At 44.9% G+C, this 57,671-nt stretch carries 49 protein-coding genes and 2 riboswitches (1 of these 51 running past the window's edge); of the genes, 27 read left to right on the plus strand and 22 right to left on the minus strand.

What is annotated here, in order from left to right:
* Positions 1 to 350 precede the first annotated feature (350 nt).
* Both APB76_RS08305 and bfr read left to right on the plus strand, forming a co-directional pair.
* Positions 351 to 539: a (2Fe-2S)-binding protein gene (locus APB76_RS08305; RefSeq protein WP_049844446.1), complete on the plus strand. Its 189-nt coding sequence runs from the start codon at positions 351 to 353 to the stop codon at positions 537 to 539.
* Between the two features lie 74 nt (positions 540 to 613).
* On the plus strand, positions 614 to 1,096 hold the full coding sequence (bfr, locus tag APB76_RS08310) for a bacterioferritin (protein ID WP_049844445.1): 483 nt from the start codon (positions 614 to 616) through the stop codon (positions 1,094 to 1,096).
* A 56-nt stretch (positions 1,097 to 1,152) separates the two neighbouring features.
* Here the strand turns inward: bfr and APB76_RS08315 are convergent, their stop codons facing one another.
* Positions 1,153 to 1,512 carry a diacylglycerol kinase gene (locus APB76_RS08315; RefSeq protein ID WP_049844444.1) on the minus strand — a complete coding sequence of 120 codons (360 nt, stop codon included), beginning with the start codon at positions 1,510 to 1,512 and terminating at the stop codon, positions 1,153 to 1,155.
* A 437-nt stretch (positions 1,513 to 1,949) separates the two neighbouring features.
* On the opposite strand from APB76_RS08315, the gene rpsF reads away from it, so the two are divergent.
* Genes rpsF through rplI form a run of 4 tightly spaced genes read left to right on the plus strand, consistent with a single transcriptional unit; the run spans position 1,950 to position 3,368 of the window.
* Positions 1,950 to 2,330, plus strand: coding sequence for a 30S ribosomal protein S6 (gene rpsF, locus APB76_RS08320; RefSeq protein ID WP_004747103.1), 381 nt, complete (start codon positions 1,950 to 1,952; stop codon positions 2,328 to 2,330).
* Positions 2,331 to 2,338: 8 nt separating this feature from the next.
* A complete protein-coding gene (priB, locus tag APB76_RS08325) occupies positions 2,339 to 2,641 on the plus strand; it encodes a primosomal replication protein N (RefSeq protein WP_049844443.1) in 303 nt (100 codons plus the stop codon).
* 16 nt (positions 2,642 to 2,657) lie between these two features.
* Entirely contained in the window at positions 2,658 to 2,885 is a 228-nt protein-coding gene (gene rpsR, locus APB76_RS08330) for a 30S ribosomal protein S18 (RefSeq protein WP_000090472.1), read from the plus strand.
* 30 nt (positions 2,886 to 2,915) lie between these two features.
* A complete protein-coding gene (gene rplI / locus APB76_RS08335; protein ID WP_049844442.1) occupies positions 2,916 to 3,368 on the plus strand; it encodes a 50S ribosomal protein L9 in 453 nt (150 codons plus the stop codon).
* Between the two features lie 112 nt (positions 3,369 to 3,480).
* On the opposite strand, the gene APB76_RS08340 is transcribed toward rplI, so the two are convergent.
* On the minus strand, positions 3,481 to 4,245 hold the full coding sequence (locus APB76_RS08340; protein ID WP_193395080.1) for a DUF481 domain-containing protein: 765 nt from the start codon (positions 4,243 to 4,245) through the stop codon (positions 3,481 to 3,483).
* A 173-nt stretch (positions 4,246 to 4,418) separates the two neighbouring features.
* On the opposite strand from APB76_RS08340, the gene APB76_RS08345 reads away from it, so the two are divergent.
* From APB76_RS08345 to APB76_RS08355, 3 genes are read left to right on the plus strand one after another with little or no spacing between them, the layout of a single operon-like run.
* Positions 4,419 to 5,831: a replicative DNA helicase gene (locus APB76_RS08345; RefSeq protein WP_054962819.1), complete on the plus strand. Its 1,413-nt coding sequence runs from the start codon at positions 4,419 to 4,421 to the stop codon at positions 5,829 to 5,831.
* A 3-nt stretch (positions 5,832 to 5,834) separates the two neighbouring features.
* Positions 5,835 to 6,920, plus strand: coding sequence for an alanine racemase (gene alr / locus APB76_RS08350; RefSeq protein ID WP_202816236.1), 1,086 nt, complete (start codon positions 5,835 to 5,837; stop codon positions 6,918 to 6,920).
* A 2-nt stretch (positions 6,921 to 6,922) separates the two neighbouring features.
* Positions 6,923 to 8,098 carry a BamA/TamA family outer membrane protein gene (locus APB76_RS08355; protein ID WP_054962818.1) on the plus strand — a complete coding sequence of 392 codons (1,176 nt, stop codon included), beginning with the start codon at positions 6,923 to 6,925 and terminating at the stop codon, positions 8,096 to 8,098.
* A gap of 42 nt (positions 8,099 to 8,140) precedes the next feature.
* Here APB76_RS08355 and APB76_RS08360 read toward each other — a convergent pair whose 3' ends face one another.
* Positions 8,141 to 8,566 carry a secondary thiamine-phosphate synthase enzyme YjbQ gene (locus APB76_RS08360; protein WP_054962817.1) on the minus strand — a complete coding sequence of 142 codons (426 nt, stop codon included), beginning with the start codon at positions 8,564 to 8,566 and terminating at the stop codon, positions 8,141 to 8,143.
* A gap of 297 nt (positions 8,567 to 8,863) precedes the next feature.
* Between APB76_RS08360 and pgi the strand changes: the two genes are divergently transcribed.
* Positions 8,864 to 10,516: a glucose-6-phosphate isomerase gene (gene pgi / locus APB76_RS08365; protein WP_054962816.1), complete on the plus strand. Its 1,653-nt coding sequence runs from the start codon at positions 8,864 to 8,866 to the stop codon at positions 10,514 to 10,516.
* Positions 10,517 to 10,857: 341 nt separating this feature from the next.
* Here the strand turns inward: pgi and APB76_RS08370 are convergent, their stop codons facing one another.
* The 7 genes from APB76_RS08370 to APB76_RS08400 form a co-directional block, all read right to left on the minus strand.
* Positions 10,858 to 11,754, minus strand: a complete 897-nt coding sequence (locus APB76_RS08370; protein WP_049844436.1) for a TIGR03899 family protein — start codon at positions 11,752 to 11,754, stop codon at positions 10,858 to 10,860.
* Positions 11,755 to 12,054: 300 nt separating this feature from the next.
* Positions 12,055 to 12,522 carry a DUF3299 domain-containing protein gene (locus APB76_RS08375; protein WP_408058673.1) on the minus strand — a complete coding sequence of 156 codons (468 nt, stop codon included), beginning with the start codon at positions 12,520 to 12,522 and terminating at the stop codon, positions 12,055 to 12,057.
* A gap of 33 nt (positions 12,523 to 12,555) precedes the next feature.
* Positions 12,556 to 13,815 carry an ABC transporter permease gene (locus APB76_RS08380; RefSeq protein ID WP_054962814.1) on the minus strand — a complete coding sequence of 420 codons (1,260 nt, stop codon included), beginning with the start codon at positions 13,813 to 13,815 and terminating at the stop codon, positions 12,556 to 12,558.
* Positions 13,812 to 14,519, minus strand: coding sequence for an ABC transporter ATP-binding protein (locus tag APB76_RS08385; protein WP_049844433.1), 708 nt, complete (start codon positions 14,517 to 14,519; stop codon positions 13,812 to 13,814). The genes APB76_RS08380 and APB76_RS08385 overlap by 4 nt, the downstream gene beginning before the upstream one ends.
* A 57-nt stretch (positions 14,520 to 14,576) precedes the next feature.
* On the minus strand, positions 14,577 to 15,206 hold the full coding sequence (zrgA, locus tag APB76_RS08390; RefSeq protein ID WP_054962822.1) for a zinc uptake protein ZrgA: 630 nt from the start codon (positions 15,204 to 15,206) through the stop codon (positions 14,577 to 14,579).
* An 80-nt stretch (positions 15,207 to 15,286) separates the two neighbouring features.
* Positions 15,287 to 15,577, minus strand: a complete 291-nt coding sequence (locus APB76_RS08395; protein WP_049844432.1) for a DUF2607 family protein — start codon at positions 15,575 to 15,577, stop codon at positions 15,287 to 15,289.
* A 78-nt stretch (positions 15,578 to 15,655) separates the two neighbouring features.
* Positions 15,656 to 16,207 carry a YtfJ family protein gene (locus APB76_RS08400; protein ID WP_049844431.1) on the minus strand — a complete coding sequence of 184 codons (552 nt, stop codon included), beginning with the start codon at positions 16,205 to 16,207 and terminating at the stop codon, positions 15,656 to 15,658.
* A gap of 207 nt (positions 16,208 to 16,414) precedes the next feature.
* Between APB76_RS08400 and APB76_RS08405 the strand changes: the two genes are divergently transcribed.
* From APB76_RS08405 to APB76_RS08415, 3 genes are all read left to right on the plus strand, one after another.
* Positions 16,415 to 16,615 (plus strand): DUF1107 family protein, encoded by a 201-nt coding sequence (locus APB76_RS08405; RefSeq protein ID WP_049844430.1) that lies wholly within the window; start codon positions 16,415 to 16,417, stop codon positions 16,613 to 16,615.
* A gap of 222 nt (positions 16,616 to 16,837) precedes the next feature.
* Positions 16,838 to 19,027, plus strand: a complete 2,190-nt coding sequence (gene amt, locus APB76_RS08410; protein ID WP_049844429.1) for an ammonium transporter — start codon at positions 16,838 to 16,840, stop codon at positions 19,025 to 19,027.
* Between the two features lie 15 nt (positions 19,028 to 19,042).
* A complete protein-coding gene (locus APB76_RS08415) occupies positions 19,043 to 20,323 on the plus strand; it encodes an HD domain-containing phosphohydrolase (RefSeq protein ID WP_054962813.1) in 1,281 nt (426 codons plus the stop codon).
* A 145-nt stretch (positions 20,324 to 20,468) separates the two neighbouring features.
* Here the strand turns inward: APB76_RS08415 and surE are convergent, their stop codons facing one another.
* The 4 genes from surE to APB76_RS08435 all read right to left on the minus strand — a co-directional run bounded on the left by surE (position 20,469) and on the right by APB76_RS08435 (position 25,155).
* Positions 20,469 to 21,350 (minus strand): 5'/3'-nucleotidase SurE, encoded by an 882-nt coding sequence (gene surE / locus APB76_RS08420; RefSeq protein WP_054962812.1) that lies wholly within the window; start codon positions 21,348 to 21,350, stop codon positions 20,469 to 20,471.
* A 16-nt stretch (positions 21,351 to 21,366) separates the two neighbouring features.
* Positions 21,367 to 22,665: an OprD family outer membrane porin gene (locus APB76_RS08425; protein WP_054962811.1), complete on the minus strand. Its 1,299-nt coding sequence runs from the start codon at positions 22,663 to 22,665 to the stop codon at positions 21,367 to 21,369.
* Positions 22,666 to 22,740: 75 nt separating this feature from the next.
* Positions 22,741 to 23,415, minus strand: coding sequence for a beta-phosphoglucomutase (gene pgmB / locus APB76_RS08430; RefSeq protein WP_054962810.1), 675 nt, complete (start codon positions 23,413 to 23,415; stop codon positions 22,741 to 22,743).
* A 54-nt stretch (positions 23,416 to 23,469) separates the two neighbouring features.
* Positions 23,470 to 25,155, minus strand: coding sequence for a glycoside hydrolase family 3 protein (locus APB76_RS08435; protein WP_054962809.1), 1,686 nt, complete (start codon positions 25,153 to 25,155; stop codon positions 23,470 to 23,472).
* Between the two features lie 354 nt (positions 25,156 to 25,509).
* On the opposite strand from APB76_RS08435, the gene APB76_RS08440 reads away from it, so the two are divergent.
* Both APB76_RS08440 and APB76_RS08445 read left to right on the plus strand, forming a co-directional pair.
* Complete coding sequence (locus APB76_RS08440) at positions 25,510 to 26,847, plus strand: MFS transporter (RefSeq protein ID WP_082880287.1); 1,338 nt, start codon at positions 25,510 to 25,512, stop codon at positions 26,845 to 26,847.
* 40 nt (positions 26,848 to 26,887) lie between these two features.
* Positions 26,888 to 29,341 (plus strand): GH39 family glycosyl hydrolase, encoded by a 2,454-nt coding sequence (locus APB76_RS08445; RefSeq protein ID WP_054962807.1) that lies wholly within the window; start codon positions 26,888 to 26,890, stop codon positions 29,339 to 29,341.
* A gap of 16 nt (positions 29,342 to 29,357) precedes the next feature.
* Here APB76_RS08445 and msrA read toward each other — a convergent pair whose 3' ends face one another.
* Entirely contained in the window at positions 29,358 to 29,984 is a 627-nt protein-coding gene (gene msrA / locus APB76_RS08450; protein WP_054962806.1) for a peptide-methionine (S)-S-oxide reductase MsrA, read from the minus strand.
* 117 nt (positions 29,985 to 30,101) lie between these two features.
* Here msrA and tamA point away from each other — a divergent pair, with 117 nt between their 5' ends.
* Genes tamA through APB76_RS08465 form a run of 3 tightly spaced genes read left to right on the plus strand, consistent with a single transcriptional unit; the run spans position 30,102 to position 35,957 of the window.
* Positions 30,102 to 31,817: an autotransporter assembly complex protein TamA gene (tamA, locus tag APB76_RS08455; protein ID WP_054962805.1), complete on the plus strand. Its 1,716-nt coding sequence runs from the start codon at positions 30,102 to 30,104 to the stop codon at positions 31,815 to 31,817.
* Positions 31,814 to 35,581, plus strand: coding sequence for an autotransporter assembly complex protein TamB (gene tamB / locus APB76_RS08460; protein ID WP_054962804.1), 3,768 nt, complete (start codon positions 31,814 to 31,816; stop codon positions 35,579 to 35,581). Before tamA ends, tamB begins: the two co-directional genes overlap by 4 nt.
* 28 nt (positions 35,582 to 35,609) lie before the next feature.
* Complete coding sequence (locus APB76_RS08465) at positions 35,610 to 35,957, plus strand: gamma-glutamylcyclotransferase family protein (protein ID WP_054962803.1); 348 nt, start codon at positions 35,610 to 35,612, stop codon at positions 35,955 to 35,957.
* A 243-nt stretch (positions 35,958 to 36,200) separates the two neighbouring features.
* On the opposite strand, the gene fbp is transcribed toward APB76_RS08465, so the two are convergent.
* Complete coding sequence (gene fbp / locus APB76_RS08470; RefSeq protein WP_054962802.1) at positions 36,201 to 37,217, minus strand: class 1 fructose-bisphosphatase; 1,017 nt, start codon at positions 37,215 to 37,217, stop codon at positions 36,201 to 36,203.
* A gap of 305 nt (positions 37,218 to 37,522) precedes the next feature.
* Between fbp and mpl the strand changes: the two genes are divergently transcribed.
* From mpl to thiQ, 5 genes are all read left to right on the plus strand, one after another.
* Positions 37,523 to 38,875 (plus strand): UDP-N-acetylmuramate:L-alanyl-gamma-D-glutamyl-meso-diaminopimelate ligase, encoded by a 1,353-nt coding sequence (mpl, locus tag APB76_RS08475; RefSeq protein ID WP_054962801.1) that lies wholly within the window; start codon positions 37,523 to 37,525, stop codon positions 38,873 to 38,875.
* 14 nt (positions 38,876 to 38,889) lie between these two features.
* Positions 38,890 to 39,513, plus strand: coding sequence for a flavin prenyltransferase UbiX (locus APB76_RS08480; protein WP_054962800.1), 624 nt, complete (start codon positions 38,890 to 38,892; stop codon positions 39,511 to 39,513).
* 52 nt (positions 39,514 to 39,565) lie between these two features.
* A riboswitch (TPP riboswitch) is annotated at positions 39,566 to 39,687 on the plus strand.
* Between the two features lie 67 nt (positions 39,688 to 39,754).
* Entirely contained in the window at positions 39,755 to 40,741 is a 987-nt protein-coding gene (gene thiB, locus APB76_RS08485; RefSeq protein WP_157633194.1) for a thiamine ABC transporter substrate binding subunit, read from the plus strand.
* A gap of 9 nt (positions 40,742 to 40,750) precedes the next feature.
* Entirely contained in the window at positions 40,751 to 42,355 is a 1,605-nt protein-coding gene (gene thiP / locus APB76_RS08490; protein ID WP_054962798.1) for a thiamine/thiamine pyrophosphate ABC transporter permease ThiP, read from the plus strand.
* Positions 42,339 to 43,043, plus strand: a complete 705-nt coding sequence (gene thiQ, locus APB76_RS08495) for a thiamine ABC transporter ATP-binding protein (RefSeq protein WP_054962797.1) — start codon at positions 42,339 to 42,341, stop codon at positions 43,041 to 43,043. Before thiP ends, thiQ begins: the two co-directional genes overlap by 17 nt.
* Positions 43,044 to 43,278: 235 nt before the next feature.
* Here the strand turns inward: thiQ and yjgA are convergent, their stop codons facing one another.
* Positions 43,279 to 43,806: a ribosome biogenesis factor YjgA gene (yjgA, locus tag APB76_RS08500; RefSeq protein ID WP_054962796.1), complete on the minus strand. Its 528-nt coding sequence runs from the start codon at positions 43,804 to 43,806 to the stop codon at positions 43,279 to 43,281.
* Positions 43,807 to 43,915: 109 nt separating this feature from the next.
* Between yjgA and pmbA the strand changes: the two genes are divergently transcribed.
* Positions 43,916 to 45,259: a metalloprotease PmbA gene (gene pmbA / locus APB76_RS08505; RefSeq protein ID WP_054962795.1), complete on the plus strand. Its 1,344-nt coding sequence runs from the start codon at positions 43,916 to 43,918 to the stop codon at positions 45,257 to 45,259.
* Between the two features lie 303 nt (positions 45,260 to 45,562).
* Here pmbA and lysC read toward each other — a convergent pair whose 3' ends face one another.
* Positions 45,563 to 46,915, minus strand: a complete 1,353-nt coding sequence (gene lysC, locus APB76_RS08510; protein WP_054962794.1) for a lysine-sensitive aspartokinase 3 — start codon at positions 46,913 to 46,915, stop codon at positions 45,563 to 45,565.
* Positions 46,916 to 47,031: 116 nt separating this feature from the next.
* Positions 47,032 to 47,209, minus strand: a riboswitch (Lysine riboswitch).
* Between the two features lie 231 nt (positions 47,210 to 47,440).
* Between lysC and APB76_RS08515 the strand changes: the two genes are divergently transcribed.
* Positions 47,441 to 48,562 (plus strand): pyridoxal-phosphate-dependent aminotransferase family protein, encoded by a 1,122-nt coding sequence (locus tag APB76_RS08515; RefSeq protein ID WP_054962793.1) that lies wholly within the window; start codon positions 47,441 to 47,443, stop codon positions 48,560 to 48,562.
* A gap of 64 nt (positions 48,563 to 48,626) precedes the next feature.
* On the opposite strand, the gene APB76_RS08520 is transcribed toward APB76_RS08515, so the two are convergent.
* The 4 genes from APB76_RS08520 to APB76_RS08535 form a co-directional block, all read right to left on the minus strand.
* Positions 48,627 to 50,402 carry a PglL family O-oligosaccharyltransferase gene (locus APB76_RS08520; RefSeq protein WP_054962792.1) on the minus strand — a complete coding sequence of 592 codons (1,776 nt, stop codon included), beginning with the start codon at positions 50,400 to 50,402 and terminating at the stop codon, positions 48,627 to 48,629.
* Positions 50,403 to 50,471: 69 nt separating this feature from the next.
* A complete protein-coding gene (gene uvrA, locus APB76_RS08525) occupies positions 50,472 to 53,294 on the minus strand; it encodes an excinuclease ABC subunit UvrA (RefSeq protein WP_054962791.1) in 2,823 nt (940 codons plus the stop codon).
* 135 nt (positions 53,295 to 53,429) lie between these two features.
* The gene (galU, locus tag APB76_RS08530) at positions 53,430 to 54,305 is read right to left on the minus strand and encodes a UTP--glucose-1-phosphate uridylyltransferase GalU (RefSeq protein WP_049844405.1); all 876 of its coding nucleotides are present in this window, start codon (positions 54,303 to 54,305) and stop codon (positions 53,430 to 53,432) included.
* Positions 54,306 to 54,422: 117 nt separating this feature from the next.
* Positions 54,423 to 55,073 (minus strand): LuxR C-terminal-related transcriptional regulator, encoded by a 651-nt coding sequence (locus tag APB76_RS08535; protein ID WP_049844404.1) that lies wholly within the window; start codon positions 55,071 to 55,073, stop codon positions 54,423 to 54,425.
* A 284-nt stretch (positions 55,074 to 55,357) separates the two neighbouring features.
* Here APB76_RS08535 and APB76_RS08540 point away from each other — a divergent pair, with 284 nt between their 5' ends.
* Both APB76_RS08540 and csrD read left to right on the plus strand, forming a co-directional pair.
* Positions 55,358 to 55,894 carry a single-stranded DNA-binding protein gene (locus APB76_RS08540; RefSeq protein WP_049844403.1) on the plus strand — a complete coding sequence of 179 codons (537 nt, stop codon included), beginning with the start codon at positions 55,358 to 55,360 and terminating at the stop codon, positions 55,892 to 55,894.
* Positions 55,895 to 56,032: 138 nt separating this feature from the next.
* Positions 56,033 to 57,671: the 5' portion of an RNase E specificity factor CsrD gene (gene csrD, locus APB76_RS08545; RefSeq protein WP_054962790.1), read on the plus strand. The gene runs 371 nt beyond the window's last position; the window shows 1,639 of its 2,010 coding nt (coding positions 1–1,639); it begins with the start codon at positions 56,033 to 56,035; its stop codon lies off the right edge, out of view.

Below are 57,671 nucleotides of genomic sequence, written 5' to 3' on the forward strand. Positions count from 1 at the left end.
CGTACAGTTGGTGCTGGTGTTGTTGCTAAGATCTTCGACTAATTCTTCGGAATTAATTGAAATCTAGCACACTTCTTCTTTTATGAAGAACGCGCATTAGAGAAAGGGAAGCTTCGGCTTCCCTTTTTCGTTTTTGGTTATAAGGATTAGTTCGTTTTCATCTCTGTAACTCACTAAAAATCCTTCTTTATTTTTTCACGCTTATTTCTCTGCAGTTTAAGTCCTTGAAACTCTCCACCTCGCGCTAGATAGATATAACAAAATGTTCTGATTATCCCCTCAATACAACTAGTAATGATAACAATTCTTGTTTATATTCTATCGCAGTTGTAGTTAGTGGAAGTGTTTTTATGTTTGTCTGTCTTTGTCATGGAGTTTCAGATAAGAAAATTAGGAAGTTAGCCATTGATGAAGGCGTTACTGATATTAAAGGAATAAAAAAATGCACTGCGCTTGGTAGTCAATGCGGTAAGTGCATCAAGATGACCAAAGAAATTTTAGCTGAAACAGAGTACTTACAAGTGAAACAAGCCAGCTAACACCAAGCTGAGCCTTTTTGACACCTTCTCATTTGGAACTAGATTTAAAAGAGCCAAAGAGGAGGGCTTATGTCATGAAAGGCGATCCAATTATAATCCAACATCTCAATAAAGTACTCGGCAACGAGCTTATCGCTATCAATCAATATTTCCTACATGCTCGTATGTATAAAGACTGGGGGCTTAAGCATTTAGCTGAGAAGGAATACCACGAATCTATTGATGAAATGAAGCATGCCGATCACTTGGTCGAGCGTATCTTATTTCTTGAAGGGCTTCCTAACTTGCAAGACCTCGGTAAGTTAATGATCGGAGAAGACGCCAAAGAGATGCTTGAGTGCGACTTAAAGCTAGAGATGGCCGCTATCCCAGATCTTAAAAATGCCATCGCTTACGCAGAAGATATTCATGATTATGTTTCTCGCGACTTGTTTCAAGATATCCTGGAAGATGAAGAAGAGCATGTCGATTGGCTTGAAACTCAACTTGGCCTGATTGAGATGACAGGTATTCAAAATTATCTACAAGCGCAGTATGTAGATGAGGATGACGACTGATTAGATTACTGAAAGTATAAAAAATCCCTGAGCCAGTCAGGGATTTTTTATTGCGGTTAGGTGAATAATATCAAGCCCCAAGTAATCGCAACTAAGCATAAGGCGACAAACACTGCGGCGGAACCAATATCTTTTGCGCGTCCACTCAACTCGTGATACTCAGAGCCGATGCGGTCTACAACTGCTTCTATCGCAGAATTAAGCAATTCCACCAAAATGACGATAAACAGAGTCGCGATCATCAGCACTTGTTCAAGTTTGGTCACGGGAAGGAAAAAGGTAATGAAGGTCAATACAACGAGCAAGACAGATTCCTGTCGAAAAGCGGCCTCATTGCGCCACGCAGAGGCTAGTCCCTTCATTGAGTAACCTGTGGCATCAATAATACGCTTGATTCCAGTGGTTCCGGGTTTCATTGTTCTTCCTCACTCGCTTTAATGGTACAAGCTGCAAATATGTCTAGCGCAGGTTGGTGCTCGATGGTGTCGATATCCATCAGACCCAGTATAGTTGGAAGAAGTTATCATGAGAGTGCATTTCATTCGACACTTTTTACATGCATTGTTTGTCTCGCAGGTGTTTCGCTGTTCATGCGTATCTTCATTTCTCTCATCAGCAATCAAGATGTCGTACCAAATGTAATTTGTCGCCATTATCCACATTGCCATAGAAGAGTGGGCTAGGACCTTTAGATTGGAAAGATAAATCAGCTTGCGTCTTTTTCTCTTGCTTAAACTGCTTTCTTTCTGTACTATTCGTGCTCCTTAAAACTCGGTCAATTATCTTTAGTTCCTTGCTTCCTCTGGACGACCGGGCCATTTGTGGAAGCTGAATAATCCGTAAGGAGCAACCAATGCGTCATTACGAAATCGTATTCATGGTGCACCCAGATCAAAGCGAGCAAGTTGCTGGCATGATCGAGCGTTACACTGGTTCAATCACTGAAGCTGGCGGTACTATCCACCGTCTAGAAGACTGGGGCCGCCGTCAACTGGCATACCCAATCAACAAGCTTCACAAAGCTCACTACGTTCTAATGAACGTTGAAGCTGACCAAGCTGTAATCGATGAGCTAGAAACTGCTTTCCGTTTCAACGATGCAGTTCTACGTAACATGATCATGCGTACTAAAGCGGCTATCACTGAGCAATCTATCATGCTTAAGCAGAAAGAAGAGCGTGCTCCTCGTCGCGAAGAGCGTGCTGAAGCTAAGCCAGAAGCAGCTGCTGAGTAATTTGTCTTATGACCAATCGAATGGAGCTATCTGGCACCATTGCCAAGCCGCCCATTCGTAGTAAAAGCCCAAGTGGCATTGAACACTGTCGATTTTGGTTGGAGCATCGCTCTACTGTTATCGAGGCTGACCTACCGAGACAAGTCTATTGTCGTATGCCGGTAGTCGTTAGCGGGCAAAGGTCACAAGCATTAACTCAGAATTTAGTACAAGGCAGTAGCATTAAGGTAGGTGGTTTTGTCACTTACCAGACCGGCCGAAATGGTGTGGGAAAATTAGTGCTTCATGCTGACAACATTACTCAAATTTAAGATCAGGAGATAGCCCATGGCTCGTTTCTTCCGTCGTCGTAAATTCTGCCGTTTCACTGCAGAAGGCGTACAAGAGATTGATTACAAAGACGTAGCAACTCTTAAAAACTACATCACTGAAGCTGGTAAAATCGTACCTAGCCGTATCACTGGTACAAGCGCTAAGTACCAACGTCAGCTAGCTCGCGCTATCAAGCGTTCACGCTACCTAGCACTACTTCCGTACACTGACAAGCATCAGTAATCGGCTCGTTTTATAAAGAGGAATTAAACAATGCAAGTTATTCTACTTGATAAAATCGGTAAACTAGGTGCTCTAGGTGAAACTGTAAACGTTAAATCTGGCTACGCTCGTAACTTCCTTATCCCTCAAGGTAAAGCAGTTATGGCGACTAAAGCTAACGTTGAAATGTTCGAAGCACGCCGTGCTGAACTAGAAGCTAAAGCTGCTGAGCAACTAGCTGCTGCAGAAGCACGCGCAGAGAAGATCAACGCTCTTGAAGCAGTTGTTCTTGCGTCTAAAGCTGGTGATGAAGGTAAACTGTTCGGTTCAATCGGTACTCGCGACATCGCTGATGCAATCACTGCAGCTGGCGTTGAAGTTGTTAAGAGCGAAGTTCGTCTTCCAGAAGGCGCACTACGTAACATTGGTGAGTTCGAGATTAGCGTTCAACTTCACTCTGAAGTTTTCGCAACAGTTACTCTACAAGTTGTTGCTGCTGAGTAATTCAGTATCAAGACGTAATTTTAAAAGCACCTCTCGAGGTGCTTTTTTTATATCCGCAGAATGGCGGTGAATCACTATCCATCGGTTATCCGTCGATTGCAACTCGGATCTATTAGAAGGCAAACAACAGGTTAACAGAAAACATACTGTCTGCTTTATAGAGTCCTTCCGGTACTTTATCGTGGTATTGGCGAGAGTAAGCTAGCTTAAGTGCGATAGTTTCTGTGATGTTGTTGGTTACATCTAAATCGGTATCTGTACGGGTGTTGCTTCGACCTGCTACTACGGTGATTGCTGCGGTGATGGTCAAGTTATCCAAAGCTTGCCATTTTGAATTCAAATTTCCGCGAAATATCCCTTCTTGAACGATATCAGGAAAGATAATCTCATCGTCATCAATTTCATCAAGGTTAGGTTCTTGGTAACGAAAGCCCGGGCCAAATTCGAATTCAAGTAGAAAGGTTTCCGTATTGGCGAACTGATAACCCAGACCGCCCGATAAGGTGTAATCTTTGAAGTATGCGCTATAGCGGGAATCAACACCTTTAAAGCTACCGTACAGATAGGATTTCGGTCCTAACTTGTAGTCGCTTTGCGCGGTATAGGTCGATTGACGCTTATCCTCTTCGCCATCTTTATATAAAAGGTAGTATTTCCACTCGCCATTGGTACGATGGCGGCCTTTTACATATTCAGCGTTGATGCGTGAGTTCAGTGAACGTGAGTCTGAGTTTCCGCTGTGTGATTGGTAGCCGAACTCAACCTCGCTACTCCAAGGGGAGGGGAGGTCAATATCCGTGGTGTTTTGTCCATCATCTTCGGCGTAGACGAGCATGGAGCTCATTAAACCTGCACTCATTAGCCAAAATTTAGACACTCACTACCTCTGTATTGATGAAACGAATGGGCCAATAGTAGATTCAAATTGATCGAATCCCGTCAACAAGAGGTTAATTCTACATTAGAACTCGACAAAGTAATGCATTACTACAGACAAGAGCTTCATTCTCGTTATAATTAGCGATCTATAGCAAGTTGTTGAGCAAAACCATGGCCGAAGCGAAAGTAGATAATCGATATAAAAAGTTTAACGATGCACAAGTTGATGCGATAAAAGTTCCTCCCCATTCGTTAGAGGCAGAACAGTCTGTAATTGGCGGTCTTCTTCTTGATAACGAGCGTTGGGATACCGTCGCAGAACGTGTTGTCGCTAAAGATTTCTACAGTCGCCCACATCGCCTAATCTTCGAGGGTGTTAAGCTTATTCTTGAAGATAATAAGCCGCTCGACCTTATCACTTTGTCAGAGTTTCTTGAGCTACGCGAGCAACTGGAGGATGTCGGTGGTTTTGCTTACCTTGCCGATCTGGTCAAGAACACACCAAGTGCGGCTAACATCAATGCTTATGCCGAAATTGTTGCTGAACGCGCATTGGTGCGTGATCTAATTGGCGTAGCCAATGAGATTGCAGATGCTGGTTATGACCCTCAAGGTCGCGGTTCAGAAGACTTGCTCGATCTTGCTGAAAGTAAGGTATTCGCGATTGCAGAATCGCGAACAAACGAGAGTGAAGGTCCACAAAACGTTGACAACATTCTTGAAAAAACCCTTGAACGGATCGAGCTCTTGTATAAGACCCCACAAGATGGTGTAACAGGGGTTAATACTGGCTTTACTGATCTCAACAAGAAAACCGCAGGTCTCCAAGGCTCAGACTTAATCATCGTGGCGGCGCGTCCATCGATGGGTAAAACTACGTTCGCAATGAACCTGTGTGAAAACGCCGCCATGGACCAAGAAAAGCCAGTGTTGATCTTCTCGCTAGAGATGCCTGCCGAACAGTTGATGATGCGTATGTTGGCCTCACTGTCTCGCGTCGATCAAACCAAGATTCGTACTGGTCAACTTGACGATGAGGATTGGGCGCGTATTTCTTCTACCATGGGTATCCTGATGCAGAAGAAAAACATGTACATTGATGACAGCTCAGGCCTAACCCCAACGGAATTACGCTCTCGTGCACGTCGTGTGGCTCGTGACTCTGGTGGTTTAAGTATGATCATGGTCGACTACCTGCAGTTAATGCGCGTACCAGGTTTACAAGACAACCGTACCTTAGAGATCTCTGAGATTTCACGTTCATTAAAGGCGTTAGCCAAAGAGTTGAATGTGCCAGTCGTGGCGCTTTCACAGCTAAACCGTTCCCTAGAGCAACGTGCCGATAAACGACCAATCAACTCAGATTTGCGTGAATCGGGCGCAATCGAGCAGGATGCTGACTTGATCATGTTTATCTATCGTGACGAGGTGTACAACCCAGATAGTTCAATGAAGGGCACGGCAGAAATCATTTTGGGTAAGCAGCGTAACGGCCCTATCGGTTCTGTTCGCTTAACATTCCAAGGCCAGTGGTCACGTTTTGATAACTATGCTGGTCCTGCATTTGATATGGATGATGAATAACGCATGAGCTATATGAAAGCAGCGACGGCGTTTATCAATCTAGAAGCGTTAAAGCACAATCTAGCACAGATTAAACAGCAGGCTCCGAACAGCAAAGTGATGGCGGTAGTGAAGGCTAACAGCTATGGTCATGGGCTGCGCCATATCGCTAAAAATGCCACCGGTGCCGATGCATTTGGTGTTGCGCGTATTGAAGAAGCGCTACAGTTACGAGCTTGTGGCGTAGTTAAGCCGATCTTATTGCTAGAAGGTTTTTACTCTTCCGGCGACTTACCCGTATTGGTGACAAATAACATCCAAACCGTTGTTCACTGTGAAGAGCAGTTGTTAGCGCTTGAACAAGCAGAGCTTGAAACTCCGGTTGTAGTTTGGCTTAAAATCGACAGTGGGATGCACCGCTTAGGTGTTCGTCCAGAGCAATACCCTGAATTTGTTGCTCGACTTAAAACGTGTCGCAATGTAGCTAAACCGTTGCGTTATATGAGCCATTTCGGTTGTGCTGATGAGTTAGACAAGACCACTACCAATGAACAGACTGAACTCTTTATGACCTTAACTGAAGGGTGTGAAGGAGAGCGTTCACTGGCCGCTTCTGCGGGGTTACTTGCTTGGCCTAATAGTCAGTTAGATTGGGTTCGTCCTGGCATCATTATGTACGGAGTGTCACCGTTTAATGATAGAAATGCCGAACAAATGGGTTATCAACCTGTTATGACGCTTAAATCTCACTTAATTGCGGTACGTGATGTTAAAGCCGGTGAAAGTGTTGGCTACGGTGGAATCTGGACTAGCCAGCGTGACACTAAGGTTGGTGTGATCGCAATTGGTTATGGCGATGGCTACCCAAGAACGGCACCCAACGGAACACCAGTCTTGGTTAATGGTCGTAAAGTGCCAATTGCAGGTCGAGTCTCTATGGATATGCTGACGGTTGACTTAGGTGCCAACGCTGAAGATAAAGTCGGTGATGAAGCCATCTTATGGGGCAAAGCGCTTCCCGCAGAAGAAGTAGCTTACCATATTGGCACTATTGCCTATGAGTTAGTCACCAAGCTGACATCACGTGTCGACATGGAATATTCTAACTAGCCATGTATAAAAAAGTCATTGTAGGGCTGGCCTTAAGCGCCAGCCTTTTGGTCTCTAATCTCGCGTTAAGTGAAGAGAAGGATTCGGTTTTCTTACCCTTTTACTTTAGTACTGAAACGTTAGGTAATACGGTTGGTGTCGCTGGCGTTATGAAAGGGGTTGGTCAACCACAAGCGGCGTTGTTTGGTGCAGCGCTTTACACTGACAAGCAAAGCTATGTGACTTTCCTTTCCGCTTTTAACTACGCACTGACTGATCAGCTGTTAGTGAGTTCTCAGCTCTACAAAGCGCAGTTTAACGAAAACCCCTATTATATCGGTGATCAGGGCAACAACGACTCAGTGGCGAGTGATAAGACGATTACTAACGGCTTAGAGCAAAACTATGAAGTAGAGTTTAAGTACTTATTGCCTTGGGGTAATGTTGCACAAAATGGTTTGCTTGGTGCCTTCCAGCCAATACGCGATGTGAGCTTTTCCTCCCCGTTCGAGTCAGGTGTGAGTTCAATCAGTCTTACGCCATTCTATTCTTCCCGCCGATTGGACATCAACAACAGCACTGAGAAATCGACAGGGTTTGAATTGGTTCTAGATTGGGACAATCGTGATAGTGTGCGTAATCCAACCAAAGGTTCACACACGGCGTTTACTACTACAGTTGGCGCAGAAAGCTGGCAAAGTGAAGAGCTGTGGACCAAGGTTGAGTTTCAAAATAGTCAGTATTTTGCACTCGGGCCTCTGGGTGAGCTGTTTGACCAACAAGTGCTAGCGTTTGATTTTTACACTGCCGATACTCCCAACTGGAACAACGAAAGACCACCAGAACAAGAGCAAGTTAGCCTAGGTGGTTTGTATCGTTTACGAGGCTACTCCAGTGGGCGTTTCCATGGACGAAGCGCGGTGCATTACTCTGCTGAGTATCGAGTTATTCCAGATTGGCAACCTCTTGATGACATTCCATTGATCAATTACTACGACTTACCATGGTGGCAATGGGTCTTTTTTGCTGAAACGGGTCGAGTTGCAGACCAGTATGATCTCAAGACACTGCATACTGACATGAAATGGAACTTAGGTGCTGCGGTACGTTTTCAAGTTGAAGGGATCGTGGTACGCGCCGAGTTTGCTCAAGGAGCAGATGAGGGGACATTCCGAGTGATGATTAATCAGCCATTTTAAAGCCTACAATAAACGGAGCTATTGGCTCCGTTTTACGTTTCACTAAAAAAGTTCACCCTGGATGGTTGCCACGATCGTGCGACTGCCGCCGGAATGGCGATGCTCTCCCAAGTAAATCCCTTGCCATGTCCCTAGAGCGAGTCGGCCCTGACTAATCGGAATCATCACACTAGCACCTAACGTCGATGCCTTGATATGGGCGGGCATATCATCATCCCCTTCATAAGTGTGCTTATAATATGCCGCTCGCTCTGGAACGAACTGATTGAAGTGCTTTTCCATATCATGTCTTACAGTTGGGTCAGCGTTTTCATTGATGGTTAAGCTTGCCGATGTATGCTGAATAAATAGCTGTAATAAACCGACAGAATAATCTAAGACCTGTGGTAATTGTTGTTCAATTTCATCGGAAATAAGGTGAAATCCACGGCTCTTAGCGCTGATTTGAAAGGTTTTCTGGGTCCACATATGGGTGCCTGCTTGCAATTTGAACTTAAGCTACCATTAAGCTTACTCAAGGTTAGTGATACAATCCTAATCGCTCATAGGACGTTTGTTTAATTTTGAAGCAGGGAACGTGACCTAACTCAATGTGAGTGAGAGTTCCCTACGTCATAATGTCCGCTTGAAAAAAAATTACAAAGTCTTGTTTTGTGGCATTTTGCCCTAACATACCTAATATAATTAATTTGCTTAATCGGGGATTCCACCAGTTTTCGCTAGGCTGTATGGAATAAAACCTACTGTAACATCGGGATAGTAACCATGTTGAAAAATATCAATCCAACGCAAACACAAGCTTGGAACGCGCTAACCGCGCACTTCGAATCTGCACAAGATATGGATCTAAAAGATCTATTCGCTCAAGATGCAGCACGTTTTGACAAATTCTCTACGCGTTTCGGCAACGACATTCTTGTTGATTACTCGAAAAACCTAATCAACGAAGAGACAATGAAGCACTTGTTCGCGTTAGCAAACGAGACTGAGCTTAAAGCGGCAATCGAAGCGATGTTCAGTGGTGAAGCGATCAACCAAACAGAAGGTCGAGCAGTCCTTCACACAGCACTTCGTAATCGTAGCAACAAACCAGTTATGGTGGGTGGCGAAGACGTAATGCCTGCGGTAAATGCAGTGCTAGAAAAAATGAAATCATTCACTGAGCGTGTTATCGGCGGTGAGTGGAAAGGCTACACAGGTAAAGCGATTACTGACGTAGTCAACATCGGTATCGGCGGCTCTGACCTAGGACCTTACATGGTGACTGAAGCGCTAGCGCCATACTCAAACCATCTAAATCTGCACTTCGTTTCTAACGTTGATGGCACCCACATCGTAGAAACTCTGAAGAAAGTAAACCCAGAAACAACGCTATTTTTAGTTGCTTCTAAGACGTTTACTACGCAAGAAACGATGACCAATGCACACAGTGCTCGTGACTGGTTCCTTGAGTCTGCAGGTGACGAAGCGCACGTAGCTAAGCATTTTGCAGCGCTTTCAACTAACGCGCCAGCGGTGTCTGAATTTGGTATCGATACAGACAACATGTTTGAGTTCTGGGACTGGGTTGGCGGTCGTTACTCGCTATGGTCTGCAATCGGCCTATCTATTGCACTTGCAGTTGGTTACGACAACTTTATTGAGCTGCTGGACGGTGCCCATGAAATGGATAACCACTTCGCATCAACCGAGCTAGAGAGCAATATTCCAGTGATTCTTGCGCTAGTTGGTCTTTGGTATAACAACTTCCACGGCGCTGAATCTGAATCGATTCTACCGTACGATCAGTACATGCACCGTTTTGCCGCTTACTTCCAGCAAGGTAATATGGAATCAAATGGTAAGTATGTTGACCGTGATGGCAACCCCGTGACATACCAAACTGGACCAATCATCTGGGGTGAACCAGGTACTAACGGTCAGCACGCGTTCTACCAACTAATTCACCAAGGCACTAAACTGATCCCTTGTGACTTCATTGCACCAGCAGTCAGCCATAACCCAGCGGGCGATCACCACCAGAAGCTAATGTCTAACTTCTTTGCTCAAACAGAAGCTCTTGCGTTTGGTAAAGATGAAGCGACAGTAAAAGCTGAGTTTGCCAAAGCAGGTAAGAGCGAAGAAGAAGCGGCGACGCTAGCTCCATTTAAAGTGTTTGAAGGTAACCGCCCAACGAACTCAATTTTAGTTAAGCAAATCACACCGCGTACATTAGGCAACCTAATTGCAATGTATGAACACAAAATCTTTGTGCAGGGTGTTATTTGGAACATCTTCAGCTTTGACCAGTGGGGTGTGGAGCTAGGTAAACAGCTAGCAAACCAAATTCTGCCTGAGCTTGCGGATGAGTCTGCAATCAGCTCGCACGATAGCTCGACTAATGGTCTGATTAACGCATTTAAAGCGTTCAAAGCCTAATAGCCGTCATACTTGAAGCGGCAGCGTTGTTGACTGTGTAAGTTCACCCAAATCGAATAGAGCCTCTATGCTCATTGGGCTAAACTTACTTGTCGCCTAGCTGCCACTCCAATTATTTAGGCTTAGGCTATCCAAATCTTATGACGCCAACCTTAGGGTTGGCGCTTTTTTTTGGAAAGCGAGAACGGGCTGCGCCCTTCGAGAGGTGTATTCTAGTAGTAACGTGAGTAGGTTTTGGTGCATGGAATGTTGACAGAAAATGTTCCTAGGCAGAGATAATCACCCGTTTCCCGTTTCCCGTTTCCCGTTTCCCGTTTCCCGTTTCCCGTTTCCCGTTTCCCCTAAACCGTCGTATCCACACTTGGCTGAGCGTCTGTGCTGGCGGTAAACTTCTGGCTCAGCAGTGCGACCATTTGATCGTAATACTGCATGTTGGGCTTATTGCCGAGTAGTTTACACAGCTCGTTACCAGTTGGGCTGAAGCGGTAATAAAGCAATCGCACACCTTTAGCGTGGGCTTGTAGTGATAGCTTCTTACCTTGATAAGTTAGTGGTAATGGAGAATCGAGTTCTATCTCTCCTGACTCTAGTTCGGTGCCATGCATTAGCCCTAATTCAAACAACACCAACAAACTAGAGTAGGGTAGTTGGAAGTTGCCGACGTTGATGTTGCCTGTGACATTACGCTTGCCGAAACTAAATATCCCCCCTTGTGCACGATAACCGACTAGTAACTTGCGGCTGTTATCGCCACCAAAGCTACAGGCTAAAGAGGCTGAGCGTTGCAAGATTTGCGCTTCTTTTGGTGTCATATCTTGCAGCACTTTCAGTGCTTTCATCGAGGTTGAGCCGGGATTGGTCACTTCGCGTTTTAGAACCTGAGCCCACAAACGCTGCATGGAATGGTTATGAACTTCTTGCGCCATATCGAAGAAGCGATACAGCCAATCTTGGTCGGGGTCGCCAGCGGTTTCATCTTTGCAAGAAATATGGGCAAGCTTCAGAATTTGTTCAAGATTCTTTTGTCGTCGTTCTTTGCGTTTTCGCTCGCGGACTAAAGCTCGCTCAAGCGCACTTTTCTCAGGCTTATCGGTTTGCAGCAGTGCATCTAACCCATAGGTTTGGGCAATGTTAAGCACGCGGCTAGCGCTATCTTTGATGTAGCTCGACTTTTTTTCGTGTCGACCAGTTTGTTCCGATTGGTGTTCAATAACTACCGGTTTGCTCGTCTCAGACATGCTATTTCCTTAGCCATCATATGCTTAACGTTTAATTATTAACTTTACCTCGGAACGCATAAGCCTGCCAGAAAAAGACTGTGAGCCAGTTTATAAAAATATCGCTATCATAAATGATAACAAGTTGTTAAAATTGTTATCGTTAATTTTGAGGGGCTTATGAAGTATTTCAATGAGAATAAACTGAAAAAGCACCTGTCAATTGCTCTATTGCTACTAGTTTACCTAGCTGTACTAGGCTATCTTTCTAGCTATTTGTCCTAATCAAGGCAATTAACAGGCTGCTTATTTTGTTAACAATTAGTAGTCATCATACTCGGCGATTTCTGTGCCTTGTAGGACGTAGCCTGTTTGTGCCAATTCATGACTGACAGTTTCTGTCTTCAGTGTCCCAATCACATAGACAACATCCCAAAGCTCTTGCACGGGCGCCCCTTTAGGGAATTTGACGTAGATAATCTGATTCGGTGGTGGTGGTGGTACGTGGATACAGGCACCAAAATAGGGTACAAGCAGGAATTCTGTGACCATATTGGCGTCGCCTTCTAACGGTATTACAAACCCAGGGATCTTGACCTTACTGCCGTTCAGCTCTTGCCTCACACTACCGACCATCGATTGTTCCATGCTCGCGCCTGAATGGTCTATCGCCGGCATACCATATGAGTCGAACTGATTACGTTCACTTTCTGGGATCAGATCGATCCATTCTAGGGTGAGCGTATCTTCTGCGTTTACGCTGTAGCTCGATAGACCAAATACCATCATAGCCAGTAGCAACATGCCTAATTTTTTCATAACTTAAACTCTAATTGTCATACCATCGCTTAGCGACTGTCGATAAGCTCTAAATGCAGGGATGAAGCCGATAATAGTACCTGCCACTTGTACTGCAGCCAACAGCATCCATTCATAGTGAGATAAAGCGCTCATCTGCAGATTAATTCCATAGCTCTGTTGAATGAGAGGGGCAGCGACCGAGAGTACGAAATATAGACCAACAGTGCCGACGAGTAAGCCGATAAAGGTCAATACACTTGCTTCCAAAATCAGCAAACTGAAAACGTGTCTTGGCCTTGCCCCCATCGCACGAAGAATTGCCATTTCGCGGCGACGTTCTTGCAGGCTAGTTAACAAGCTGGAAAGCATCCCGAGTAAACCCGCGATAACCACGAAGACTGAAACTGCCAATAAAGCCTGTTCGGCAACAGACATCATGCCCCATAGTTCGTGCAGCGCGACGCCGGGCAGAATGGCACTGAGAGGTTCCTGCGGGTAAGTGTTGATTTGTCGTTGCAAAGCAAAGGTTTGTATTTTGGATTTTAAACCGAGTAGCATCGCAGTGATCTGCTTGGGTTGGAAGTTCATCGCTGCAAGTTGCTCTGCCGTTGGATTGTTACCTAAGTTAGCGCCAGACTCCCAACCAACATGAATGGCTTCAATCGCCTCTAACGAGACGTGGACAGTTTTATCGACGGGAGTCCCTGTAGGAGCTAGGATGCCGACTACTCGAAATGGGGTATTTTCATGACGGCTAAAGCCCACATCACTAATACCATGAGCAATGACCATTTCACTGCCAATAGTGTAATTTAGAGAGCGCGCAACCTCGGCGCCGATGACCGCGTCAAACAAACCGTTGAACTCATGCCCTTGGCTAAAAGATAGGTTTTGTTTTTGTCCGTAGCGGTAATGCTCAAAGTAGCTATGATTGGTGCCCATAACGCGAAAGCCTTGATGGGAATCGCCGAGTGAAATTGGAATTGCCCAGTCTACGGCGCGATGCTGGCTAAATTCCTGATAGCTTTTCCAGTCAATGTTGTTGGTCGCGTTGCCGATGCGAAATACGGAATAAAGTAATAAGTTCACTTGGCCTGAGCGTCCGCCAACAATTAAGTCGGTACCTGAAATAGTGTTGGCAAAACTGTCTTTTGCCTGAGTTCGAATCCGCTCGACACCAAGTAACAAAATAACAGAAACAGCTACGGTTAGGATGGTTAGAATCGCGGTCACTCTGCGGTTACGAACGCTTTTCCAAGCTAAGGTAAGGGTTGGTGTCATAGGTCACCTCCTGCTTGGTTGACTTGTTGCAGGTTGATTGTGCGATCAAATAGTGGTTCTAATGTTGGATCGTGACTAACAAATAATAAGGTTGAACCGGCTTGGTTAACTTGGTCGAGCAGCAATTCGATAAACGCCGTGCGGTTGTCAAAATCAAGCGATGAAGTTGGTTCATCCGCGATAATAACTTTCGGCTTACCAATCAGTGCGCGAGCTGCCGCTACCCGTTGCTGCTGGCCAATACTTAGCTCGACAACGGGTTTATCAAGTAACCCTGAGGGAAGACGTAGTTTGTCCAATAGTTGCTTGGCATTGGAAACTAACTCTCCATTTATTTGTTGGCGACGTAACGAGGAAAACTGACAAGGTAAGGTAACATTTTCAATCACGCTCAGATAAGGCAATAAGTTAAATTGTTGAAAGATGTAGCCGATATGGTTGGCTCGAAACTTATCACGTTGACTGCCTGACATCTCCGAGAGGTTTTCTCCCAGCACAGTCACTTGTCCAGAGGTTGCAGTATTGATGCCTGTAAGGAGCCCCAGTAGTGTCGATTTTCCACAACCACTTGGTCCTTTAATAAATAGGTGTTCGCCACGTTGAATGGTGAGGGAAGGTATCTCTAGTGTGGGATTGTCATTACCAGGCCAAGTAAAAGTCACCTGATTGAGCTCAACCACAGATTGATGGCATTTATTATCCATTGTTCGTATCCAATCGTAACAGAGAAGCGGCTTAGCATGACCAAGCCGCTTTTTACATTAAAGAGAAATCTCAGAGTCACCTTTACTAAGCTCAAGCGCGGCTTGCTTAGTGTCAGTTAACACGTTGATTTTCAGAGACTCAGTATTTGGAAAGTGTGAGAACCATTGAGTTTCAATACCATTTAATGCACTAATGTCGTTACAGTCGAAGTGATATTCAACCGTGAATTCACCATGACCACTATGTTTATCGTGGTCGTCATGATGGTCATGACCTTTATGATCATCGTGGTTATGATGTTCGTCATGGTCATCATGATGGTCGTGGTCGCCATGACCCTTATGATCATCGTGATTGTCACTACCTAGAGTATGACTCACTGATTGATGTTCGATTTTACAACCTGCTGCTTTAGCTAAAGTGAAGATATTCGAAGCTTGTTCAAGCTTTGCGACAGCGTCCTCTAGCTGATGTTTTTGCTCATCTGTTTTTGGCGCGTGTTCAAAACCGACAACGTCCGCACCCGGAGCCGTGATCTCCATAAGTAGCTCTTTGCCGTCTTGAGCAATGTTGATTTCAACTTGGCCGTGAACATGTGCTCCATGTTGGCGGTAGACTTCTTCAGCATGTGCTAATCCACTAACAGCAAGTGTGATTCCTAGAGCGATTGGAGTAACGTTTTTCATTTTAAGTCCTGATTTTTCATTGAGTAATGCAAAGGTCTCCATTTGGTTTGGAGACAGTATATCTTTGTAAATAAATAGAATCAGGATAGTGGCGGTGAGCGTGCTAGGTATGCAAACGTAACGACCTCGTTGAAGCCGTATTCGCTAGATACTTCGAACTGATCACCAATTGTGGGCGGTGCTACAGTTGGTGTGTGATTGCTGACACCATGTAAACCACTCGCAAACAGTTGGCAGTGGTGATCTTGATGGTGGGTTGAAGAAAGTTCGTACTGATGATCAATAAACGCAAAATTGAGCCATAGCACAAGAGCGATTGCAGATAGAGCAAGCGCATTGATGCGATAGGTAGTTAGGCGACATTGAAGCACGATGAAAACACAATACAAAAAGTGGAGTTGTTATACTATAACAACTCCACTTCAAAGGGGAAACTAAACCCGATGTGTTTAGAGGTTTTCTTTTACTAGTGTAAGTACTTGTTGAATTTCACCTTCGTTGAGAGCGCCTTCTTTGACAAACAATACCTTACCTTGTTTGTCTTGGACGATAATGGCCGATGACTCTTCTGCCAATGCCCAAGTGTTGGCAACGGCTCCCTCTTCATCAAGTACCATAGAAGACCAAGGGAACTCTTTCTTGCTGTCTTGTGCCGATGATTTTACAAACGACCCTGTTCCCCAAATCGCGTCATCTTGGTTGATAATTGAGGTCGTCTGGTAGCTTTGTTCTGGGAATTTAGCCGCGGTAATTGCCGCCATTAACGGGGCATTGAGTTCTTTTGAACTGCTGCGCCCAGCAATCGCTTGAATGACACGAACCTTACCTTGCATATCTTGGCTAGACCAAGCCTGAAAAGCCGTATCGTCTCCGCTTAAGACAATTTCGCCATAGCTTTTGACGCTGACTTCGGGAATCGACTGTCCTACAGAGATGTTGTGCGCCAAGGCGATAGCGGGAGAGCATGCGATTGCGAGAGTAAGAAGGGTTTTATTTTTCATTATGTTATTTCCTTTTGAAAGTGCGCAAAAAGTATATACCCAAATTTATTGCTCGTGGAAAAATCTCTTTTAGAGCACTGGTCTGATGTCACACTGTTAACAAAATGCTATACATTAAATACGCATCCGATATAATACCTACAAGTTCTAAGGAGTAGGACTAAGCAATCAGTTCGAATTGCATCACACAAGGATATTGGAGTCGTTATGCTGCGTGAATTTACTATTTATCGCCCTCGTCAAGTTGCTCGTTTTGTTAAAACTTTGTTTAAAGGACAGTTTGTTATCTCTGGGGTAGGCAAGTTTACCTTTGACAACGGCAAGGTGTTGCTACCTGATGTGAAAGACTCGCAAAAGCTGACAACGTATAAAGAGATCAATCAAGCTATTGCTTTGTTGCCAGTCTAAATATTGGTTCTCTTCCAAATTACGAATTATTGAAAAGTCGCCTCGTTGGCGGCTTTTGTCGTTTATAGCCGCTATGCCATTGCCAACCCTTCCGCTTACTTGCCGTTTCTTTGCTTCAATGAGTAAAACTTTCACGCCAACAGGTTGAATTTACGACTATATTGTTAATAGGCAATTCTGTGCTTATTAATAATAAACGACAATCAAACGTGACTAGTGGCTATGGATCCTCTTTTTATTTTGTTATGTACGCTACTTGTGCTCTTGATGCAGGTTGGTTTTCTGTTTCTAGAGGCAGGTACGGTACGTAAAAAAAACACAGCAAATGTGGCAGCCAAAAACCTTATCGATTTAGCGGTTGTACTGATCCTTTATTGGTTAGTTGGCTACGGTGTCATGTTTGGCGAGTCAATGGGGGGGTATCTAGGTACTAGCCATTTTTTACTTGGTCATTTTGATGGTTTAGATGAGGGAGCTTTCTTTGTCTTTCAAATGGTATTTTGTGCGACATCGGTGACGATCATTTCAGGGGCAATTGCAGAGAGAGGTAGCTTAAAAGGCTATATCGCATTGTCTGTATTTGTAGCTGTCGCCATGTATCCAATCGTTGGGCATTGGGTGTGGTCGGATAATGGCTGGTTAGCACGACGTGGTTTTGTCGATTTTGCAGGCTCAACAGTGGTCCATTCGGTTGGTGGCTGGGCCGCTTTGGCTGCGATCATGATTATTGGGCCTAGGCTGAATCGGTTTGTCAAAGGTCATAATTTTAATCACAGCAGCTTAGTACAGAGTGTCGCAGGGGTGGTTTTTCTATGGATAGGCTGGCTAGGTTTTAATGCGGGGAGCTCTCTGCATTTCGACAGTAACGTGTTTAACATTGTCCTCAATACCATTCTTGCGGGTGCAGCGGGTGGTCTTACATCAGCAATGTACTCCTTACATAAAACCAACAGAGTCCATATTCCCAACTTCTACAATGGAATCCTTTCTGGACTTGTCTCAATCACAGCGAGCTGTAACTTTGTTGATGGCCTATCATCGGTGATCATTGGCTCACTAGGTGCTTTGATTTCACTGTCGGTAGGTAGGTTGTTAGTGAATAAAAAGATCGATGACGTAGTGGACGCAGTGCCTGTTCACTTAGCGAGTGGAGTATGGGGCACAATAGCCGTAGCCTTGTTTGTCCCTCAGCAAGTAATCACAGATACCTTGATGATGAGCAATAGAATGGAACTGCTATGGGGACAAATCTTTGGTGTGACTGTCATTGCTGTTTTTGTTTTTCCCTGCTGTTACCTTGTCTTTTTATTGATAAACAAAGTGATCCCTCTTCGCGTTGGCCATGAAGAGGAAATCGTCGGACTTAATATCTCATCCCATGAAGCGAGTAGTGATCTCTATGATTTGGTCACCGTGATGCAAAACCAAGAAGAGAGCGGGGACTTTAGCCAGCGAGTAAACTATGACCCTACTTCAGAAATAGGCATGATTGCCCGTCAATATAATCGAGTCCTGTCTCGTTTTGAGACGGCATTAGTTAAAGCGACTCAAAAGCATAGTGCGCTATTGCAAACCAATCAAAGACTGAAGTCGATGGAGTCGCGGGTGCAAAAAAGTGAAAAGCTCTCAAGTCTAGGTCAGATAAGTTCAGGTTTAGTGAGAGAGATCAACGAACCTATCGGCTATGTACTGAGCAATATCAAAACACTTAAAGATTACAATAAGTTCTTTAAACTGTTAGTGACCGAGTATAAAGCGTTTGCTGCAATGGTTTCTCAGCACCCAGTGGTCGCCAATGAGGTGCTGCAGCGCATTGACAAAATTTGTGAAGAGGAAGATCTGGAGTTTGTGCTAGAAGACAGTGAAGAGCTGATTAACGCAACATCAGATGGCGCGAGCAAAATAGAGAAGATTCTTTCCAATGTACGCACGTTTTCTGAGTTCGGAGATGAAAAGTTTGAGCTTAAAGATATTAACGTTTTGGTTTCATCAGCGGTAGAAAGAATTGCCTCAACCTTGCCACTTAGCTGTAAATTATTGGAGTCTTATGAAGCTGAGTTACCGATGGTTTCTTGCAGTCCTCATCAAATAGAACAGCTGTGCGTCAACTTACTTTCTAACTCTATACAGGCGATAGGGGAAGAACGCGGAGCGATCAAGGTGACGACAAGTAACGAAGCTAATAATGTTGTAGTGGCGATCATTGATAGTGGTGTTGGTATTCAGCAGGAGAACCAATCTAAAGTGTTCGACCCATTTTTTACCACACTTGGCTCACAAGGGCACGCAGGGCTAGGTTTATCAATCTGCTATGGAATCGCGACCAATCACGGTGGTTCATTAACCTTACTAAGTAAACAGGCAAAAGGAACCAAAGTATCTTTGCGTCTGCCAATGCCCCTTGATGAATAATGAAGGAGAGGATACATGCCAGATAGAGAACAGAGGAGGCTATTGGTTGTTGATGATGAAGTTCAGATCACCAAATCTCTGAGTCGTTTGCTGAGGAAGGAGTATGAAGTTGTAACTTTTAATAGCCCCCTTGAAGCTTTGGTCTACTTAGGTGACAACGAAGTGGCAATTATTATGTCTGACATGCGCATGCCGGGTATGGGGGGCGCCCGGTTTTTAAGTGAATCTATTTTAATTCAGCCTCATGCGATACGGATTGCATTCTCCGGTGGGGTTGATTACCGTACTTTAGTCAGTGCTATTAACGAGGGTAAGATTCACCATGTTATTGCCAAACCTTGGGACACTGAAGATTTGAAAGTGCTGTTAAGTCAGATGGCCACTCAGTACCAAATGAACATTGGCCTCAAACAGCACGCTCATAAACTAGAGCAGGAAAATAGCGCTTATAGCGAACAAAACAGTCAGCTATTAGCTTCATCCACGCAAGCGCAGACGCAGCTCGCTGAACTCAGACAGCAACATGATCTTTTGTTAAATCGCTACCAAACCTTTTCTCAGGATTTGTCGAATGTACTGTTAGCTGCTGCGATTGCCCAATCTTGGTATCAACAATGTGATATCGACAGAGTGGCCAATCACGCTAAACAGTTAGCCGTATATTTGGGCGTATCACCACGAGTTGCTGAGCGAGTACATCGCTGTGCATTGTTGCACCCGCTTGGGCTCGTATTCTCTAGTGGTAATGAAATACCAGATAACTTTGCTAATCACCATCTTAGCCCTTGCTGTTTTGGCTCCTTGGCCTACGAGACATTGAGCGATAGTGACCTCCTCAAAGATGTGGTTATGGGCATTCGGCATCAAGATGAAAACATGAATGGCACGGGCTATCCAATGCATCTCAAACAACAGGACATCCCCCTGACTGCTAAGATTGTTCGCGTAGTCAAAGACTATGACTACTTGACCGTTACTCATGTTGATCCAGCAAAGCGATGTTCACCAATGCAAGCTGCCGAGAAATTACAGGAACTCGCAGAAGTACACTATGATCCCGCTATCTTGAAAGCCTATCTAAAAATGGTGTCGGAAAAACGCCAAAACAGCGATAACTCTATGGAATACTCCGTCCCTTTACGAGAACTTAGGGTTGGGGATGAGATTAAAAGGGATGTACATCTAACCAATGGCCAAGTTCTGATAAAACGTGGCAGCATTCTGAATGGTGACATGCTGCAACGTTTGATTGGCTTAGAAAAGCAAAATAAGCGCCATTTTGCCTATGTGGTTTAATCGCACAAACTGACGCTAGTCATGGCTTTCGATAAATAACTGACACCCAGCACTACACTCCGCATTTGCATACGGGTTATTTAATTGCTGATTATGCAATAAGCTTTTGCACATATAGCCATGCGCTGACTAGTTAGCATCATACTTATTTAAGTATTGCTTGGTACTCATCCTCCCATTGAGGGGCATTCCAGTGGGCTTGAAATACGGTATATGTAATATGCTTACGCATAAGTTGAGTCGTATCATTCGTAATACTACTATCTGAGGCTTGCTTGAATGGTTCAAAGTTCAGCTCCTGAACGGTTTTGCCGTTCTCTGCCAGCTTAAAGAAGTAGTTGTAGTCTGGTTGTTCCTCATTCTCGACATACTCGATACCCTTTAATTCACTCTTAGGGTAGGGAGGATAGTTAATACTTAGCCCGGTTCCTTTAGGTAATAGTTCATTACCAGCTTTGTGTTGTTTATTTAGTTTGTCGACAACTTCCAAAGTATGTTTAACCGCCGCTGGAATGTATTCAAACGAGCTTGGGAAACCATCATTAGCCTCCTCTAAGCGAAACCCCATAGATACGGCTAAAGCCGGAATGCCATGTCGTACAGAGCGAGCGGCAGCGGAGACTGTTCCAGAGTTAAACTGATTGACGCCTACATTCGGTCCGTCATTGACGCCAGAGATGACAAGGTCGGGCTTTTGATCAGCCATTAAGGCTGTTAAACCAAACAGCACTGAGTCTACAGGGGTACCGTCAAAACAATACTGTTTGTCCGCGATCTTCTCATAGTTAAGCTGCTTACCAATTTTGAATGTTACTGCTGTTCCCATTCCACTTTGGTTATTGAGTGGCCCAGAAAGCCAAACATCGTAACCTTGCTTATTGAGAGCATTGAACAAGGCTTGGCTTCCCTCGCTTTTACAACCATCATCACTGACTACCAAGATTCGTAGTGGCTCAGGTGTATTGGCGAGTGTTGCCATAGGAGTCAAGGCACATGCGGTTAGAGTAAATAGTGCTGAGTATTTCATAAGATATCCTTGTCGATTAAAGCAGGTTAAATTTGTAATCAAGCATAAAGGTGCCACCGATGGTTGGTGCTCTTCTCCAGCTACCATTTTCGATGACTGGATTCATGGCTCCATCCATAGCGTAGGAATAACCAGGGCCAACACCCAGCATGGCACTCAGGCCTTTAACGGATGAGAACTTATACATAGCAAGCAGATCTAGGCTAGCTTCGTCAATTTCTTGCCCTTGATATTCCATGCCGAAACCATAGGTGAGGCGACTGCCAAGCTTCAAACCAGGAACACCTGCGGCACTCATGTCATACATTGCCTGCATCGCAATCATATGCTCGCCATCTTTGTTAAAGTCAGTCCCGGTTCCATCTGCTCGGCTATTAAAATTACCGTCGGTGTTCTTACCTAAATCCCAGTAGAACATGCCCAGACCATTTTCTCGCTTGGCATCTGTATATGCGTAACTGGCCCCGACAATCCAGCTAGAAAATTGATAATCTAAATTTAGGTTGTAGTGGTATGCTTCGTCGTCGAATGGAATTCCTTCCCAGTTTTCTAGACCTTTGTTTTGATACCAGTAACCACTGACTGTCAGAGATTCTTTCTCACCAATAGGTGTTTGCCATTTCACCTCAACGCCATTGCGTCGCAAGTAATCTTGGCTCTGACCACTAAAAGCTAAAATTGAGTTTTTTTTGCCCCAGCGGTAGCTGATATCACCGGTGATGATGTTGTCAATAGCTTTTCCGCTTAGAGTAGTAAAACGTTCTTTGAGTGGTGAGTCTCTATCAGAGAAGCGATCAGTATAAGCCCCGCGTAATAAAAAACCTTTGTAACCAAACTCGCCGCTAACACTTTGGTAGCTGCTCGTTACTGCACGACTGCGTGAAATCGTGATGGCACCAAGCTTGTGGAGTTGACGCCAACCTACATATCCACGAGCAAACGCTTCTTCATTTTGCCATTGTAGCTTAGTGTAGATTTGAGTCATTTTATTGAAGCTTTCTGCGTTACCGTTGTTATCTCGTAATAGGTTACGGCCTTGAAAGTGGTCGTTGGCACCAAGCTTAATTGCGCCACCATAACTGGCGTCAAAGCCAATGAAGTCAGCTAAGTAGCCAGATTGATAGTCAATCGCTATACCTTGTGCCCAAGCAAATTGATCTTTGTCGTCCTTGGTATCTTGATCTAAATACATAGCGATATTTCGCGTTGATAGATCCAATTTACTATCTTCTAACAAGTCAGCAGTGCTTAAAAAAGGTATTGAAGACAAACTAGAAAATAATAATATATTTGTAGTGGTAGGTAAGAGTTTCATATATTTCCTTTATATCTTTATAACTCAGTTTTATATTAATAATTTTATCTCTTATATCCTTGGTAGATATTGATGTTATTTATTAGGTGGATTTTGTGCTGGAGATAAATTAGTGATCATGGTCAAGTATTGTTCTAGGTTGCTGACGACATAATTCGCTTCTTTAAGCTGTGAACCATCACCGATACCGACAACTGACATGTTTGCTGCAATAGCAGCTTTAACACCGGCTTGCGCATCCTCAAATACTGTGCAATCTGTTGGCTTTGCAGAGAGTTTTAGAGCGGCTTGTATAAAGACCTCAGGATTGGGCTTCGCTTTTACTACACAGTTACCGTCAACAATGGCATCAAAATATGACTCTATTCCTGTGGCTGATAATATTTGCTTTGCATTTTTACTTGCTGAACCTAATGCAATCTTTATATTATTTTTTTTAAATAAATTGAGAGTTTCAAATACTCCGGGCAATATATCCTTATCTGAAAGGGTACTAATATGTTCTTTATATATTCTGTTCTTTCTTTCTAACCAGGATCTTTTATTACAATCAGACATGGATTGATTGTTGATGTCTAAAATTATATTGAGTGAATGTGAACGGCTAACACCTTTTAAGCGTTCATTATCTGCCTTGGTAAATGAGAGCCCGATCTGAGTTGCAATATCTTTCCAAGCTAAATAGTGAAATTTTGCGGTATCGACAAGCACACCATCAAGGTCAAAAATTGCTGTATTGGGTAGTAACATGTTGTCTCCTATTACAGCGGGCAAAACTGTTTAGATTGCCCGCCAAATATATTATTAAAGGCGGGTATCCCACTGACCAACAAAGGCATCAACAGGACTCACTCCTGTAAATGATGAGCGACCAAGGAGTTTGTTGACGACCGCTTCAATAGTGTGTTGGTTAGCGGTATAAGCGTTGATGTAAGTTGGAACCCTTGGCACATCCATTAGGTGGTATGGGCTACCAAAGGAAATGAATAACGTTGGAATTTCTTGGCTAAACCATGGAGCATCGATGCCCATAGGTCTGGCCCAATTAATTCTCAATGTGGTTTTGTTGCTTGCGGTTTTAAATTTGGCTGTGTAGATAACAAGATCGTAATCTTCGATGAACGCCTGTACGGGTTGCATCATATCTCTCATGGTGAATTCCGAGGTATCGTAGACCGATACGTTGAATCCATTTGATTCAAGCTCTGTTTTAAAAGACTCGGTTGTGCCTGATTCAAAGCCAAACATATCTGGCTCATCACCTAAACCAATCAGTAGTACACGGCTGTGCTGTTCCAAGTTCAAAGGTAAGGTTTGGTTAAGATCTTTGACTAAAGTGATGGATTTATCGGCACAATCACTCGCTAATTCTTTATGTTGTTTGCAGCCAACGACGGATTTATCCAATTCAGCCGTCAGATCCCGCTTGTGTAAGCCGAGAGCAGCTTTGGTTGCTAGCGTGCGAGTGATGGCTTCGTCGACGCGCTCTACTGAAAGTAAGCCAGTTTCGATCCCTTTACGCATGTACTCAAAGTCTTCATCAAGATCTTTGTTAAATAGGAACAAGTCACACCCTGCTGCAATAGTCATAGGGACAGCTTGTTCCCGGGGAAGGGCAACGGTGAAGCCAACCATACTTGTTGCATCTGAAACGATCATTCCGTTAAAGCCAAGTTGACCGCGTAACAGGTCATTGAGCAGCTCAGGTGCAAGTGAAGCTGGCATAATTTCCTTATCGCTCAGCTGTGGATTCAATTTTTTAGAGTAAGCTGGTAGCGCTATATGCCCTGCCATTACCGTCAATGCTCCCGCATTGATTGAGTGCTGATAGACTTGGCCAAAGGTGCTGTCCCACTCATCTGGCTGTTGGGTGTTCACGGACATGACGAGGTGCTGGTCGCGATAGTCGATACCATCTCCGGGGAAATGCTTGATAGATGTTGCCATGCCATGTGATTGAACGGCTTCGACATAGGCTCTACCCATGGCAGCCACGAGTTCCGGATCACTGCCATATGTGCGTGTATTGGTGATAGGATTATGCGGATTGATATCTAAATCGATAACGGGCGCAAATGCCCAGTTACATCCGACGGCACGACCTTCTTTGGCGACAACATTGCCCAGTTCGGTGGCCATCTTGGTATCAGCTGTCGCTCCAACTTGCATTTGGCTGCCAAATTCGGTTCCTTCAATGACAGCGCCGTTTCCTCCACTCTCTAGATTGGCTGCGATCAGCATAGGGATCTTACTGTGCTGTTGTAGGTAAGAGTGAACTTGTTGCGTTTCGTCTAGCTCGCCTGGACGAAACATAATGCCTGCAGGTTTGTACTGTTCCAGCATTTGTTTTAGATCGGTTTGTTTAGCGCTAAGGCCTATTGGGCAAAAGAGGTGGCCGATTTTTTCTTCAAGTGTCATTGAGGCCAAAGTGGTTTCTACCCAGTTGATTTCTTCACTGTTTAAGTAGAAGGGGTTTGTCGTTAGATCCATAGTTGATGCTCCTCATTCGGTTTACAGTCAGTCTATGGAATACAGTTTCAACAAACTTCGTAGTGGTTTAACGACCTATATGGGTGATCTTTGTGGTTAGAGAAAAAGTGTGATCTGGCATAGCTAGGACTTTGTGTTGTAACGGTTATCCCAAATCAGTTTGAATACTGCGGACATTCGCGATTTTTCATTGACTTATAAAGGCTTAACTTGTGGTTTACGAGGTGAGGAGATTATTGAGTGAATTCACATTTTTATTATGACCACAAAAAACACCCATAAAGTGTATCAAATAGGTGCCTTATGACTGTTGGCTAATAAAGCAACACTAAAAGAAAACTCAAATAGGCAATAATGATGGAAACTCTTAATCTGAAAGAAAAGCTTGGGTATGGTTTGGGTGATCTAGCTAGTACCCTAATCTTCGCCACTGTCACCACCTTTCTAATGTACTTTTATACAGATGTTTATGGTCTTTCGGCAGCTGCGGTTGGTACTTTGTTTTTTGTTGCTCGAATGATAGACGCAATCAGCGATCCTTTAATGGGAGCGATTGCCGATCGGACACAAACTCGATGGGGTAAATTTCGCCCATACATCTTGTTTGGTGCATTGCCGTTAGGCGTACTCGCTGTGGCTACTTTTACTACTCCTGATTGGGCACCTAGCTTAAAACTCGCGTATGCCTACATTACCTATATTGTATTAATGCTGTGCTACACCGTGGTGAATATTCCTTACTCATCCTTGCCAACGATCATGAGCCCTGACCCTAAGGAGCGTACTCAACTGGCGAGCTTTCGTATGTTTTGTGGCTTTTTCGCGATGTTAGTTATTTCCGGAGCCACTTTACCTTTAGTTAACTATTTAGGAGCAGGGAATCAACAGCAAGGATTTCAATATGCGATGATGATTTTTGCTACGCTTGCTGTGGTTTTATTTCTAGCCATGTTCTCGCTAACTAAAGAGCGAATCAAGCCAGTCGGTAATCCTGCCTCAATTAAGCATGATCTGAGTGTCGTATTACGTAATCGAGCGTGGTGGGTACTGTTACTGGTTGGAGTGTTATGTTTTAGTTTTACCATGCTTCCATTTGGCGTTGGAATGTATTATTTCCGTTACAACGTAGGCAACACAGAACTCGCCACTGGTTTTTTTGTATCAGGCAATATTGGCATGCTGATTGGCGTAGTTATCACGGGTCTCTTGGCAAGGAAGACATGTAAAAAGCAAACAATGATCTATGCGCAGTTCATCGCAGCGCTTTTGGTTTCAACATTGTATTGGTTGCCAACCGACAACATTGTTTGGGTATATGGTATTTTCTTGTTAGTGATGACAGCGCAAGGAGTGAGCGTGCCAATCATGTGGGCAATGGTCGCTGATGCAGCGGATTATTGTGAGTGGAAGCAAGGAAAACGAGTGATAGGATTAACTACAAGCTCTGTTACTTTCTCACATAAATTTGGGATGGGGATTAGCGGGGTCATTTCTGGCGTTATGCTATCAATGTTCGGCTATCAAGCTGGTGAGGTTCAGAACCCTCAAACCTTGCACAGTATTTTATTAATGATGAGCATAATGCCTGCTATCGGTTTTCTCGCCAATGCAGCCGTACTGACGCTATACCCGATAAACAAGCAGGTGAGTGAGCAGATGCAAAGGGAGTTAGCTGCGATCAGAGCTGAATAGTCTTTCTTTAAGGTATTTGGGTGTAATTAGGGAGTTTGAGATGCAATATAGACATGAGCTTGTACGCTTGGAAGAAGGTCTAAACGTCAAAATTTATGTTCATTCTATCTTAGATGTAACAGCTCATTGGCATCATGAACTAGAACTTCTCATGGTATTGAAGGGGAGTGTTGATGTTCAGAAGGAGAATCAACACTTTGTGATGCAAGCAGATGATCTTTTGTTGCTAAACCCAAATGAACTTCATGCCATTAAGGCCACTTCTGAAGACAATGTTCTGTTAGCGATTCAGTTTTCTCCGGATATGCTTAGTAACTTTTATCCCGAATTGCTTCATGTTGTCTTTGATTGCAATAGCACTAAGGAGGGGGAACAGGAGAGCTTTGATCGGGTACGCGCTCATTTAGCTAAAATCATTTGGTCTTTTGTGAAAAAAAAGCACTGGTTCAAATTTACTATTGAACAGGAGCTGATGGCCCTGATCGAGACACTGGTAACAAGCTTTCCCACACGTCTTGTTGAGAAGAATCATCAGCAATTGCGAGAAAGAGAGCTAGAGCGATTAACTCGTATCGTTCAGTACATAGAGCAACACTATGGTGAACGTATACAATTGCAGCAGTTAGCGGAAAAGGAGTGTGTCACCGTACATCACTTATCTCGTTTTTTTAAAGAAAGGATGGGCATCGCTTTTCAAGAGTATTTGTTTGACTATCGTTTGTATCGTGCCTCAAATCGAATTGTAATGGGTAGTGATAAAATCTCAGATATTGTATTAGAGTGTGGATTCAATGACCCTAAGTTGTTTTATCGAAAGTTTCGAGATAAGTATCAGCTTACACCAGTAGAGCTCCGTCGCCAGCGCAGCGCAGCCTACCCAGTGTCGTCACTGGCGAGTTACATGACTGTTGATGATAATGATATTTACAAACCTTTATTCAAATATTTGAGCACAACCTTTACTCACCCCCCTAAGCCTAAAACAAAACTGCAAACAACCACACTAAATCTCTGTGATAACCTCGGTTCGTTAACGCCTGTTTGGAGTCAGATTATGACGTTTGGTTGCGCTTACGAGGGGTTAAAAGCTGAGGTGCAACAGCAAATGCGTTATACGCAGTCTGAGCTGAAGTTCAAGTACGCACGCTTCCAAGGGATATTTGTTGACCAGATGCAGATTGTTGTCTCAGCAGGGCAATATCAGTGGCGTTACGTTAATGAGTTGTTTGATTTCCTGCTATCACTCAATTTAAAACCTTTTGTTTGCTTAGGCTTTACTCCTGAACTGTTTGCTAGTGGGCAACATACAGTAGCTCAGTGGCGAGGAAACGTGACTCCTCCAAAACAGTTAGAGTTATGGCAAGATCTACTCAGTGAGTTTTTCTACAACATCTTGGAACGTTATGGGGAACAGGAAGTTTCCAGTTGGTATTTCGAGGCTTGGAACGAGCCTGACTTGGAGGGGATTTTTTGGGCAGATAGCCAAGACGCTTACCATCAACTCTATCTGGCAACCTATCAAACTGCACGCAGGGTAAATAGAAACATCAGACTTGGTGGTCCTTCAGTTAGCCACATGGCGTTTAGCCAAGGTGCATGGTTAGATAACTTTGTCGCTTTTTGTGTGCGTGAGAACCTACAACCAGATTTCTTTTCCTACCATATATATCCAGAAAAGTATGGCGCATTTGATTCTTTGGAGAGTACCCAGAATGTATCACGTCGCTCAATGGGCCCCGATGGATGTCGAGAGTTAATTGAGCTAGGGAAAAAAGCCATCTCTCCGTTAGCGATCAAAGAGCAGCATATTACTGAGTGGAATGTATCTGCTGTATGGGGGAACCGTCTGTTAGATACTGCCTATACGGCTGCCTTTATCGTCCAAAATGCGCTGAAACTCTATGATAAGGTGGATTCGTTGGCAATATGGACGTTTAGCGATCTTTTTGATGAACGTGGTCCAGCTATCGACACCTTTCATGGTGGCTTTGGTTTGCAAACCCGAGAAGGGATCCCTAAGCCAAGCTATCATGCTATTTCTCTACTGAACCGGATGGGTAAACAGGTCATTGCTCGCGACAATAACTACCTAGTCAGTCGAAGTGATAATGAGTTTCAGATTTTGATGGTCAATTATGTCCATTTTGATGATCTGTATGCGAGTGGGGATATTTCGGCAATTGAAATCATCGATCCTTACAGTGCATTTAACCCTCATCCTCAACAAGAATTTTGTTTTGAACTGGATATTGCCAAAGGGCATTATCGTTTAACTCGTTATACCTTGAGTCGTGAACATGGCTCGGCCTATGATGAATGGCAAAAGATGGGAGCACCATGCCCCCTTGATGAAGATGATATAGCGCAGCTAAAACGTGATGCTTGGCCGTCTCGGGTGTCGGAATCTCTAGTTCATCCGGGCGGAAAGCTCCAGTTATCCGCTTCTCTTTCTGAGCATGCGGTTGAACTAATCCTTATTAGTTTAAAGAGTTAGTGGTGGTGTTTCCAAGTTAGCTGGGAGGAAAACATACACCGGTTCCCCCCAAACCACAGTAGCCGTTCGGGTTTTTAGCTAGGTATTGCTGGTGGTAGTTCTCAGCGTAGTAGTATTTGCCTGCGGGTAAAATTTCTGTGGTGATCTCACTACTACCGTCACCGAGTAGCGCTTGATAGGCCTGCTTAGATGCTAGCGCTGCTTGGTATTGTTCGTCGCTGTATACATAGATGGCTGAGCGGTATTGAGTTCCGCTGTCATTGCCTTGTCTCATACCCTGAGTTGGGTCATGCTTTTCCCAAAAAGCCTGTAATAGTTGCTCTAGGCTAATGATACTTGGATCGAAAACGACTCGTACAATCTCTGTATGGGCAGTTTGTCCGCTGCATACCTCTTCATAGGTTGGGTTAGGCGTATAACCTCCTGCGTAGCCAACTGAGGTGCTTACCACTCCATCAAGTTGCCAGAACAGGCGCTCGGCTCCCCAAAAGCAGCCCATTCCAAGGAGAATTTTCTCGCAACCTTCTGCAGGTTCTGCAGTTAAACTGGTTTGATTGACGAAATGAATGTCATCGAGTGCAAGTGGCGTCTCTCGTCCTGGAAGAGCTTGTTGGGCGGTAATCATGGTTTGTTTGTCGAGCATCGTGATTTCCTTGTTGGAGTATTTTTTATATAGACCGCCTAATTCACTGTTTTCGTACAGACTTATTATTTTAGTGGCGGTATTATTCCCTTACTTGATGTAGACAGATAATTAAGCATGATCAGCAAACCTTTACCAGTTCTAATCGCACTTGTTTCCTTTGCCCCTTCGGTATGGGCACAAAGTGTCGACCTCTCGATAGAAGGGCTAGAGGGTGAGCTGAATGATAATGTTGAAGCCTACTTATCATCTATTCCTGAAACTGAGTATAAAACCAGTTTACGTTTCCAAGCGCGAATAGAGAAAAATATCACCGAAGCACTTAATGCCTTAGGGTACTACCACCCTGAGATTGATTTTACTGTCGCGCAAGATGAATCAGAGTTGATCGTCAATGTGGATCCTGGTCCCGCGGTTATTTTGCAGCAGATCGACATTAAAATTGAAGGTGAAGCGAAAAGTGATCCTCAGTTCACAGCACTAATAGAAAATAGTGGCCTGAAACAAAGGGAGCGGCTTAATCATAGTTTGTATGACACGTTAAAATCTTCGATTCGCAACCTCGCCTTGCAAAAAGGCTACTTTGAAGGGGACTTTACCGCGAGTAGATTGGAGGTTGCGCCTGATCTCAACCAAGCCTTTATCCACCTTCATTATGACAGTGGGATGCGCTATCACTTTGGCGCTAATACCATAACGGGCAGCCAAATTGATCAAGATAGAGTCGCGTCTTTGTCGCCGTATCAGGCCAATGACCCTTATCAGGCATCTCAAGTTGGCGAATACAACCAGAACCTCTCTAATACAGATTGGTTTTCATCGGTATTCGTTGAGCCAGACCTGAGTAAAATAGGCGAAGGGCGCGAGTTGCCTATGAAAGTTTCCCTCGCGCCACAGGCGAGAAACAAACTTGAAACCGGTATCGGTTATGCAACGGATGTCGGTGTTAGAGGTTCACTCAAATGGAAGAAACCGTGGGTGAATAGTCGCGGCCATAGCTTCGACAGTAGCTTATCTATTTCAAAGCCAGAACAAACCATCACCGCTGGTTACCGAATTCCACTCGAAGATGCACTCAATGAGTATTATCGCATCCAATATGGGATGAAAAATCTCAATCAGCGTGATACGAAAAGTCTTGAGTCCAACTTGGCGCTAGAAAGGCACTGGGTGCTTGACAACGGTTGGCACCGCACCCTGTATGTTCGCTACCTGCTGGAGAATTATACCCAAGGTAAACAAGAAGATAGTGCTCAGTTTATGCTACCAGGGATAACTTTTTCTCGCAGCCGAGTTCGAGGGGGAGCGATGCCAACTTGGGGAGACCGTCAAAGTCTTACATTAGAGTATGGCGACCCTAATGCGCTCTCAGAGACTCGAGTCACTCGTTTGATTGGTGCGACAACTTGGATTCGTAGTGCCGGTCAAAACCACCGCGGTATATTCAAACTGAATGGTGGTGCCAACTTTTCTGAAGAGTTTAATAAGCTCTCGCCATCGTTACGTTTCTTTGCGGGTGGTGATAATAACCTCCGTGGTTATGGTTATGAGTCCATCTCGCCCAAGGACTCCGACGATAAATTAACCGGTGCCAAATATATGCTGACTAGCTCAATCGAGTATCAATATCGCGTATATGGTGATTGGTGGGGCGCGGCTTTTTACGATGTTGGTGATGCGTTTAATGATAAGCCAGATATTAAACGCGGTACGGGTGTTGGTGTGCGCTGGGCTTCCCCTGTAGGCCCTATTCGTCTTGATTTTGCTTGGGGGCTTGATGCAAATAAAGGCGACGAATTTAAAATCCACTTTACTTTAGGACCTGAGCTATGACCCGTGTTGTGATTAAGTGGTCAAAATGGCTTTCACTCACTTTACTCATTTTACTCCTCAGCGTTTTGGTTGCGCTGGGCGGATTACTGTTTACTAATCCTGGCTTAAACCTTGTTTTGTGGGGGGCTGAGAAGTTTGTTCCTCAGCTTAAAGTTGGATCGAGTCAAGGCGCGGTTTTTCCTCGATTTACCCTTAGCAATGTTGTTTTTAAAGATGACAGCTTGCACGTCGATACTCAGGCAAGGTCGCTAACGCTTGCAGTCAATGCGACATGCTTTACTGAGCCGGGCGTGTGCATAGATGAACTCGCGATTGATGGTTTGTCATTTTCTATGCCTGAGTTACCAGAAAGCTCGCCAGCTACTCAAGAGCAAGCTGAGGCGTCATCATCAGCTAAAGTCACTTCTCCTATTCCTATCAAGTTAAGTCGATTGGCGCTAAGTGATACCAAGCTGGATATTTTAGGTAATCAGATCTCGTGGGACTCGTTTACCTCTGGGGCGTCATTTCAAGGTAATCGCCTGCGTCTCAATACCACAGAACTTAAAAAAGCAGTGGTTAAGTTAGCCTCAAGTCCGGCTGAAAATGAGCAAGCCGCTACTCCAGTGAATCAAGCGTCAACGCCTACAGAGATTGTTCTCCCCAATATTGTTATGCCACTGCAAATTGATCTTGTACGTCTTGATGTTTACGACTTTAAGCTTGATCAACCAACGCCAGTCATCGTCAACCATTTAGGCTTAGAGGCCAACGCCAAAGATTCTAAATTGGTGGTCAAAACGCTTGAACTAGATGTGCCGCAGGCGACTGCGCAGCTAAAAACAGACATTGATCTGCAAGGTGATTATCCACTCGACTTGCAACTAGATGCGACAATCAAAGAAGAGATGGCTGCAGGACAAACGATATCTCTCAAAGCGGATGGTAGTGTGGCGAAGCTGCAGCTATCGGCTCAATTGGCAGGGTTAGCCAAAGCTTTCCTTACTGGGGAACTGCAACCACTCAAGCCTGAACTACCTTTTGATTTTACTGTCACCCAAGGTGATCTGCAGTGGCCGTTAAAAGGAAAAGGGGATTACTTTGCCTCGATAGATAAACTTCAAGCTCACGGCTCTCTTAATGGCTATAACCTAGATCTAGATACCGCTCTTAAAGGGGTACAACTTCCTGATGTGTCTCTCTCGCTGCAAGGCAAAGGGGATCTCTCCCATATCAAATTGAGCCAAGTGGACATTGCCACGCTGGGAGGAACGATCTCTGGCGATGTAATGGTGGATTGGCAAGCGCCGATTAATTGGGTAGCAAACTTGACACTGGCTCACATTCAGCCCGGTTTACAGTGGCCAGAAGCAGAAGGCGATATCAGTGGGGCAGTGTCAACCTCCGGCAATTTGACAGAGCAAGGTGGATGGCAAGTCGATGTCCCGAAACTCGATATTGATGGTGTACTGCGAGAGTACCCGCTGAATATAGCAGGTAGCGTTAGCGCTGCAGATGTGGCTGGCAACAATGAGCTCAGTGTTAAAACGCCGCAGCTAGTGCTTTCTCATGGCCCCAACAGTATTAAAGCCAGCGGGGAGCTAGATAAACAGTGGCGGATGGATCTGGAACTCAACTTACCTGACTTAATCAAATCGATACCTGACTTAAAAGGACGTGTTGTCGGTGACGTGGCCCTGCGCGGAGATTTGAAAGCGCCAGATGTGGGTCTAAACCTTGTCGCTAAAGCGATAGATTGGCAACAACAGGCTCAGATTAGCAAGCTCAGTATGAAGGGGAATATCACACCGCTGCCAACGCCAAGTGGTCAATTAGCGCTTAAGGTTAATCAGGCTAAGTATCAAGACAAAGTGATCGATGACGTGAGCTTGAACTTTACTGGCTCTCAGCAAAAGCACCAACTTAACCTGGATGTGAATTCGAATATCGTGTCGACGAGTTTGGCTCTGACAGGCTCACTGACCGATAAACCTGAACTTGTTTGGCAAGGTAAGCTTGAGCGGATGCGACTCTCTTCGCTGCAAGGTGAATGGCGACTGAATCAGCCAACCGCATTAGGTTTTGAAATGGCGACTGAGCAGGTTTCTGTTGCTGCCCACTGTTGGTTGCAAGCAGACTCTTCACTCTGTTTAGAGAAAGATATTAAGGTTGGACAAAGCGGTGAAGCTGCGCTCGCGTTAAGTCAGCTTGATTTTGAGCAGATCAAAACTTTTATTCCTCAGACAACGCAACTCCAAGGGCAAGTAGACGCCAATGTATGGGCCAAGTGGGGTGATAACCAGCCACCACAAGTAAAGGCTAAGATTGAATTAGCCAAAGGTGAAGTGGTTCAAAAGATTGAACAACCTCTAGAGTTAGGTTGGGAGAGCGCGACACTGACGGCGCAACTTGCAGACAATAAGCTGAGCGCAGAGTGGTTACTTGATGTAACCGATAATGGTGATATTTCTGGTAATGCCACTATTCCCAATGTGCTCAGTGACGACAAGCAAATCGATGGGCGTTTGAAGCTCACCACGTTCAACTTAGACTTCTTAGCACCACTCGTCGGGGAGTTCAGCAAGCTCAAATCGAACATTACCACCGATCTCGCAATCACTGGCCCGGCAATGCAGCCTAAAGTAAATGGCCAGTTTGTTGTCGATGATATCTTGCTCAAAGGGGATATCTCTCCGGTAGAAGTAAACTCAGGGCGATTAACCATCAACTTCAGTGGCTATGATGCGACCCTGGCTGCCGCTATTCATACTCCAGATGGAAAACTAGAGCTAGCGGGCGACGCAGATTGGCAGGACTTGAATGATTGGAGTACCAATGTACGTGTTTTTGCCGAGGAGTTGCTAGTCAACGTGCCGCCTATGGTCAAAATCAAAGTACAACCAGATATGACCATCTCTGCTTCACCTAAATTGGCGCGTATCGATGGCACCATCGCCTTGCCATGGGGACGTGTCGTGGTGGAAGAGTTGCCACCAAGTGCGATTAGCGTCTCCAAGGATCAGGTCATTCTTAATGATCAACTTCAACCTGTTGATAAGAAGAACCAAGTGCCTTTCACGGTGCAATCCAATATCAATATTAAGATTGGCGATGATTTTAAGCTCTCTGCGTTTGGTCTAGAGGGGGAGTTAGTTGGTAATCTTAATGTAGCCCAGAGAGACAAGGGACCTTTTGTTACTGGTGAGGTCAATATCGTTGATGGTTCATACCGCTCGTTTGGCCAAGACCTGCTAATTAAAGAGGGTAAGGTGCTAATGAATGGTCCTGTGGATCAGCCGTACTTGCAAATTACCGCTATTCGCAATCCAGATAACACCAAAGATGATGTGATGGCAGGGGTAAAAGTGACCGGCCCTGTCAGCGAGCCGACAGTGACCATTTTTTCTGAGCCAGCGATGGCACAGGCGAACGCTTTATCTTATTTGTTACGTGGCCAAGATATTGATGGTGAAACGGGTGGTAATGCCATGACGACAACCTTAATTGGCTTAAGTCTCGCGAAAAGCGGTCGTGTTGTTGGGGAAATTGGCGAAGCCTTTGGGGTACAAGATCTTCAGGTTGATACCGCAGGCTCTGGTAATGATTCTCAAGTGACAGTAAGCGGTTATATTTTACCTGGCTTAAAGGTTAAATATGGCGTTGGTATTTTTGAGTCTGTCGGTGAGTTCACCGTGCGTTATCGTTTGATGCAAGATCTCTATGTTGAGGCATTATCTGGTGCGACCAACGCCGTCGATCTTCTTTATCAATTTGAATTTAATTAGTAGGTAGACATCGAAGGGAGTCGATGTCATGCAACAGTTAGTATTTGTTTATGGCACATTGCGTCAGGGGCAAAGTAATCATCATTTGTTGGCGCATTCTGAATGGTTAGGCAAGTATGCGACACCTCCCATTTACAGTCTTTATGATCTGGGCGCTTATCCAGCCGTAGTAGATGGACATAGTGTGATCTATGGTGAAGTCTATCGGGTTGATGACCAGACGTTGCGCCAGTTAGACCTACTGGAAGATGTGCCAATAACCTATCGCCGCGAGCAAATCGACACGCCTTTTGGCTTAGCTTGGATGTACATTTATCAGCAAGCTCACCAACTAGAGACGTTAATTTCCTCCGGTGATTGGTGCCAAAAGGTGTAATACTTACCGGTAGCGAATGGGTGACTTGACCAAGGAGAGAGCGATGAAAATTCAATATGTTCTCGCCACATTACTTTTAGTTGGGTGTACTACACAGCTACCACCGCTGAGCAATATGGAAGGCGGCTGGTCATTATGGTAAGCAACATTATATATCAGGATGTCACTCAATCGCAGTTTCAGCCTTTTTAAACGCAAAAGAGTCGCGATTAAGCGACTCTTTTTCTTTCCTACTTTGGAAGATTAGTTTTCTTCGCGATTGAGTTCTAAAAACTCTTCCACTTTTTTAACCATGTTTTTCGAACCAACAAAGAATGGCACACGCTGGTGCAGTTCTGTTGGTTTGATATCCATAATGCGTTGTACGCCGTCAGACGCGACACCACCTGCTTGTTCGATGATGTAAGCCATAGGGTTACATTCGTATAGCAGGCGCAGCTTACCGTTTGGGTGGCTTTGCGTACTTGGGTAGAGGTAGATACCCCCTTTCAGCAGGTTGCGGTGAAAGTCTGCTACCAAAGAGCCAATGTAACGTGAAGTATATGGACGATTGTCGCTTGGCGCACTTTCCTGACAGTACTTGATGTACTTCTTCACACCCATAGGGAAGCGAATATAGTTACCTTCGTTGATTGAGTAGATACTACCGTCTTGTGGAATCATCATGTTTTCATGCGATAGACAGAAGGTACCTAGTGAAGGGTCATATGTGAAGCCGTTAACGCCATTACCTGTTGTATAAACCAACATGGTTGAAGAGCCGTAAATGACATAGCCAGCGGCAACTTGCTTGTGACCAGGCTGAAGAAAATCTTCTTCTGTTGGCGGCGTACCGATTGGTGATACACGGCGATAGATGGAGAAAATAGTACCAACAGAAACGTTAACGTCGATGTTAGAAGAACCATCCAATGGATCCATTAATACAACGTATTTTGCGTTTTTGTTGAGTTCTTTATTAAACGCTACCGCCTCGTCTTCTTCTTCACTGGCAACACCACATACTTGATCTCGGGCTTCAAGAGCGGCCTTAAATTTGTCGTTGGCGTAGACATCGAGCTTTTGCTGATCTTCACCTTGAACGTTTGCAGTACCAACTGCACCAGTAATATCACCTAGACCGGCTGCGTTAATTTCGCGGTTAACAATTTTTGCAGCAAGGCGAATTGAAGAGAGTAGGGATGATAGATCACCGCTAGCGTGGGGGAAGTCCGCTTGCTTTTCAACAATGAACTCGCCAAGGGTGCGCATTCCAGACATGGTTTTTCCTTTAAAAGTCGCTCATAGATAGGGGGAATGGGATGTCTCGTTCTCTAACGGAGCTTTTATGACTACCCGAGATAAGTGTAAAAGTTAGATCTTTTTATTGGTAATGAACTAACTGTCTTAGATCTCAAATTTTTTAGTAAACTTTCAACAGTTTTCACAGCGATGAGAGATCAGAGAGTGAGCAAAGCGTAATCAGTGAGTTATTTCTCTGTTTGAAGGTGGCTAAAGTAGTTCGCTTTTTGCCATATTGTCGCCATAATGAGGACAATATTTTCCGCTTAGAACAAGGCTTTTCTATGCACATTCATATACTGGGGATCTGTGGCACTTTTATGGGTGGTGCAGCTGTATTAGCACGTCAATTGGGGCATAAAGTCACAGGATGTGATGCCAATGTTTATCCACCAATGAGTACTCTACTCGAATCTCAAGGTATTGAAATTATAGAAGGCTTTGACCCGTCACAGCTCGACCCTGCGCCAGACTTAGTGGTGATTGGTAATGCGATGAGCCGCGGTAATCCTTGTGTCGAGTATGTGCTGAATCATAACTTGCGTTACACCTCTGGCCCTCAGTGGTTACAAGAGTTCTTACTCCATGACCGTTGGGTATTAGCGGTATCTGGTACTCATGGAAAAACCACAACGTCTAGTATGTTGGCGTGGATCTTAGAAGACTGTGGCTATAAGCCGGGTTTCTTGGTTGGTGGTGTTTTGGGTAACTTTGGAATTTCAGCTCGTCTTGGTGAAAGCATGTTTTTTGTTGTTGAAGCCGACGAATATGATAGTGCTTTTTTCGATAAGCGTTCTAAGTTTGTCCACTATCATCCACGCACCTTAGTTATGAACAACCTAGAGTTCGATCATGCCGACATCTTTGACGATCTTGAAGCGATAAAACGTCAGTTCCATCATCTTGTTCGCACAGTGCCGGGCAATGGGCGTATTTTTGCACCGAAACAAGATAATGCACTTCAAGATGTGCTTGAGCGCGGCTGTTGGAGCGAAACCGAGTTTAGTGGTGAGCAAGGTGACTGGCAGGTGGAGAAAATAAATATTGATGGCTCGCAGTTCAACGTACTGTTCCAAGGCGAGCAAGTGGGTACTGTTAGTTGGGACCTAGTTGGTGACCACAATGTTGATAATGCTTTGATGGCAATTGCTGCAGCGCGTCATGTAGGTGTTACACCTGACTTAGCCTGTGAATCTTTAGCCAAATTCATCAATACCAAACGCCGCTTGGAGCTCAAAGGTGAGGTCAATGGCATCACGGTTTACGACGATTTTGCCCATCATCCGACCGCGATTGAACTGACGCTCGGTGGATTGCGTAACAAGGTCGGCGATAGCAAAATTATCGCGGTACTCGAACCACGCAGCGCTACGATGAAGCGAGGTGTGCATAAGGATACGTTGGCTGCGTCGTTACAAAAAGCCGATCAGGTGTTTTTATATCAACCCGATTCGATTGATTGGTCGGTGGAAGATATTGCAGCTCAATGTGATCAACCTGCGCAAACCTCAGATAATGTCGATGAGCTAGTGAAGCAAATTGTTGCTAGTGCTAGCTCAGGTGACCAGATTCTGGTTATGAGCAATGGCGGGTTCGAAGGTATTCACAATAAGCTTCTGGCAAAGCTAGAGCAATAGTGTAGTTTTTTAATATGATTAAACAACAAAAAGCCATCACCTTAGCCTTTACTGGTGCCTCTGGTGCTCCTTATGGTTTACGCCTGTTAGAGTGCCTTCTGGCTGCTGATTATCAAGTTTATCTGCTTGTTTCATCTGCTGCGAGAGTGGTGCTTGCAACTGAACATGACCTTAAACTGCCCGCCAATCCTGATTCGGCTAAGCAAACTTTGGTTGAGCATCTTAATCGTGACCCAGACAAGCTGATTGTATGCGGTAAAGATGACTGGTTCTCTCCGGTGGCATCTGGCTCTGCTGCGCCGAAACAGATGGTCGTCTGTCCTTGCTCAGCAGGCAGCGTTGCTGCGATTGCTCACGGTATGTCTGATAACCTGATTGAACGTGCCGCAGACGTGGTGATGAAAGAGCGCGGTCAACTACTGTTGGTGGTTCGCGAGACACCATTCTCTACTCTGCATCTCGAGAACATGCACAAGCTGTCACAAATGGGCGTGACCATCATGCCTGCTGCACCCGGTTTTTATCATCAACCGAAATCGATTGATGATCTGGTAGATTTTATGGTCGCGCGTATTCTTGATCATCTAGATATCGATCAAAAGTTAGTGCCACGTTGGGGTTATGATCAGCGTGGATAGTTGATATGTGAACGGTGCTAGCTATTGAGTCACATAACTATTACAATTCGACCGTTACTCATCGGGGAGCTATTGGCCTAACTTATGTTAGCGTCAGCTGAGATCGAGCAATCGCTTGGGACCCGTGTACCTGAACCAGATAATGCTGGCGTAGGAATTGAGTTTGGATTTGAACTCCGCTTCTCAAACCTGTGCCGCTCAAACAAGGAGAGAGCGAGCAGTGAAAAACACTCTAAGCACCATTTCAATAAGTTCCCTTGCGTTAGCAACGCTAGCGACATTTCCAGCGACAGCCGCAGAAAACAGTTTAACCGTTTATACCTACGACTCTTTTGCTGCCGATTGGGGCCCAGGTCCTGTTGTAGAAAAAGCGTTTGAAGCGCATTGTGGTTGTGATGTTAATTTCGTCGCGCTGGATGATGGTGTCTCTATCCTTAACCGTCTGCGTTTAGAAGGCGATAACAGCAAAGCGGATATTATTTTAGGCTTAGACAACAACCTGATGGCGGAAGCGAAAAAAACAGGTTTGTTGGCCGAACATAGCGTAGACACCAGCAAGATTGCATTGCCAAACGGCTGGGCGGACAAAACTTTCGTCCCTTATGATTTCGGTTACTTTGCTTTTGTTTACAACAAAGAGAAGCTGGCTAATCCACCAAAAAGCTTGAAAGAGCTGGTGGAATCTCGCGATGATCTGAAAGTGATCTATCAAGATCCACGTACTTCAACACCAGGGCAAGGTCTGATGCTGTGGATGAAGTCGGTTTATGGTGATGACGTAGCTCAGGCTTGGCAAAATCTAGCTAAGAAAACCGTAACCGTCACTAAAGGTTGGTCTGAAGCGTATTCAATGTTCCTAGAAGGGGAGTCTGATCTGGTTCTATCCTACACCACATCGCCTGCTTATCACTTGATTGCCGAGAGCGACAACAAGTATGCCGCCGCTGATTTTTCCGAAGGCCACTACACTCAAGTGGAGGTCGCTGCTAAAGTAAAAGCGTCTAAAAATCAAAAACTAGCAGATGAGTTCATGACCTTCATTCTAAGTGATGAGTTTCAATCAGCAATGCCAACAGGTAACTGGATGTACCCAGTTACAGACGTTGCACTGCCTGAAGGTTTTGAAACCCTGACTCTACCAAGCAAAGCACTGACCTTTAGCGCCGACGAAGTGGCCGAAAATCGTAAGTCTTGGATTCGTGAATGGCAAAGTGCGCTGACATTCTAAGAGGCTCTTTTGCGTAATACCCCCAAAATTGGCTTATGGGTCGCGATATTTATCGCGACCTTTGTCGTTTCTGCTCTCGGTGCTTTACTGGTTAATGCGCCATCGTTAGATATCAGTCAGGTATGGAGTGATCCGTACTATCGACATGTCACCAAATTCAGTTTCTATCAGTCTTTTCTATCTACTTTGCTCAGTGTTGGCTTTGCCATCCCAGTTGCGCACGCATTATCTCGCCGTCAGTTTGCTGGTAAATCCCTGTTACTCAAACTGTTTGCAACCACACTGGTGTTGCCTGTCTTAGTCGGGGTGTTTGGTCTGCTCGCCATTTATGGCAATAGCGGTTTGATTGCCGATCTGTTCAAAAGTTTAGACAGCAAGTTGCCGTTCTCAATATATGGGCTCAATGGCATTTTACTGGCGCACGTGTTTTTTAATCTTCCTTATGCGACCCGGTTATTGTTGCAGGCATTAGACTCTATTCCACAGGAGCAGCACAAACTGTGCGCCCATCTCGGCATGGGACACTGGGATAAGTTCCGTTGGATTGAGTGGCCGCGCTTACGTCAGCAGTTACCTCATGTCAGCGGCTTGGTGTTTATGCTCTGCTTTACCAGTTTTGCTACCGTAATGGCACTCGGTGGTGGGCCTAAATCAACCACGATTGAGCTGGCCATCTATCAAGCCATTAAGTTTGATTTCGATCTCCAAGCTGGTGCTCTATTGGCTATTTGGCAAATGATGCTTTGCGGTGTTATGGCGTTGACTATTCAGCGATTAGCAAAACCGATTTCAGTCACCTCTGGCTCGCAAAGTCAGACTATTTACTTGTCTAAAGACTCGTTTGTTTCTCAGTGTTGGGATTGGGGATGGATAGCCTTTTCTATGCTGTTGGTGCTACCTCCGCTACTTATGGTGTTGCTCAGTGGCCTTAACAGCCATGCGCTGGATGTTTTCACTGATGAACGTTTTTGGCAGGCGCTATGGGCGTCTGTGAAAGTGGCGACGATGGCAAGTGTGATTGCGGTGATTGCTGGCATTGCCATCTTGTTAACCAGCCGGAGATTGCGCCTTAACTACCGTGAGAAGAGTGCCGATCATATTGAGCTGATTGGCACCATTATTCTTGTCACACCCGGTCTTGTGATTTCCACCGGACTGTTTCTATTGCTGCGTTCATTTACGGATGTATTTAGCTTAGCGTTAGTGGTTGTCGTAGCCGTGAATGCCTTAATGGGTCTGCCATATGTGATTAAAACGCTGTCTCAGCCTATGCTGCATGTCGAGCAGCAATATCAATATGTTTGTGCCAGTTTAGGCATGAAAGGTTGGAATCGTTTTAAAGTGGTCGAGTGGAAGGCGCTGAAGAAGCCGATGGCTCATGCCTTTGCGATCAGCTTTATGTTTGCGATTGGTGATTTAAGTGCGATTGCTTTGTTTGGTAGCCAAGAATTTCGCACCTTGCCACTTTACCTATTCCAACTGCTTGGTAGCTATCAAATGGAATCTGCCGCAGTAGTATCTGTAACTCTATTACTATTGAGCGTCGGCTGTTTCACGCTCATTGAAACCTTATTAAAAGCCAACTCGAAGGTGAATCATGCTGACCTTAAGTAATGTCGATTACTACTATCACAATGAACTGTTTCATTTTGATACCTCGATTTCACCGCAGTCGATCGTTGCCCTGATGGGGCCAAGTGGCGCGGGCAAATCGACCCTATTGGCTTTAGTCGCGGGTTTTATCGAACCGACCAAGGGCTCTATTGAGGTTGAAGGCAGTAATATTGTTGGCAAAGAGCCATATCAACGCCCATTCGCAATGCTGTTTCAAGAACATAACTTATTCGCTCATTTAACAGTGCATCAAAACATCGGGCTTGGGCTTCATCCGGGGTTGAAACTTACTGCTCAGCAACAAAACGTAATAGAACAAGCAGCGCAGCAAGTTGGGGTAGAGACGTATCTAGACCGTTTACCAGAGCAGCTTTCGGGTGGGCAGCGTCAACGTGTTGCTCTAGCACGCTGTTTTGTCCAACCGCACAAGATATGGTTGCTCGATGAGCCTTTCTCTGCCCTTGATCCCATCCTGCGTGAAGAGATGCTTAACTTGGTGAGCAAGTTAGCTAAAGAGAGAAAAATTACGGTAGTCATGGTGACGCACCATATTAGTGATGCCAAGGCAATTGCCTCTGATTTTATCTTTGTCACCAATGGCCGAGTCGAAGTCGCGGATAACATTGAACATCTGTCATCGAGCCACGCTAATCAAGCGCTAAGTGATTTTGTTCGCGCGGGGGAGTGAGGTGAGGAACGGACTTCGTTCTTAGAGAGTTGAGTTCGGGCTTCGCCCTTCGAGAACACTGCGTTCCGAGAGTCGAGACCGGGCTTCTATCTTAGAGAAATTTTTGTTCCCGTATCCCGAATCCATAGCGAAGCGTTCTTAAACAAAAAGGGTTGACACATAGTGCCAACCCTTAACTTTTCTCGCTTCTCGCTTCTCGCTTCTCGCTTCTCGCTTCTCGCTTCTCGCTTCTCGCTCAAATCTCTTCTTCGTTTAGCGCTTTAAGCACTTGGAAGATTTCGCGGAATGCCTTGGCAGGCTTGCCCGCTTTTTCCTCTTTTGCCGCCTGACGAGCAAGCTGGCGTAAGCGTTGACGATCCGCGGCTGGATAAAGCTCCATCACCTCAGCGATGGCACTATCACCTTCTTCAACCACTCGATCACGCAGTTGCTCTAGCTTATGTAGCTCTGCCGTTGCTTGAGAGTGCTTGTTGCGAACCTTGTCTAATGCTGCTTGAAGTGGCTCAGTGTCTTCAAAGCGCATCAGCTTACCGATGTATTGAAGTTGACGGCGGCGCGCTTCGTTTTTAAAGCGCTGTGCGTCTTTGATTGCCTCTGCAAGGTCTTCACTTAGCGGGAATTTTTCCAACACAGAAGGTTTCAGGCTGGCGAGTTCTTCACCTAGCTTTTGCAACTCTTCCATATCGCGTTTCAATTCGGTCTTACTGACCCAAATGATCTCTTCTTCCTCTTCCCATGGCGCTTTTTGATTCTTACGTGCCATTTTTCTGCCTTAATTTGAACATCTATTTCTCTATTTTAACAAGAATCGTGGGGAGAAAGCGAAATTCTTGTTATTCTAAAGGCAATTGATCTTAAGAAATAAAGAAAATATGGACGTAAGACAGCAAGTTGCTCAACAGCGCGTTGAGTTAGAAGCGGCAGTAGCTAAAGCGCTAGAGATGGCAGCAGAGAAGTCTGATGCAGCCGAAGTCGCCATTAGTAAAACAACGGGCTTAAGTGTTTCTACCCGTATGTGTGAAGTAGAAAACGTTGAGTTCAATAGCGACGGAGCATTAGGGATTACCGTTTACCGCAATCAACGTAAAGGCAGCGCTTCGACTTCTGATCTAAGTGATAAAGCGATTCAACAAACGGTTCTTGCCGCGCTCGATATTGCTCAATACACCTCTGAAGATCCATTTGCTGGCCCTGCACCTAAAGAGCTGATGGTGCAAGATGTGCCTGATCTTGATTTGTTCCACCCAGATACGCCAGATCCCGATTATGCAGCGCAAGTGGCGATTGCTGCTGAGAAACAAGCTCTGTCTTACAGCGATAAAATCAAACAGAGTGACGGTGCCAGTTATGACAGTCACTACGGTCTGAAAGTTTATGGTAACAGTCACGGCCTATTAGCAAGCTATGCTTCAAGCCGTCACAGTACCAGTTGTTGTGTGATTGGTCAGGGTAACAATGGTGAGATGGAGCGTGATTACAGCTACACGGTTGCGCGCCATAAAGACGAACTTTGGGCACCAGAGATCGTCGGTCAGAAGGCCGCGGAGAAGACCGTTAGTCGTTTAGATGCGCAAAAGCTAAAAACAGGTCAATATCCAGTGATGTTTGCTGCTGATGTAGCAACTGGCCTACTTGGTCACCTAGTGATGGCGATCAGTGGCGGTAACCTTTACCGTAAATCTTCTTTCTTGCTTGATCACCTAGGTAAGCAAGTGCTGCCTGAATGGTTCAACGTCTCTGAACGTCCGCATGTGTTGCGTGGTCTTGCATCAAGCCCATTTGATAGTGAAGGTGTGTTTACCCAAGACCGTGAAATTATCACTGACGGTGTACTTGCAACTTACCTGCTCACCAGTTATGCAGCGCGTAAAATGGATATGACGCCAACCGGCCATGCTGGTGGTATTCACAACTGGTTTGTCGAATCAACAGGTCAAAGCTTTGAGCAAATGCTAAAAGAGCTAGGTACTGGCTTATTGGTGACCGAAGTAATGGGGCAAGGCGTTAACATTGTTACCGGTGACTACTCGCGCGGTGCGGCAGGTTTTTGGGTTGAAAACGGCGAAATCCAATTCCCAGTATCTGAAATTACCATCGCAAGCAACCTCAAAGATATGTTTAATCAGATTGTTGCAGTAGGCAACGATGTAGAGACTCGCTCGCAGATTCAGACTGGTTCTATCTTGCTTGAGTCAATGAAGGTTGCGGGGGAATAGGGCTAGGCCCTAAGGAACGCTTCGCTTCGAGATCGGGCTGCGCCCGCGAGAATCGGGAACGGGCTTCGCCTTTCGAGAGGAAAGTGTGGCGCGAATGGAAGTGGTATCTAATACGCATTAGATGTTGCTAGGATTTGTTCTCGATAATAGGCAATAACCTAGCTCTATCCACAGGACGAAGTCCGTTCCCTTATCCCGTATCCGTCTGTAATAAAAGGGTTGGCAAAAATGCCAACCCTTTAAAATATCCGTCGAATCCCGAATCCCGAATCCCGAATCCCGAATCCCGAATCCCGAATCCCTTTATTTCTCAAACAACTCGGTATGCAGTTTCTGAATCGCTTGCTTTGATACCGATTCTTCAACTAAAAAGCACAGGTTGTGCGGGCTTGCGCCGTAGCAGATCATGCGTAGGTTAAAGTCTTCAAGCGTACTGAATACTTGTTTTGCGTAGCCTCTGCTTTCACTCATGTTGTTACCGATCAGTGCGACTAAACACAGGTTGTGTTCCACCTCTACGGTACACAACTCTTCAAGCTCTATACGGGCAGCTTTTGGCAGCTGAGGTGCACCACCAGAGGTATCTGTTTGATCTAAGGTTAGTGAAACACTGATCTCTGATGTGGTAATCAAGTCGACTGAGATTTTGTGTTTAGCGAGAATTTCAAACACCTTGGCCAGAAAGCCATAAGCATGGAACATGTTGGCACTACGCAGTGTCACCATCGTTTGGTTGCAACGTAAGGCTAGTGCACGGAACAAAGGTGAGCTTTCTACTTGATGGCGAATCCAAGTGCCTCCCTTTTGAGGCTCCTTTGAAGAGCCAACAAAGACTGGAATATCATGGCGTAAGGCCGGAAGCAATGTCGATGGATGAAGAATTTTAGCGCCAAAGTTCGCCATTTCGGATGCTTCGCTAAAGCTAATCTCAGGAATAGGTGAGGCCTTAGGAGCAATGCGTGGATCTGTGGTGTAAATGCCGGGAACGTCAGTCCAAATTTCCAATCCAGATGCCTCAACCGCTTCTGCGATCAAGGCTGCACTGTAGTCGCTACCGCCTCGACCTAAAGTGGTGGTGTTGCCTTCGGCGTCAGAGCCGATAAAGCCTTGCGTAATAACGATCGCGTCTTGGCATAGAGGAACTAATGATTGTTTTGCAAGGCTACTAATTTGCTCAAGTTGAGGCTCTGCTTTACCAAAATTACTATCGGTGCGTAGAATGTCACGAATATCAAAACGTACCGCATTGATGCCACGCTCTCTCATCAATTGAGCAAGCAGATGAGTCGACATCAATTCCCCACATGCAACTAAGTGGTCGGTCAATTTGTGGTTGGATTGAATAGACGCGGCTTCAGCAAGACTAGTTACGGTATCGAGAATCGCGTAGACATCGCTAGCTGCTTGGGTTGAGTCTTTTAGTTGTTCCAGTACAGCATCATGAATTTGTGCCAGTTTAGTGAGAATCTCACTGCGACGAACTTGATCTTGAACGCCGTTAGCCAATTCAACTAATAAGTTGGTTACACCTGAACAAGCACTGCTAACAACGAGTTTAGTGTTTGGATTATCTTCAATAATTGCAGCACAGCGGCTCATTGCCTCAAAGTTAGCGACGCTTGTTCCACCAAATTTAGCTACATTAAAACTGCTCACAGCATTTCTCCCACGACTTCCTAAAATAAAAACTTTTGGTAGCTATACCAACATCCAATGTTTTGCTTTGATGAAGAGAATTGAGCGAAAGAGAGAGGGTCTTTATTTGTATGACTTACCTCAGAAGCTCATCATCAGACTGAGCTGATGACAGTTGTAGGGATTCAACCCTAACAACCGACAGATCTAAACCAACACTTCAGATCTACCTCGGCACTGCTCCCCCTCAAAGTGTTGTATAGGATTTGTGGCTCCACAACACGTCTACCTGGGCAGTGCTCCTCTTCTGCAAAAAAATTTGCTATGTGGCATAAATATTCGCCACATATCCGCATTGAACGTGTTTCTGTGAACTATGTCAATGAGAATTTGTAACTTTATGCCTTTTTATAATTAACAAACTTGTGACACTGGTTTGACCTCAATACTTTGGGCTAATTGCTGCCAGCAAAGAATTGAATTAAGGTGGGTTTAAGGAAGTAAAGATAGAACAAAAATTAAATTGATATTAAAAAGGAGCTGCCAATGACGATTCAAAGTTTTATCCCCCCACATCGCATTTTAATGGGGCCTGGACCTTCAGATATTTCCCCTCAAGTGCTACAAGCTTTGAGTCGCCCAACCGTTGGTCATTTAGACCCTTTGTTTGTCGGTATGATGGATGAATTGAAATCACTACTTAAATACGCGTTCCAAACGGAAAATGAATTTACCATTGCTGTTTCTGCCCCAGGTAGTGCAGGGATGGAAACCTGTTTCGTTAACCTGATTGAGCCGGGTGAAAAGGTGATTGTTTGTCGTAACGGTGTGTTTGGTGAACGTATGCGTGAAAATGTTGTACGCGCAGGCGGCATTGCTGAAGTGGTGGATAATGAATGGGGCGATCCGGTTTCCGTCGATAAAGTCGAGCAAGCATTGAAAGCTCACCCTGATGCTAAGATTCTTGCCTTTGTTCATGCCGAAACTTCAACTGGTGCGTGTAGCGATGCAGAAGCTTTGGGTAAACTCGCTAAGCAGTATGGCGTGTTAACTATTGTTGATGCAGTGACTTCTCTTGGTGGTGTGCCACTAAAAGTAGACGAGTGGCAGCTTGATGCGGTTTACTCAGGTAGTCAGAAGTGTTTATCTTGTGTTCCAGGCTTGTCACCTGTGACGTTTTCCCCTGCGGCAATAGAGAAAATTCAATCACGTACTACACCTGTTCAAAGCTGGTTTCTTGATCAGAGTTTAGTGCTCGGATATTGGAGTGGTGAAGGTAAGCGCAGCTACCATCATACAGCGCCCGTGAACAGCTTGTATGCCTTGCATGAATCTCTGTTGATTCTAAAGAATGAAGGGTTAGAAAATGCTTGGCAGCGACATCGCGACATGCATGAAAAACTTAAACAAGGCTTGGAGAAGTTAGGCTTTGAGTTCGTTGTCGAGCAGGGCTCTCGCTTGCCTCAGCTAAACGCTATTTATGTTCCGCAAGGTATTGATGAAGCGAAAGTTCGCACACACTTGCTTGAGACCTATAACCTAGAAATTGGCGCTGGTTTAGGCGCTTTAGCAGGTAAAGCTTGGCGTATTGGCTTGATGGGTTACGGTGCTCGCGCTGAAAATGTTGCGTTATGCTTACGAGCGCTCGAAGAGTCATTGACGCAATAGCAGTCTCAATAACCTATAAGTGAATAAGGTGACCTTTTGGTCGCCTTAATTATATCAACAGACTCTAGTTAGTCTCTTTTTCACTGTCAGCCTTTAAGGCATCTATATTCGGTGGGATGTACTGCACCTCAGAAAAATCTCTCTCTGGGAATAGGAACTGAGCTTCACTACGTATTTGCTCGGCTTTAACACTCTCTCCCAATCCTTGATAGGCCAAGATCAAATTGTTATAGAAAGCAGGTCGAGGTTTATCTTTAATAATCTTCAGTGACCAATCTATGTATGGCTGGATAAACTGGGGATCTTGCTTATATAAGCCAATGTTGAGATAGGTGCTATAAATATCCCAATCGTATCTGTCTTTCCAAACTACAGGGTTGGTGACTTGGTTCAGTACGTCAGGATCTTTAGGTTGTGAGCGCTCAAACTGGGTAAGCACGTAATTGGTATGCAAAGTGGTCAGCATATAGAAGCTCGTCACAATCGGTATGATTAAGCTAAACACCCGTAGCGCCGTCTTGGAGATAATACTGAATGGCGCTTGGCGATAACTGCTCGCCCTTTGATCTACCCAATAAAGTAGAACAACGAAGGTTATCCAGTGGATAGCAGAATGATAGAACGGATACTCAAGCTGACTGTGCAGGACAATGGGGACAAACAGAGCAAACATCGCTAAACGAGTGCCCTTCTTAGCTTGATAGAGACGAGCGAGTACAAACAGTGCCGCGAGCACTATTGCAAGTAGTGGCAACAGCCCGCCTTCTACTCCCCAATACAATAGCTCGTTATGCGGATGATCCATCGCCGCCAAACCAGGTTTATAACTATCATTGAGCTGGTGCTGCCTAGCGGTATACACAATATATTCAGGCTCAAATCGACCGTAGCCATAACCAGTAAATGGCTTCTCGATCAACATATCCAAAGATTGTGAGTAGATCTTTTGTCTCACATCTTCAGTTCTTAACTTTTCTTCAATTAGTTCGTTATTTGTTGGGTAAAAATTCGCGATCGCAAAAGCGAGTGATAGACCAGAAAAAATAGAAATCATCCAACCCCAAAAACGTTTTTTGGTGGCGAATTTATAGATATAAGGTAAGAGGAATGAGGTAGATAGCAAAGCGGCTAACCAACCTGTACGAGAAGCTAAAAAAATCAATAGCGGAATAGTTAATGTAGGCATTAGATACAACAATGCCACTTCACTGATTTTACGTTGGTATTTGGTTGGGTGTCGAGTGAGCAAATAGCCCGATAAGGCTAATCCAGTCGCGAGAAAACTGGCCATTACATTGGGCTGTTGGAATATACCATAGGGGCGGTTAGCTTCGGTGTTGTAGCCGAATAGATTACCTGGCTCTAACCATAAGTACTGTAGCCAGCCGAGTACCGCCTCAATAAAGACAGCAATGGTGATAAACCATAACAAACGTTGCTTCTGTTTATTGCTGAAACGAAATTGTTGCAATACGACAAATAGAATATACCCTGCCCACAGACCAGTTAGTTTACCAAGTGATAACTCAATACTTGAGCCAGCGTATATCACAGGTAAGGTGAGCATGATGCAGCACACAAACAAGCCAATTGTAAGTTTGTTGTATCTGAGACTGCCATCACTGCCGAGCTGGTATAAGCCTAGCGCAATAGAAAAGCTGATTACTAGCCATGTGGTTGGGTTAAATGCCAATGCGAGTCCTGCTCCCCCAGGGTTGGGCATGAAGAAGTGCATTGCGAGTAGGAAGACAATCCCAACACTAGCTAAGAAAGGTTTGGTTAATGGGATCTTTGGCGCCTTTTTTTCAAGCTCTGTCCCTGCTACATGTGTGGTCGCCATAAATATTGATACCTCAAACAAACAGACCAGTGAAGATGTTCACTGGTCTGCAAATTCTACTATTAATTGCTATTTTAACATAGGCTTGAGGAATCGGGCAGTATGAGAGCCTTCGATGAGTGACACATCTTCAGGTGTACCTTGAGCAACGATCTCTCCACCGCCTTGACCACCTTCAGGGCCTAAATCGACAATCCAGTCTGCAGTTTTGATTACATCAAGGTTATGCTCTATCACCACTACAGTATTGCCATGATCACGTAGGCGATGCAAAACGGTTAGCAATTGTTGAATATCGTGGAAGTGCAATCCTGTGGTCGGTTCATCCAAGATGTATAAGGTTTTACCTGTATCACGCTTAGATAGCTCGCGAGCGAGTTTAACACGCTGCGCCTCACCACCAGATAAGGTCGTTGCAGCCTGACCCAAACGAATATAGGACAGACCGACATCCATCAAGGTTTGTAGCTTACGGGCTATCACTGGGACAGGATCGAAAAATCCGCGTGCATCCTCGACTGTCATCTCTAGCACTTCATCAATTGTTTTGCCTTTGTAGTGCACTTCTAGGGTTTCGCGGTTGTAGCGCTTACCTTTACACATATCACAAGGAACATAAACGTCTGGCAGGAAGTGCATTTCTACTTTGATCACGCCATCCCCCTGGCAAGCCTCACATCGACCGCCCCGAACATTGAAACTAAAGCGTCCAGGCTTATATCCACGTGAGCGTGACTCTTGAGTGCCGGCAAACAATTCACGAATCGGTGTGAATATGCCTGTGTATGTGGCTGGGTTTGAACGCGGGGTACGACCAATTGGGCTTTGGTCGATGTCGATCACTTTGTCAAAATGCTCTAGCCCTTTAATTTTCTTGTATGGAGCCGGCATGGCCGTCGTCGCACCATTTAACTGGGTATGAGCAATTTTAAAGAATGTATCGTTGACCAGAGTGGATTTACCTGATCCCGATACTCCGGTGATACAGCTAAACAGACCGACGGGAATTTCTAGAGTGACATCTTTTAAGTTATTACCTGATGCGCCAATCAGTTCGACGACTTTCTTTTTATTTTTAGGTGTGCGGTGACTTGGCACTGCGATCTGTTTTTTACCGCTGAGGTATTGGCCGGTCAAAGAATTAGGGTTAGCAAGGATGTCACTCATTGTGCCTTCGGCAACTACGTTACCGCCATGTACACCAGCACCGGGGCCAATATCAATCACGTGATCAGCAATACGGATCGCATCTTCATCATGTTCAACCACCAAGACAGTATTGCCGAGATCGCGTAAGTGAGTCAGAGTTTTTAGTAGACGTTCGTTATCACGCTGATGAAGGCCAATTGAAGGTTCGTCGAGCACATACATCACACCAACTAGACCAGCACCAATTTGACTGGCTAGGCGAATTCGTTGCGCTTCACCACCTGATAAGGTTTCTGCACTGCGAGACAAATTAAGGTAATTCAAACCAACATTGACGAGGAACTGCAGTCGATCGTTGATCTCTTTCATTACTTTTTCAGCTATCTGAGCACGTTGTCCTTCGAGTTGTAAGCACGCAAAGAAACCTAACGCATCGGCAATGCTCAGTTCGACAATCTCAGGTAGTGTGGTATCACCGATAAAGACGTTACGTGCTTCTAAACGTAGACGACTACCATCACAGCTTGAGCAGGTCTTGGTCGAGATATATTTAGCCAGATCTTCACGCACAGCATTTGATTCGGTATCTCGATAGCGACGTTCAAGGGTATTCAAAATGCCTTCAAATGGGTGGCGTTTAACTCGAATATCACCGCGATCATTAATGTACTTAAACTCGACTTCAGTACGCCCCGATCCAGTAAGGATGATATCGCGAGTTTTCGTTGGTAAAGATTTAAATGGGACTTGAAGATCGAACTCATAGTGCTCAGCCAGAGATGATAGCATTTGGAAGTAGTAGTAGTTCTTTTGATCCCAACCACGAATTGCGCCTTCCGCTAAGCTAAGCGAGTCATCTACGATCACACGTGCAGGGTCGAAATATTGCTGTACACCAAGACCGTCACAGGTGTGACAAGCGCCTGCTGGGTTATTGAAAGAGAATAGGCGCGGTTCTAACTCTTGCATGCTATAACCACAATGTGGACAGGCGAAGTTGGCGGAGAAGACGATCTCTTCTCCGTTGCCATCCATAGGAGCAATCACTGCTATGCCGCCAGAGAGTTCTAGTGCCGTTTCAAACGATTCAGCAAGACGCTGTTGTAGATCACCACGCACCTTAAAGCGATCAACCACGACTTCGATGGTGTGTTTCTTATGCAGTTCTAGCGGTGGTGGATCTGAGAGATCGCAAGTTTCACCATCAATTCTGGCGCGGATAAATCCCTGCGCCGCGAGGTTTTCGAGCGTTTTAACGTGCTCACCTTTACGCTCTTTAACGATAGGTGCGAGCAGCATCATCTTCGAGCCTTCAGGTAACTCAAGGACCTTATCGACCATTTGCGAAACTGTCTGAGCGGCCAATGGTGCTTTATGTTCCGGACAGCGAGGCTCACCAACTCGGGCATACAATAATCTTAGATAGTCATAGACCTCAGTAATAGTACCCACGGTGGAACGAGGGTTGTGAGAGGTGGACTTCTGTTCAATCGAGATCGCTGGGGATAAACCTTCAATATGGTCTACGTCTGGCTTCTCCATCAATGACAAGAACTGACGAGCATAAGCTGACAAGGACTCGACATAACGACGCTGCCCTTCAGCGTACAAGGTGTCAAAAGCGAGAGAGGACTTACCTGAACCAGATAGACCTGTAATGACGATTAATTTATCGCGAGGTATGGTTAAGTTAATATTTTTCAGGTTATGGGTGCGGGCACCACGGACTTCTATCTGATCCATTCTCAACACTCTAGGCAAAAATAAGTTGGCTAAGTATTACATAGTGTGAGAAATGTGCAAAGAAATACTGGATAAAAAAACAGTAAAAGGCAGCTGTGTAGAGCTGCCTTTTTGGTCGATAGGTGCGGTTTGGAGTTAGACGTTTTCTTTGGTTGTCTTTTGTTTACCTAACTCCGACTTGTGCGCGTCTTTTAAATAGAGATTTTCAAAACAGTAGTTAGTGGCTTCGATATAACCTTCGACACTACCACAGTCAAAACGCTGACCTTTGAATTTGTATGCTAAGACACAGCCTGCTTTGGCTTGCTTGAGTAGTGCATCCGTGATTTGGATCTCACCGCCTTTGCCAGGCTCGGTGTTTTCAATCAATTCAAAGATATCTGGAGTAAGAATATAGCGGCCAATAATAGCTAAGTTGCTTGGCGCTGTTCCAGGTTCTGGTTTCTCCACCATATCATCGACGCGGAAGATATCGTCTTTGATCATTTCACCCGAGATAACACCGTATTTATGGGTTTCATCTGCTGGTACTTCTTGGACTGCAACAATCGAGCAGCGGAACTGTTTGAACAGTGCGACCATCTGCGCTAACACACCTTCTTGCTCGTTAACACACAAGTCATCGGCTAACACGACCGCAAAAGGCTCATCGCCGATCAGCTCTTTGCCAGTAAGAATTGCATGCCCTAAGCCTTTCATTTCACGTTGGCGAATATAAGTGAAATTCGCACTTTCAATTATGTCGCGAATATCAACCAGCAGTTCTTCTTTGTTAGTACCGCTAATTTGATGTTCCAATTCGTAGTTTTTATCAAAGTGATCCATGATCGAGTGCTTACCGCGACCAGTGACGATACACATCCCATTCATGCCCGCTTGGATTGCTTCCTCAACGCCATATTCGATCAGCGGCTTATTGACCACTGGCATCATCTCTTTTGGCATTGATTTGGTGGCAGGTAAAAATCGTGTACCGTACCCCGCTGCTGGAAACAGGCATTTCTTTATCATGGTTCAACCCTTTCTATAAATACTTATTCTTAAACTGGCGCAACAATAGCACAAGGGCTATGAATTGTTCATGAATGAACGCCAACAATGCTAAAGAAAACCAGGTTGTTTTTACAATTAAGACAAAGGCCGCATATGTTGCTTTGCCCAGGCGGCTGCCTGAACTCGGTTTTTAACGCTCAGCTTTTTAAAAATTTTTTGTAGGTGGGATTTTACTGTGAACTCACTGATAAACATATCATCGGCAATTTGGATGTTGGAAGCGCCTGACATTAAACAGCGCAAGATTTGTAATTCACGGGTAGTGAGGTCAACAGTAGCGGGAGTGGTATGCGTATCAACCACGTTGCGATAGTGGAATAGCAGTTGCGCTGTTACCTTTCTTGGCAACCAAGTATCACCATTGATAATGCCCTCATAACCTTTGACGAGCTTTTCAATCTCTGAGTTTTGATAGAACACCCCTTTTAAGTGACCAAATGCTAACAGTTCGTCTGTGGTTAAGCGGTGGCAAACGTTGAATATAATGGTTTCGAATGATTTGTCGGCCAGTGGCAGGTCGCTAATGATATTTTTAAGCTGACTGTATTCTTGATAGTCAATGATTAGGATACGATGTTTATACTGTTGTAGAGCAAGTAAGAGGTCACTTGGTGCCATGGTCGGAATGGAGGTATCCATTTGCTGCTCTAATCGTTGAATAGTGGCGTTGGGTTTATCGGTGTCGGTTAGAAAATAAATGGTTCGCGCATAGATGTTTTTAGCCATGAGTCCCTCATTGCTGACGTTGATTATTGTTTTAATCCAGAGTGACTTAACCCACAGATAAGTGCGAATTAGGGTGTGGGCTTTGCGTTTTATTTCATAGTATTCGGTAATTAACTAATTTCTCAATCTCGATAAAGTTTGAAATTTCTCTAAAACTGTGTCGCGGGAGTTATGTGTAGATAATGTTTGTCGACATTGTAGTGACAGACATTTGTACCTAGCGTAAAGCGTGTTATCCTATTGCGCTATTTCTTAATCAATACCAAAGTTAGACGGAGCGAAACATGGCTAGCCGTGGAGTTAACAAAGTTATTTTAGTCGGTAATCTGGGCTCTGACCCGGAAGTACGTTACATGCCAAGTGGCGGTGCTGTAGCCAATATTACTATCGCGACGTCTGAATCGTGGCGTGATAAAGCAACTGGTGAACAACGTGAAAAAACGGAATGGCACCGTGTCGCGCTATTCGGCAAGCTAGCAGAAGTTGCAGGTGAGTATCTACGCAAAGGCTCGCAGGTATACGTTGAAGGCCAACTTCAAACACGTAAATGGCAAGATCAAAGTGGTCAAGACCGTTACACAACAGAAGTCGTTGTTCAGGGCTTTAATGGTGTTATGCAGATGCTTGGTGGTCGTGCTCAAGGTGGCGCTCCAGCACAGGGTGGTATGGGGCAACAGCAACCTCAGCAAGGTGGTTGGGGACAGCCTCAGCAGCCAGCAATGCAGCAGCAACCAGCTCAACAACCACAGTCTCAGCCTCAGCAAGCTCAACCGCAGTATAATGAGCCGCCAATGGATTTTGATGACGACATCCCATTCTAAGTGTTTGTTATTGAAAAAAAGCCGCGCAAGTCGCGGCTTTTTTATATAGTAAATAGTAGGAATAGTATTGGTGGAAGTGCTTGTTTCTTCACTTAGCGTTGATTTTAGCTGGCACATATAGAAAGGATGTCTTAATTCATGAGGTATACCCCTACCTTAAAGCTCAGTACTCGCTTGGTTGCTTTTGTGACCATGATTGTTATCAGTGCTATGTTTATCCTTTTCTTAGGTGGCACCTTATCCTTTAAACGTCTTGGCCAAGAATACTTAGATCAGTCTCTCAAAGGCATTGTTGAAGTCCTTGATAAAGAAATGGAAGACCCAGATGCGGCCTACTCGCTGCAGAGGTGGATGCCAAAAATGCTTCAAGCTTCGAATATTGTTGAGATGGAGCTGCTGTCTGAGTACGGGGTGATCTACCGCTTCAAAGATACCTCCTCTAAAGTGAATACCGCACTGCTTTACGATATCGAGTACACCTTAGAGAGAAACCAAGGCTACCGTATTCGTTTTAAAGCTATTCCTCCTTACATTGGTTATGGCTACTCTATTCAAGCATTGTGGTCGATAACGTTTGCCGTAGCTTTTATTGTCTTTTGTTTGGTTCAGGGGCTTAAATGGCTGAAAGAGCAGCTACACGGTTCGGAACTGCTCGAGGAGCGAGGACGGATGATTCTTGCGGGTCGTGTAGAAGAGCATTCAGTTGGTGATGAAAAAGAGTGGCCTTTCACCGCTAGCCAAGCATTAGATAGATTGATTGAGGAATTGCAAGATGCTCGCCAGGAGCGCAGTCGCTTTGATACCTTTATTCGCAGTCAGACCTTTCTTGATCAGTTAACAGGTACCGCAAACCGAGTATTGTTTGATAGTAAACTAGAAGCTGCTTTGTCTGAGCATGGTTCTCATGGGGGCGTATTAATCTTGAGGGTTGATGATTGGGAGCAAATTGAAGAGGAACATGCAAAACAAGAGGCCAATGATTTTCTTATCAGTGTTGGTGAAGGGTTAAACAACGTCATACAGCGTTATCCTGATGTTATCTTGTCTCGCTATTACAATTCTGACTTTGCGATATTCGCCCCTAATCTTTCGAGCAAAGAAGTCTCTAATGTTGCTGCACACTGTCTTAAGCAGTTAGCAAAGTTGAACCCTCCTTCGCCTCTAGAAAGCGATAACTGGGTGCATATCGGAGTCAGTATGTATCGCGAAGGTGAGAGCCAAGGTCGCATTCTTGATGAAGCGGAAACGGCGCTAAAAAGTGCTCAGTTGCAACGAATCAACACGTGGAGCCGTTTTAAGAAGCTCGTCAACCAAGATGAAGAGCGTGGTAGCGTTCGCTGGCGTACTTTGCTCGATGTCGCTCTACAACCAGATCAGCTCTATATTTTTTCTCAGCCCTGCTACTTATTGGATAAGCAAAATGAACCAGTAGTGGATCATTTCGAATTGTTCGCTCGTATCAATGATCCAGAAAAAGGGGTGATAAAAGCGTCACGTTTTAACTCTGCTGTTGAGTCAGTAGGTTACGAGGCAATGCTAGATAAAGCTGTGGTGAAGACAATAATTCGCCACCTAAGACTTTCAAATGATTCGAATAGTTACTCTATTAATCTGCATGTGGTACCTTTTGCAGAACGGAGTTTCTTTAAATGGTTTCGTGATGAGCTGTTGCAGCTCACTTCGGAGCAACGAGCTAGGCTCTCGTTTGAGTTTGCCGAGGCTCGCTTGGTTAAGCATTTAGATTACATACGTCCAGTCGCTAAAATGATTACCGGGT

This window comes from Vibrio bivalvicida (assembly GCF_001399455.2).
Taxonomy (GTDB): domain Bacteria; phylum Pseudomonadota; class Gammaproteobacteria; order Enterobacterales; family Vibrionaceae; genus Vibrio; species Vibrio bivalvicida.

Bases quoted from the DNA above. Each gene is read 5' to 3' on its own strand.
- APB76_RS08305 (WP_049844446.1), top strand. From the start codon at position 351: ATGTTTGTCTGTCTTTGTCATGGAGTTTCAGATAAGAAAATTAGGAAG.
- bfr (WP_049844445.1), top strand. From the start codon at position 614: ATGAAAGGCGATCCAATTATAATCCAACATCTCAATAAAGTACTCGGC.
- APB76_RS08315 (WP_049844444.1), bottom strand. From the start codon at position 1,512: ATGAAACCCGGAACCACTGGAATCAAGCGTATTATTGATGCCACAGGT.
- rpsF (WP_004747103.1), top strand. From the start codon at position 1,950: ATGCGTCATTACGAAATCGTATTCATGGTGCACCCAGATCAAAGCGAG.
- priB (WP_049844443.1), top strand. From the start codon at position 2,339: ATGACCAATCGAATGGAGCTATCTGGCACCATTGCCAAGCCGCCCATT.
- rpsR (WP_000090472.1), top strand. From the start codon at position 2,658: ATGGCTCGTTTCTTCCGTCGTCGTAAATTCTGCCGTTTCACTGCAGAA.
- rplI (WP_049844442.1), top strand. From the start codon at position 2,916: ATGCAAGTTATTCTACTTGATAAAATCGGTAAACTAGGTGCTCTAGGT.
- APB76_RS08345 (WP_054962819.1), top strand. From the start codon at position 4,419: ATGGCCGAAGCGAAAGTAGATAATCGATATAAAAAGTTTAACGATGCA.
- alr (WP_202816236.1), top strand. From the start codon at position 5,835: ATGAGCTATATGAAAGCAGCGACGGCGTTTATCAATCTAGAAGCGTTA.
- APB76_RS08355 (WP_054962818.1), top strand. From the start codon at position 6,923: ATGTATAAAAAAGTCATTGTAGGGCTGGCCTTAAGCGCCAGCCTTTTG.
- APB76_RS08360 (WP_054962817.1), bottom strand. From the start codon at position 8,566: ATGTGGACCCAGAAAACCTTTCAAATCAGCGCTAAGAGCCGTGGATTT.
- pgi (WP_054962816.1), top strand. From the start codon at position 8,864: ATGTTGAAAAATATCAATCCAACGCAAACACAAGCTTGGAACGCGCTA.
- APB76_RS08370 (WP_049844436.1), bottom strand. From the start codon at position 11,754: ATGTCTGAGACGAGCAAACCGGTAGTTATTGAACACCAATCGGAACAA.
- APB76_RS08375 (WP_408058673.1), bottom strand. From the start codon at position 12,522: ATGATGGTATTTGGTCTATCGAGCTACAGCGTAAACGCAGAAGATACG.
- APB76_RS08380 (WP_054962814.1), bottom strand. From the start codon at position 13,815: ATGACACCAACCCTTACCTTAGCTTGGAAAAGCGTTCGTAACCGCAGA.
- APB76_RS08385 (WP_049844433.1), bottom strand. From the start codon at position 14,519: ATGGATAATAAATGCCATCAATCTGTGGTTGAGCTCAATCAGGTGACT.
- zrgA (WP_054962822.1), bottom strand. From the start codon at position 15,206: ATGAAAAACGTTACTCCAATCGCTCTAGGAATCACACTTGCTGTTAGT.
- APB76_RS08400 (WP_049844431.1), bottom strand. From the start codon at position 16,207: ATGAAAAATAAAACCCTTCTTACTCTCGCAATCGCATGCTCTCCCGCT.
- APB76_RS08405 (WP_049844430.1), top strand. From the start codon at position 16,415: ATGCTGCGTGAATTTACTATTTATCGCCCTCGTCAAGTTGCTCGTTTT.
- amt (WP_049844429.1), top strand. From the start codon at position 16,838: ATGGATCCTCTTTTTATTTTGTTATGTACGCTACTTGTGCTCTTGATG.
- APB76_RS08415 (WP_054962813.1), top strand. From the start codon at position 19,043: ATGCCAGATAGAGAACAGAGGAGGCTATTGGTTGTTGATGATGAAGTT.
- surE (WP_054962812.1), bottom strand. From the start codon at position 21,350: ATGAAATACTCAGCACTATTTACTCTAACCGCATGTGCCTTGACTCCT.
- APB76_RS08425 (WP_054962811.1), bottom strand. From the start codon at position 22,665: ATGAAACTCTTACCTACCACTACAAATATATTATTATTTTCTAGTTTG.
- pgmB (WP_054962810.1), bottom strand. From the start codon at position 23,415: ATGTTACTACCCAATACAGCAATTTTTGACCTTGATGGTGTGCTTGTC.
- APB76_RS08435 (WP_054962809.1), bottom strand. From the start codon at position 25,155: ATGGATCTAACGACAAACCCCTTCTACTTAAACAGTGAAGAAATCAAC.
- APB76_RS08440 (WP_082880287.1), top strand. From the start codon at position 25,510: ATGATGGAAACTCTTAATCTGAAAGAAAAGCTTGGGTATGGTTTGGGT.
- APB76_RS08445 (WP_054962807.1), top strand. From the start codon at position 26,888: ATGCAATATAGACATGAGCTTGTACGCTTGGAAGAAGGTCTAAACGTC.
- msrA (WP_054962806.1), bottom strand. From the start codon at position 29,984: ATGCTCGACAAACAAACCATGATTACCGCCCAACAAGCTCTTCCAGGA.
- tamA (WP_054962805.1), top strand. From the start codon at position 30,102: ATGATCAGCAAACCTTTACCAGTTCTAATCGCACTTGTTTCCTTTGCC.
- tamB (WP_054962804.1), top strand. From the start codon at position 31,814: ATGACCCGTGTTGTGATTAAGTGGTCAAAATGGCTTTCACTCACTTTA.
- APB76_RS08465 (WP_054962803.1), top strand. From the start codon at position 35,610: ATGCAACAGTTAGTATTTGTTTATGGCACATTGCGTCAGGGGCAAAGT.
- fbp (WP_054962802.1), bottom strand. From the start codon at position 37,217: ATGTCTGGAATGCGCACCCTTGGCGAGTTCATTGTTGAAAAGCAAGCG.
- mpl (WP_054962801.1), top strand. From the start codon at position 37,523: ATGCACATTCATATACTGGGGATCTGTGGCACTTTTATGGGTGGTGCA.
- APB76_RS08480 (WP_054962800.1), top strand. From the start codon at position 38,890: ATGATTAAACAACAAAAAGCCATCACCTTAGCCTTTACTGGTGCCTCT.
- thiQ (WP_054962797.1), top strand. From the start codon at position 42,339: ATGCTGACCTTAAGTAATGTCGATTACTACTATCACAATGAACTGTTT.
- yjgA (WP_054962796.1), bottom strand. From the start codon at position 43,806: ATGGCACGTAAGAATCAAAAAGCGCCATGGGAAGAGGAAGAAGAGATC.
- pmbA (WP_054962795.1), top strand. From the start codon at position 43,916: ATGGACGTAAGACAGCAAGTTGCTCAACAGCGCGTTGAGTTAGAAGCG.
- APB76_RS08515 (WP_054962793.1), top strand. From the start codon at position 47,441: ATGACGATTCAAAGTTTTATCCCCCCACATCGCATTTTAATGGGGCCT.
- APB76_RS08520 (WP_054962792.1), bottom strand. From the start codon at position 50,402: ATGGCGACCACACATGTAGCAGGGACAGAGCTTGAAAAAAAGGCGCCA.
- uvrA (WP_054962791.1), bottom strand. From the start codon at position 53,294: ATGGATCAGATAGAAGTCCGTGGTGCCCGCACCCATAACCTGAAAAAT.
- galU (WP_049844405.1), bottom strand. From the start codon at position 54,305: ATGATAAAGAAATGCCTGTTTCCAGCAGCGGGGTACGGTACACGATTT.
- APB76_RS08535 (WP_049844404.1), bottom strand. From the start codon at position 55,073: ATGGCTAAAAACATCTATGCGCGAACCATTTATTTTCTAACCGACACC.
- APB76_RS08540 (WP_049844403.1), top strand. From the start codon at position 55,358: ATGGCTAGCCGTGGAGTTAACAAAGTTATTTTAGTCGGTAATCTGGGC.